Genomic DNA, 57671 nt, shown 5'->3' with positions numbered 1-57671 from the left:
TGTTGCAGAGTACAGCAACTCATCGCGCAAATCTTTTGCACGAGCTCCCCATAACCTGTCTAACGGCACGATTGAATTATGAAGTTCATTTATCGGCATATCGAAAAACGGAGTTGCTCCACCTGGCTTAAAATGGACACCTATCATCGTCGACTCATTTGCTGTATCAATAATAAAATGTTCAGAATGCGGGCCACATACAATAGCGCTGCTTAATATTATCCTCGTGTTTTGCCGATCGAATAATTGGACCGTGTCATTGTGAAGATCGATGATGAGTTCCGTGGAGCCATTTGGAAGCGCCAATTCCCTTTTGTGTGATGGGTTATAACCTTCAAGAAGCCAAAAATAATCAATGAATGATGATAAAGGTGCTTGAGGAATGTAAGTTTGTAATAACATATTTTTTCAGCACAGCAAAGAAAAAAAGCCGTAGACTCCTTTCTCTTCAAGCATAGAAGATTATTAACTAAGTCTTTCCATTAATAATAAAAGTTTTACAATAAGAAAAGCAACTGATGATTCCTTTCAGTCGCTTAAATTTGAAATTTAATGTTTTTCCATTACAGCAAAATAATTTTCTTCATTATCAGCAAAGTTAAACACTCTGCCAGAAGGCATATTTACGATTTCTCCAACTTTAATATTTTGATTTGATAAATGGCTATGTAATTCATCGAATTTATCTGTAAAGAACATTAAAGATGGAGTACCAAGATTTAATTCAGGCTGCATTTTAGCAACGAGTTCCTTATTATGCAAAATGATACTTGTTTCGGAAGTCTTTGTTGGGGCAATTTCTATCCATCTCATGCCTTGACCATTATTTTCATCGGAAATGATTGTAAACCCAACGATTTCTGTCCAAAAATTCACACATCCATCCTGATTATTTACATATAGCATCACTTGACCAAGTTTACTAATCATAGATTTTTTCCCTCCTTTTATAAATCAAGGTACCAAATCAGATATTCTTACAGGTTACTTGAAGCTTCCACTAACAATTTAGCTAACATGTCGTAATCCGGTGAATCACCTTCACGAATTTTAAGCCATTTTCGCTCAGGAGGGCCTTCAAATTTAACTCCTTCAGGTAATTTCAAACCGCCTGCGTCCATAATCATAAACGAAATCGTATCCTTTGCGGGTGACATAACAGCGGCATAATGCCCGTTCTTCAAAAAATGCGGTTTCTTTGTATTGAATTCGTTCTTCAGCGTCTAAAATGGACTCGTGAACCATCTGGCGTAATCGATTGCAAACCTCCACCTTCCAAGACGGCTCAAGATTTTCTATATATGAAATGACTTCTTGACTCATTGGAAATTGCACCTCCTTTATAAAACATAATGATAACTATTAAATAGAATCTTTGATTGCTCTTATTCTACTATGAAAAATCAAGATAGTTTTCTTATATATTGCTATTTTTTACTATCTTTTATATACTTCCGCATTCACACATTATAAGCAAAACTTTAAGGGGAAACACCTTCTGTAAAATAGGAATGAATACCCAAAATTCTGTGAGATAAGACCAAAAAATATCGCTCCCAGTCCAATTCCTAAAAATCAAATCTGTAAAGAAAGAAGCATTCCCCACACCTTTCTTATGTGCAGGAACAAGACGAAGCGTCGTTGCTTAGAGAGTCGGCTGTGCTTGCTCCAAGCCCAATCTCGTACAAAATTGCAGAAGCAATGACTCCTATCAACCCATTGGATGAGAAACTAAGGACGTTTCCCTCTCTGTGTAGTAATAGTCGCCTTCGAACACCCTGTCTTTGCCTCTAAGCTCTATGGACTCTTTGCTCCGCTTTATCTCTAATTTCCGCCCATCTCCGCATTCCAAGGCGACAATGTATAGATCAATTTGATAATGGATAGATGGAACTGAATAAAAGCTTTCTTCGTAGCCCTTCAGCCTCAGCGCATGATATTCCGCTTTTCTCCTATTCTCGCAAGGACCCTTGCCACTGCTTTGATGTATGTTGTTCACAGGGAGAAAATTTCACATCAAAACGATAGCTAACATGATCATCCCTTACCACAGCATTTTTTATATTTCAAACCACTGCCACAAGGACAAGGGTCGTTACGGCCAACTTTTTCAACTTTTACTGCGGGGTTCGTCTTTTTACTTCGCGGAAAGTTTTTCAGTAAATTTGGGTTTCGCCGTGATTTTGGTTGCTCAAAACAAGCCCACCAATGCAGTTCCTTGATCGTGTCATCAATGAATTGTAGATGTACATCCTGTTTGTTTCTTTTTAATACATCCTCTTGAGACATCTTCAAAGTCTCCTCAACATCTTGAAGACTTATGATATATTCAGCCACTTCTCCCTTTTCGTATAATTGTTTGATTTCACTATAAACTTCAAGAGGATATAAATCGTCACAACAACTAACAATATTTGCATTCACATGATAATTTAAATGTTGAAGCTTGCCGGTTAACAGTTCTTTAAAGTATGCAATGATTTCATCTCTTTGCAATTGATTGTTTAGTACAAGCGCGGCAAGACTTCTTAAAGCTGCGCCTCGTGCGTATTCATCGATTTCATCATTTTCGATTAAACCCTTCAACAAGTCGATGTTGCCATTGTAAGTTGAAGCCAAGATGCGATGTGCCGCTTCAGTTAACGTATCTGACAAAATATAATGAAGCGTTTCGCCTGGTAACCTCAAAATTTCTATAAACAATGGATAAAGTTGCTTAACCCTGAATTGAGCGAGCAAATATAAAGCATAAATATGATCAATTCGAGAACTACTGTTAACGAATTCTTCGGGATTTGCTTTAACCTCTTCGACAATCTCTAGAAGTAAAGGGATTGCTTCGTCTCTACCCTCAATAATTTGCTGAAGTTGTTTACGAGGAAATTTACCGTCGTTGTAGCGAATTGAACCTAGCAAATCTTCCATCTTATAGAATCTTCCTTTCTCTCCCTAGGGAACTACTTTAAAATCTAATATATAAAAATGGTGGTCAAAACCAAAGACTTTGTGTATTTTTTCCGTTTTCATTATTGCCATGCTTACGGCATCAACATAAAAAATTTCTGGTCAGGAAAATCTTTCAATAGTTGTTCTGCCAATGCTAATGTATCTTAATGATCTAGGATTATCTTTAAGTACCGTTCCTTTTAGAACTATTTATTATTTCAAGAAATCGTTTAGCATAAGAAAACCCTTCACGATATCGTAGCCAAGTATATGTCTCGGCAATTACAAAACTTGAAGAAATTCGTTGAACTGAAGGGTCAAGACTTTTCAAGAAGTTACTGGCACGTTCATGAAATTGGTCTTTTTCCTCTATTAATGCAATCTAAGCCCTAGTATCGATAAACACTTTATCACGTTTCATCGGTGTCCTCATTATTTTTCAAATAAATATCTTGGTCGTGAGATGTTGAACCATCGGTGATTCCATTTTTTACCACACCAATGAGTTCTAATATTGGATCGTCTAATTCCTTTTTGTTTTCCGTTAGATAACTATTTATGGCATCTCTAATAATTTGTGCTTCTGTCTTGCTTTGTCGAATTGATAATAATTTGATTTGTTCATTTTGTTTGAGCTCTAAATAGATTTGTTTTCTAACCTTTCTTTCGTCTTTCATTTTTCCACCACTTCATATACATTATTTAATAACAAAGTGATGTAAACAACTTTCTTGTCTATTTCGCTGATGATTTTTCCCGAATGGATTGTACGGTTTCAGCTACTGAAAGCTGCTCCGGATTTGTCAAAATTTCGATTACTGCCGGCTTGTTTGTTTCCAACGCTTCATTTAGCGCCTTTTCAAAGTCTTCGTTTGATTTCACTTTAAACCCCTTCGCACCTAGTGATTCACTTAACTTCGCAAAGTCAACATCATTTAACTCTGTTCCAATCACTCGTTCTGGATAGTGCATTTCTTGGTGCATTCGAATGGTTCCGTATGAACTGTTATTAAAAACAAGGGAAATGACCGGAATGTTGTACCGAACTGCTGTCTCTAATTCTTGGACAGTCATCATAAATCCGCCATCGCCTGAGAGGGAGACGACAGTCTTATCGGGGTTTGCTATTTTGGCACCAATTGCTGCAGGGAGCCCATACCCCATCGCTCCTGAAGTCGGGCCAATATACGTTTTTGGTTTTCGGAAGGAATAGAAGCGATGCAGCCATCCGGCGAAATTCCCTGCATCATTTGTTATGATAGCATCTACTGGGAGTCGTTCCTGCAAGGTTTGAATAATTCGCTGATTATCAACCCATTTTCCATTTTCATTTGCTTTTACCTTCAATGACTGTTCATATGCTATTCTTCTTTCTGCTGCCCATCCATTCCATCTCTTGTTTACTTGCATTTCCAATAAAACTTCCAACGCTTCTTTCGCGTCTGCCACAATTCCAATGTCTGGTGAGTACACTTTTCCTAGCGTTTCATAGGAAATATCAATGTGAACAAGTTTCGGATTGTGGTTAAAGATGCGATAGTCCTGAGTTGTTACTTCAGATAAACGCGTACCAATCGCAAGAATGAAATCCGCATGTTTCATCGTTTCCAAAATTGCCGGGAAGGTTCCTAAACCGGCATGCCCTGCATATAACTTGTTGTCATTTGGAAAAACATCATGGCGGCGAAAAGAAGCCATAACCGGGATTTGATACTTTTCAGCCAATTCAACAAGCAACTGTTCACCGTGGGATGCAATCACTCCTCCGCCAGCTAGAATAAGTGGCCGTTCTGCTTCACCTAGCAATTCAGCAACGTTTACTACTTCTTTCGCACTCGGTCTTGGAGCTGGAATTTGAATAGGAGGCCCAAAATTCATCGTTGCCTCTTCGACGAGAACGTCTTCTGGGAGCGATACGACAACAGGGCCAGGCCTTCCAGTTTGTGCAACTCTGAAGGCACGCTGAATGAATTCGGGAACCCGTTCAGCATCCTTAATTTCTACCGTCCATTTCGCGATATGTCCAAAAAACTGGTCCAAGTCTACCTCTTGAAACCCTTCACGCCCCCGAAACTTGCTATGCACCTGGCCTAGTAAAACGACCATTGGCGTAGAATCTTGAAATGCAGTATGGATGCCGATTGCTAAATTCGATCCACCGACACCTCTCGTTGCCATCGCAATTCCGGGCTTTCTTGTCGCCTTCCCGTACGCTTCCGCCATAAAAGCAGCTCCGCCTTCGTGGCGTGCTGAGATCATTTTAATTGTCTTTGCCTCATAGATGCTGTCCATTAATGGCAGATAGCTCTCGCCAGGAACACAAAACACGTGTGAAACATTTTCGCGTTTCATCACTTCCACAATCGCATCAGAAGCTTTCATTCTTTTTTTCATAAAGCACTCTCCTTTTAAAAAAATGGGGACTTGACCAGAGGCAAGGCCAAGTCCCTTTTCTAAAAATATATTTATACGGGATATACAGGATGCTTACGATCGGTAAAAATTTGATATTTCGACATGTATGCATCGAACCTTTTTACCAGTTCCTCACGCAAGTTGTTCGGTTCAACGATCCCATCTATGATCATGTCAGAAGCTAATTTATATATATCAATGTCTTGGCGGTATTCTTCTCGTTTTTCCTCGATAAATGCCTGTCTCTCATCCTCCGGTAATTCAGCAATTTTATTTGCGTAAACAGCATTTACAGCTGCTTCAGGACCCATCACTGCAATTTGTGCAGTTGGAAGAGCTAAACAGCAATCCGGTTCAAACGCAGGGCCCGCCATTGCATACAAACCTGCACCGTACGCTTTTCTTACGATTATTGAGATTTTCGGAACGGTGGCTTCAGACATAGCCGAAATCATTTTTGCGCCGTGGCGAATAATGCCGGCCCGTTCAACGGTTGTTCCAATCATGAAGCCAGGAACATCCGCTAAGAATAAAAGCGGGATGTGGAATGCATCGCAAAGAGTAATAAATTTAGCAGCTTTGTCAGCCGTATCGTGAAAAAGAACGCCGCCTTTCATTTTTGGCTGGTTTGCGATGATGCCAACGGGTTTTCCGTTTATTCTTGCAAGACCAGTAATAAGTTCAGGGGCGAACAATTTTTTTATTTCAAAAAAAGAATCTTCATCAATCACTCTTTCGATTAAGTCTTTCATATTAAAAGGGGCATTTTGATTTTTGGGGATAATCTCCTCAAGGGATTTTTCAAATGCTTTCGGTTCCAACGCTTCTTTTTCTGGTGGTTTTTCTTTATAGTTTGCAGGAAAATAAGCCAAGTATTGTCTTGCTTTTTCAATCGCTTCTTCTTCTGTTTTCGTAAGAAGGTCTCCGCACCCGGATACAGAACAATGCATTCTTGCTCCTCCCATTTCTTCAAGGGACACTTTCTCACCAATGACCATTTCGGCCATTCTTGGAGAACCAAGGTACATGGAGGCGTTGCCTTCCACCATAAAAACGACATCGCAAAATGCAGGTATATATGCCCCTCCAGCCGCCGAAGGTCCGAATAATAAGCAGATCTGTGGAACTTTTCCACTTAGTTTCACTTGATTATAAAAAATCCTTCCAGCCCCGCGGCGTCCCGGGAACATTTCAATTTGATCAGTGATCCTGGCACCTGCTGAATCAACGAGGTAAAGCATGGGAACCTGTAGCTTTTCCGCTGTTTCTTGAATTCGGATGATTTTCTCAACCGTTCTTGAACCCCATGAGCCAGCTTTAATTGTCGAATCATTGGCCATTACACAGACCGTTTGTCCATTTATTTTTCCAATTCCAGTAACGACACCATCTGCCGGTAACCCGCCAGCTTCACAATTAGCGAAAAATGCGTCCTCGATTTCGATACCCTTATCAAACAGTTTTTCCAACCGTTCACGAACAAACAACTTCCCTTGTTCTGAATTCTTCTTATGATATTTAGGCAAGCCGCCCTTGAGAATTTGTTCAACTCTTTCTTTATGGTTTGGCACTGATGCTTTCTCTTTTATCGACATACTACAATCCTCCTTGCTTATTGAAAATATTTTTTTCTAAAATCCGTTTCTTATGTGTAGCTAGCATCCGAGTTGCCTTGCAATCACGAGTCGTTGAATTTCAGATGTGCCCTCGCCAATTTCCATTAATTTAGCATCCCGCAAATAGCGCTCGACTTCATATTCTTTCATGTAACCGGAGCCTCCATGTATTTGTATCGCTTGATTACACGTTCTTGTCGCCATTTCAGAGGCGAATAGTTTCGCATAAGCGGCTTCTTTCGTAAATGGCTTTCCTTGGTCCTTCAACCATGCTGCTTTTAATACCATATTTCTAGCAAGCTCAATTTCCATTGCCATGTCAGCAAGTTTGAATTGAATCGCTTGAAATTTAGAAATGGTTTGGCCGAATTGTACTCTTTCTTTCGAAAAAGCTAAAGCTTTATCAAAGGCTGCCTGAGCAATCCCGATAGCAAGCGCTGCTATAGAAATTCGGCCACCATCAAGTGTATAAAGAAATTGACTGAATCCTTTGTTCGGATCACCTAATAAGTTCTCTTTTTGAACTTTTACGTTTTCTAACACTAATTCAGAAGTATTCGAACCTCGAACTCCCATTTTTTCATAGTTGCTGCGAATCGTAAAACCGGGTGTATCTGTCGGAACAATCAACGCGGAAATAATATTTTTTCCATCTTTATTTTTTCCGGTTACCGCGGTCACGATAACCTGTTTTGCATAACCTGCGTTTGTAATCCAACATTTTTCACCGTTGATAATGTAATGGTCACCCTCCAATACAGCATTCGTTCGTGTTCCACCGGCATCTGAGCCAGCGTTCGGTTCCGTTAGTCCGAAAGAACCGAGGGCTTTCCCTGATGCTAAAGGTGTCAAAAATTTCTCTTTTTGTTCTTCTGTTCCAAAGTAATAGATCGGACTTGCTCCTAATGAAACAGCTGCTGCATAGCTAAGGCCAGTACTTCCACACGCTCTCCCAACCTCTTCGACAGCTAACGCATACGAAATCGTATCCCCGCCAGAACCGCCATACTTTTCTGGAAACGGAATACCGAGCAAACCTAACTCGCCCATTTTTTCAAATGTTTCAATTGGAAATCTCGCTGTTTCATCAACTTCTATCGCTTTCGGAGCAATTTCCTTTTCAGCGAATGCACGTACCATTTCCTTCGTCATCTTCTGTTCCTTCGTTAATTCAAAATTCATCTTTTTACGCCTCCCAGTATTGAAAACGCTCTCTTTTTTACAACAAACCTAATCTGAGCGATCGCTCAGATTACCAATATGTTTTTAGTTTAGTCTATTTCAAAAATTTCGTCCATAGTAAATTGTTTAAAAATGATATTTTATTTGTTCATAAAACTCATCGTATTTTCTCGCTAGTTCAAAATCCAAGTCCGTTAATCCTCTGGCGTTCCAGGAAGATATTTTTACAGAGATTAGTTTGTAGTCAATCGAAATAAACGGATGGTGATTTGCTTCTTCTGATGCCTTAGCAACCTGGTTCACAAATTCAATTCCTTGAAGATAGTCTCTAAACCTATATTTTCTAATAATCCATTTCTCATCAGTTAGCTTCCAATTTTTATTTTCTTCCAGCTTTTTCTTAATTTCATCTTGTGTAAGCCTCTCTAATTTCAATTTATAGAGCCTCCTCTGTATGAAAGATAAAGTTTTTCTATATTTTGACGAAGCTGGAACTTCGCCTCCACTATTGACTTGCCTTTGATTGCCGCTACCTTTTCCAAGCTGTCAAATAAAAAGAGAGGGGTTGTACTTTTTCCTGAAAAAGGGCCGGAAAATGGCCATGGCCCATCTGTTTCAAGTAAAAGTTGACCCATCGGCGTAGATTGAACAAGCCGCTTATCCCTTTCGCGGTAACAAACTTCGGGTGTTACGGAGATAAAGTATCCTTCATGAATAATCTCTTTCAATACCTCGGCTTCCGCTTTTAGCCAATGAAAATGCGCTTTCGTCATTTTTTCTTCTTTAAGAACAGCTAAAGCGAGTGGTGCTTTATTATGTACAGCATGAACGGCAACCGGCAATTCTTGGGCTTTCGCTTCGCATGTTAAAATTGTAAAAAGTTCAATGTACGGCTCTAGAGGTGGATTCCCAAGTTGCTTAAGCGAATAATGAGGCAACCCGATCTCACCAACACCATTTATTCTATGCTTTTCCGTGCGAATTAATTGGATTAATTCATTTAATTCCTTGTCGGTCGGCAGACGCTGTTCTGGATGCCAGCCTAAACATGGATAAACGAAATCGGGAAAACGTTCCGCCAAAGAAAGTGTATGATAGCAAGAGTGAAGGTCGGTTGAAACCGCAACAACACCGTTAATACCGCCTTCCTTCCAGCGTTTGATTTGATCTGCGATTTGTTCAGTAGGGTATTGGTCTAGATGAATGTGGGCATCAATCACCATTCTATTCTCCTATCTTTACGTTGATACAAAACACCAAAAACATTAAGACCCTATCTATCTAGTTCCTGATCATCGCCGTAATTCCTTCCTGAATATGAAAAAGCTCGATACGCCATCCAACTCAATCGATAACAAAAATACCCTCAAGCGAGCGCGACTTGTACAATGGAATCTGCTCACTCAAAGATGGTCTGGCTCACTCCCTTTTGGAAAGGGGGTGATGCTTATGACAACATTCGAACCAATGATGATGCTCACATTTGGCATTTTAATTGTGGCAATGTTGTCTTAAGATAAAAAGAAATAGACCTTCCTTGAGCCTGAAAAATTTAGGGAAAGGCCTATTTCTTATTAAAGCAAATAATTGAAATTTTTTTAATTTTATTGAACGGCACTTTCATCCATGTAAAGAAACTCCCACATATGACCGTTAATATCATAGAAACTCCGTGAATACATCGGTCCTTGCTCGATCGTCTCATAGCTGGGCGTTCCACCCAAGGCTAGCGCTTTATTAACGATTTCATCCACTTGCTCTCTACTGTCAGATGATAGGGCTACGATGCCTTCTATACTTTTCGATGCATCGGAAAGTTCCTTATCCGTGAAATTTTTGAAAAACTCTTCAGTCAACAACATAACAAAGATATTCTCATTAACAACCATACATGCTGCATTCTCGTCACTAAATTGGGGATTAAATTCAAAACCTATTTCACCAAAAAAGCTCTTTGTTTTGTCCAAATCTTTAACCGGTAAATTCACGTAAATTTGTTTCGCTTGCAATCCCACTATGAAATTCCTCCCTCAATAAAGTTAAAATTTTCTTCATTGTAGCATGGAAAAAAGGAGAAAATTTCTTATCGATTGCTATTTTTTAACAACGCGATTAAAGAAACGATTCATCAACAATGGCAAAGAAACAAGGATTGGAGGGTCATCAAGTCGTGGCTTACGAAGTATAACATGCTGATGAGGAACCGTGGAATAAGGCTTAACGATGATTGGTTCCTTCAATTTGGCACGTAAAGTTGTGTACGGCAGAAGAAAATCTTTCGCCTTCATTTCCCAAGAGACTGATGTTGCCATCATATAATAGATGCCCGGTTTTACATCGGTAAAGCAAAAATCCCCCAATGAAGACAGCAACGTTCCGTATAAAGGGAGTCCTTCCGGAATCGGTTTCGGAAATAAGCCAATTAAAATAATCCCCTGAAAAGGAACTTCCGCACTGACAGTTCCTTTTACGATGAGATCTTGATTTGTTTTAAGTAAGGGTAAAGACCAATGGTTTATTGTTCGTAACTTATCGAAGTGTTCACCCGCCTCAAGCGCCGAGTTTCGAAATTTGGATGGCGTGACACCTATCCGTTTTGTAAATCGAGTAGTGAAAGTTCCTAAGCTTTGCTGACCGATTTCCATTCCAATATCGCGAACACTGAAGTTCGTATGCAACAATAAATCTTTCGCCTTCTCCAGCTTTAGTGACGAGACATAATAGAGCGGTGAGAGACCGATTTTTTCTTTAAAAATACGCGTGAAATGGTACGGGCTATAACCTGCGTAACTTGACAATCGTGAGAGAGGAAGCGGATCGTAAATATGTTCATGTATATATGTGATTACCTCATTAATGACTAAATCTGAATATCGGTCACCCACCATACCTCACCCTTCCTTGATCACGATAATTCATCTTCTCTAATTAAATGATTGTTACTATTTTAAAATATATAAGAAACTGTGAATATTTCACTTATTTCACAAAGACTGTTTTTCTAACATTTTCTCTAATTCAACTTTTCTCACTTTCCCTGTAGCTGTTAACGGCAATTCATCAATAATTTTTATAACAGGAACTTTATAGATCGCCATATTTTCTTTACACCATTGGTATATTTTTTCCTCATTGAGTTTATCCTGATAATCTGCATTTAACTTTACAAACGCAATTGGGATTTGTCCTTTTTCAGTGTCTTCCTGTCCAACTACTCCACATCCTTCACTACCAGGCATTTTTCCCATAATTGTTTCAATTTCGGATGGAAATACACTCATCCCATTGACCTTTAACATTTCTTTTCTGCGTCCCAAATAATGCAGAAACCCTTCTTCATCCAAGACACCGATATCTCCAGTGTGGAACCAACCGTTGCTAAAGGATTTTTTTGTCGCTTCAGGTTTATTCCAGTACCCTTTTAGCAAAGATGGTGTTTTAATAACAATTTCCCCTTCTTGTCCTAAGGGTAGCAGCTCACCCGATTCAAAATCGACAATTTTAATCTTCGTTCCAGGCATGGGCAATCCGCAAAAGACAGGTTGAGCTTTGAGGTCCATGTCATCAGTTTGTAAGCCCGTTGTAAATGTATCCATCGTGTGAGTTTCTGTCATACCGAAGGCAGATTCCTTCATTGTAACTCCGGTAAGTGTTTTCCATCGTTGACGGTACTCGATTGATAACTTCTTAACAAATGAACTGACAGAAGTCGCTTGAATCGAACTTAGATCATATTTTTCAAGTTCAGGATACTCCATTAATTCAATCATATTATCTAGAACTCCGCCGACGCCGCTTAATTTATAACGTTGAATGGCTTCTAGAACAGCTTTTACATCCCAGCGATAAAGCAATACTTGCGTGACGCCTTTAAAGACGGGACCAATAATGCTATTTTCACCCGCAATCCAAAAAATAGGTAAATAATTCAGCCCAACCTGATCTTCTGAGGACGTAGAACTAAAAGAAAAAGTAGCAATGCAGGCTGCGGTATATAACATATTTCGCTGGGTATGTTCACAGCCTTTAGGCATTCCCGTCGTGCCGCCTGTATAGTTAAGAGCGGCTAAATCATCCAGATTGACATTAACTCCCAGGCCAGAGGAGTAATCCGAATTTTCTATTATCGAAAGGAAAGATGTCGTATCTGGACAAGAGATCGGTTGGAGCGGCATTGAATGATGCAATGGTATTGTTGGTTTTTGCGGCAAAAATTCTTTCAGACTCGTCGTCACAACTTCTCTTAGACTCGTTTGAGCTTTTACTTTTTGTACCAGTGAATATAAATGATCTAGCGTTACTATAATTTCTGCGCCGGCATCATTTAATTCATAGAGTAGTTCTTGTTCTTTAAACATGGGATTGACTGGTACATGAACACAGCCTGCTTTCAGTATTCCATAGAAAGCAATGAGGAATTGTGGGCAGTTAGGTAGAAAAACCGCCACTCGATCTCCTTTTTTTACTCCTATAGAGAGAAGGTAAGAAGCGAAACGATTGCTCCAGTCATCCAATTGTTTAAATGTAACTTCTAAACCGTAATAAATAATGCATGCTTTGTCGGGTGTTAACTCTGCCCGCTTTCTGAGATAATCTGTAATGAGTATTTCACCAAATGGATAATGTGGTTCTTTTGGCAGTTCACTTGGCCAATTTTTATCCCATAATCTTTGTAAATTTTCAAGGTATTGTTGTTCATTCATCGGTTAAACGCTCTCCTTTTTAGTTATTTATATTATTAAAAGCCAGTAAGCCAATTTACAAGAAGTCTCTGGCTTTTTGAGCCTTTCTCTGAAAAAAGATACTCATAGATATTGCCATCCATGTCCCTTTTAATTGAATTGTGAAATCAGTTGTAATCGCTTTCCAAGATGGGCTCCAGTTACCATCCCCTAGTATTCCTGTCATAACCAGTACGGAGGAATCATGGATAGGCGATTGCATTGAACATCATAATTCTCTCATCCCATCGGGCATGAGAAGGTCGCCCTCAGGTCTTAGTTCAATTCTAAAATATTCCGAAAAGACAGTCTAGTACTATTATTCCTGAGTGATTCATAAAAAACGAGATGTCTCATTAAAAAATGTACACCCCGTTTTTTAGCCTATCGAATAATGCTTTTTCAGCAATTCTAGCAGGTCGATTATACTCGATACTTGATTCCATGTAGATAAGAAAAGGAGAGAAAGCAATACATCACCGATATGCGTGCTAATCAAATATTTATTTTAAATTTTTGGACAAAAGCTTTTTTAATTCTTCTTTTTTTACCTTCCCAGTAGTGGTTAACGGTAGTTCCTTTATGATTTCTATGATCGGCACCTTATAAATCGCCATTTGCTCTTGACACCAAGCTTGCAGGTCCTCTTCAGTGGGATTCTCAACGATTTTTACTCTTGTTGCTGCTGGAATGGGGGTCTCATTAGTGACGGATTTAGCGATGCAACAACCGAGTAAAGGAATTGTTTTTCGTTCACTAAATCCTGTTACAACAATTGCTACTTCGTTTGCATGGCGAAAAGACGAAAAATCGCCTGTCGTGAATACTTTTCTCACATTAGCTAGGGAATTTTTGAAAACAAAATTTCAAGAAAGCCAATCTTAGAAGTAGAAAGTGGGCTTACTGTATTACATCAAGGCTTACAAGGCTTAGTGAACTACATCGCCATTGAAATGGCGATCTGCGGATTCCCCCACTTAGACTTCTTCGAATTCTCTAAATCTTGAAGCGGTGGTCTTACGGAAGGTTGCCCCGGGATAAACGGGTTGTCATCCGCAATTACGATTATAATTTCCATCTTCAAAATCCCTCCCATTCTTCAGAGTTTTTTGGGGATTTATTTTTGAAGCTCTTGATTTCAAAGCTATGATATACTACTCTTTATACAATAGAAACGGCTCACTCTCTATGAAGAGAGTGGTGTTTATTAAACTTTTAACGGGAGGGATATAGAATATGGCTCTTGAAATGAGAGATAATTGCGAAAAGTGTGATACAACGCTTCACTTGGATTCAGAAGCTTACATATGTTCATACGAGTGTACATTTTGTCCTGATTGCACTTCTGCGATGAATAATCTTTGTCCAAATTGCGGCGGGGAATTAGTTAAACGACCAACTCGCACATAAAAGAATTTTTACGTTGATAGCGAAATACGGCTTCCTCTGCCGGAAGGTTCAGCTGGCTGAACGATGAGTTTTCTTGCAAGCCTTGCTTTTAATTCTGGAACATGGCTAATGACGCCAATCGAAAGGTTATCCATGTTTAATTTCTCGAGAGATGTAATAACCGTATCAAGTAATTCCTGATCAAGTGTTCCGAACCCTTCATCAAGGAAGAAGAATTCCAGTGGATATTTGCCTCTAAGCTGAATGTTTGCTGATAATGATAAGGCAAGGGCCAGCGATGTTAAAAAAGTTTCTCCACCTGATAATGTGGAAACAGGACGTTTCACTCCGCCGTTTGCATTGTCGCGTATAACAAAGCCGCCATCGGAATTCACTTCAATCGCATAGCGCTGGCGGGTGAGATTTCCAAGTCTGGCCGAAGCATCCCTTGTCACTTGCATAAGCTGCTCTTCAGCCATAAATTCAACGAACGCATTTCCGCGAAATACGGTTTCGAGCTTGCTTAATTGTTCAACCGTTTTTTGAGCTTTCTTTCTTATCGTTTCTAGTTCCATAAACCGTTTATGCCGTTGTTCTACATTTTTATAATGATATTCCGTCTGTGATTTCGTCTCCATTGCTTCATTATACAATTGTTTGCTTTGCTTTAAATCATCTTCACTCTTCTTCCACTCTTGTTCGGTTAGTTGATTGTCTTTTAATTGGTTGTTTAGCCGGGTTAGATCGTGTGTAACAGCATGAAATGCTTCGAAAAATGATTCAATTCTTGCTTCCCATTCTTCTTGCTGATTGCTGCCAACGAAAGCGGATTCCAATTCTTCTTTGCTCTCAAAAATAGAAGTTGTTACTTGTTCGTCCCAGCGTTTCTGAGTGGTTTCTTTATGTTTGGATATTTGCTTTAAACGTTCTTGCTTGACATTTTCTTTATTTTCCAACACCTGCTTTTGTTCGTTTTTAATTTTAAACCGTTCAGAGGCTGCTTTTTCAGCTTGTTTCAGCTCAATAAGCCGCTGTTCCGCTTTTGACAGCAGTTGGGATGCCGGTTGTCCGTTTGTAATATGAGCAATTTGGGCTTTTATTTGGTTTACATCTTTTTCCAAGTAGTGAACTTCCGATTCAACTCTTTCTTTCTTTAGTTTTAAATTGCCGAGCAATTCTTTAGTATGTTCAATCGTCTTTTGCCTTTTTTGAATGTAAGGGATGCTGGCTTGCAAACGGGACTTCAACTCTGTCGCTTTCTTATCTCTTTCATTGATGTTTTTTTGTTCTTGTTCAATTTCCGAGAGGTTTTTTTGCGGGTATTTTTCTTTCCACCTTTCTAGTGCGTATTCCTTTTTTGTCGTTATTTCTTTCATTTTTCTTACTAGTTCTTGATGAAATTCGTTACTTTGTTCCCATTCGGATTTTGATTTAAGAAGCTCTTGTTCGTATTGGTTGTTGTTTCTTACAAAATGTCTCAAACGATTCTCTTGTTCGATGATGTCTTGATTTAAATTGTTTATCTCAGAAATCAACTCAGCAAGGGAATACTCGGAAGATTGCTGCTTAAACTCAGAGAGCGAAGGTTGTTCATTCAGATGTTCGCTAAGTGTTTCAATCTGTTGCGTCGATTTCGTTCTTGCAAGATCAATTTCATAATGCTTCGTCTTTATTTCTTCAATGGCTGTTGTTATTTTTTCGATTTTCCCTTTAACAACTTCAGTATCACTCGATGAATGCGTTTCAAACGATTTTTTTTGATGATTAATTGAACCGCAAACAGGACAAGGATCGCCAACTTGAAGTGAAGCATGAAGTTCTCTCGCCAGCTCCTCTTTCCTCAGATCATCTAAATTTTGTTCAGCCTTTTCCTTTTCTTTCACCAATTTTTTTTCAAAGCTTTCACATGCCCTCTTACATTCAGACGCTTGGTTGTATAATGTTTCTATTGATTGAAACAATTCTAAGCCTTGTTTTTGATGTTGTTTTAACATGCCTGAGCTGCGTTGGTATGCTTTTTGTTTTGCTTCAAATTGTTTTTTGGAGGTTTTCAACTCTTCTCCAATTTCTTTTTCCTTTTCGTTCAAAACATCTATTGCCCTTTTGTCATATAGTGCATCTTGAATCGATTGCCTTTCATCGGATGTTACAGTGCAAGAGTCTAATTCTACTTCTAATGCTTCCTGCAAATCTATGGCTTTTTTTAATTCGCCAAGGGCGGAAGCCAATATTTTTTCTTCAGTTTTCAATTCTTCTTTTATGGATAATAGGGACTTTTTCAGCTTGTCCATTTCAGAAGACTTTTCTTTCCACTGTTTTTCAAGTTCGATGGCCGATTTGAATGTTTCCGTTTTTTGAATGAGCTTCGGCATCATTTCATCAAGATTCTGTTTGGTTATTTCATAGTCTTTTCTAGCCGTTTCAAATTCTTCCCTTGTATGTAAGAGCTCCTTCCTGATTTCATCCAAATCCTTTTCACAATCTGATACTGCCTTTTCAGCTTCATTCAAGTCCGTTAGATAAGGCTTTAATCGATCCGCCTCCTGGGCTTTATGGAGTTCGCTTTTTAATTTATCAATCTCTTGCTCTTCTTGCTCTAATGCTTTCTTTTTTTCTTCGGTTTGTTGTTTCTCAATTTGTAATTTCCAAATTTCGCTCTGTGCTTGATAGATCTTTTCAGCGTTCTCCATCTCCGTTTTTTTTACGGCAAAGTTTTGCGCTGCTTTATTCGCTTCTTCTTTTGCTCTTTTGACATCTTCCGCAGTCGCATCACCTAATTCAAGCTGTGAGGCGGTAATTTCATTAAGCTTTGATCTTTCTGATTCAAGCTTTGTTTTTAGGCGTTTATTCAGCCTCTCGCCGTAAATTTCCAAATGAAAGAGCCGTTCCAACATTTTCCGTCGATCTGCCCCTTTTAAAGAAAGGAATTCGGCAAATTTCCCTTGAGGCAAGACGACTGCCCTTGTGAAATCATCAATGGTTAAACCAAGCAATTGTTGGACATTAGCTGTTACTTCACGTTCTTTATCAGCAAGGACGATTTCCTCTTCGCCAATCTCCACAAAACGGCAAAGACTTGTTCTAACCGAGATATCTCCACTGCGCTTATATGTCCGTTCAATTCGATAGCGCCCGCCACTTTCAGATTTTCCAATTTCAAAAGTGAAGGAAACAGTAACTGTATTTTCCGCATGGTTCAAAATCCCCTGTGTATTGTTCGCTGCTCTTTCCACTTTTCCATAAAGAGCGAGTGTCATGGCGTCCAGTATCGAAGATTTCCCGCTTCCTGTCGATCCGAAAATCCCAAATACGCCAACTTCTCTTAACGTTTCAAAATTGATAACTTGTTTCTCTCTAAAACTATGTAATCCGGAGATTGTAAGTTCAATCGGACGCATATGTGTTCACCCTTTAAAATAAAAAAGATAGTACACCAATTATATCAATATTTCGCTTAATCACACCTGAAAATTCACCTTTCATTACTTCCTTTTCATTGATAAAAACGATTAATACAATGATTATGCATTAATCGTCGTCATCTGCAATAAGTTCAAAAAACAATTTTACTAATTCCTCTTCAGGTTTGGCGCCACCCGTTTGGCGTTCGTAAAATCTCGTAAAAAGCTCATCGATCGGCAAGGTGGAAAAATGGGGTTCATCCATTTCTTCACGGCTTGTGCGATAGATGGGGCGGATATGTACAATACCGTCATGGGCTTTTCGTATGCTTTGAATATCTTCCATTGCAATCATTCCGTCACTTGCAATTTCAACATTGACCCAGCAATTATGGTCACGCCTCTCATCCAGCCATTTGTAGATTTCCGGAATCGAAGAAGCCTTCCATTCAACGAGAGACTTTCCACTGTTTAAGAAAACTTCTTCAACTAACGCAGCTGCACCAGGTTTAACCTCAATGATGGTTACTGACTTTGCTTGTCCCGCTTCTGAAAAACTATAAGCAAGCGGGGAGCCTGCGTACCTTGCCGTTGTTTTCGCCGAGCGAATATATTGAGGGCGATGAAGATGCCCGAGTGCGACATATTGCGCGGTTTCCGGAAAGAAAGAAGGATGGATCGTATAGGCGCCGCCAACTTGAATCGGACGCTCTGAATCGCTTTCACGGCCGCCGGCAACAAATAAATGGCTCGTCAATATGTTCACGCTATCGTTCGAAAAACCAGAACAAAGCTTATTAAAAAGGTGTCCAACGCGCTCTTGGTATACCTGTTGAAGCACTTCTTCTGCCTGTGATTCTGTCAAAAGCTCTTTCAGTCTTGACTCAGAGGGGTACGGGAGCGCCGCCACCTTCAAGACTTCTCCCGTCTTTTCAACATAGGCCGTCACTGCTTGCATAATCGGCGTGCCGATAAGCGTGATTCCATGTTTGATTGCGATTGGTGTTGCAGCTGCAAGACGTTCAGGGTTGTCATGGTTTCCCGCTATAACGATGACTTTACGTTTTCCATAGTCTGCAAGCCTCGCAAGTGAATCGTAAAAAAGCTGTTCAGAGGCCGCAGGGGGATTGACTGTGTCATAAACATCCCCTGCAATTAGAATGACATCAATGTTTTCGCTTTGGGCGATTTCACACAATTCATCAATAAATTGTTCTTGCTCCGCATGGCGGCTTCTTCCTTCAAGCGTTTTTCCAAAATGCCAATCCGCAGTATGAAGAATCCTCATCATTTCACCAACTTAAATAAGAAATTAAAGCTGTAAAATATGGCTTCCATCAAAGAAATACAAATACTTCTCTTTGACAGGCTTTTTCCAAATCTCATGAATTGCTTTTTCATATAGGGAAAGCTGAACTTCATATCGTTTCTTCAAAATCGGTTCTGCTTCTTCCATCCCTTTTTGAAAGCGCCCAGTGATGGCATCCGTTTTGTAATCAAGTAAAATTAACCCATCTTTTTCCTCAATGACAAGGTCAATGACCCCCTGAATAATCACTCTCTCATCGCGATCATTGCTTCCGGCGGCTGGAAGAGAATAAGTAAAAGGCGTTTCTCTATACGTTTTGGAAGCCTCGGCAAGCTTGTCGAAAAGCGGCGTTTTCGCAAAATCTAAAATGAGCGATAGATCGATTGCTTTTGCTTGGTCTACCGTCAAAATTTCCTTATTCACTAATTTATCGAGTAATTCCCGAAGAACTGTTTCTGTGACCGTTTTTGCAAATGGCAAATGCTGCATAAGGGTATGCATCGCCGTTCCGCGTTCTGCAGCGGTAAGTTTATTTTTCTGTAAAAAACGCGGCCGTTCCTGAGCAGGATGGCTAAAGCTAGTGACATAAACCTGGTCGCTCTGTTCATCAAGCCATTCATTTTGGCGTTTTAGTTCGGTAACCGTCTGCTTTGATTTGATTTCTGTGAGTGGCTGATTTGGATAAGTCCAACTAAGGTGTCCGTACACTTCATTTCTATAATCGTTCTCAACAGAAACTGGTCGCCCATCTCTAAGGCGTTTGATCTTTTCGTCATCTTGAAGTTGTTCATTTTCATCGACGGTAATCAGCTGCATCGCTGGTACGATCGAAACGTTCCATTTCGATTCATCAAGATAGATATCATTTCCTTGAACTTCAGTGACCTCAAGATAGCTTCGCAATATTTCACTATGTTTATGCCGGATCAGTGCGGGACCTAGCCAATCAAGATAAGATTTGCTTTTTCGCCGCTCGTAATCCGCCAGCAGCCAGTTTTGGTTCCAGAGATGCTGCTGCCATTTTTGAATTTGCTTTTCAGCCTCTTTTACTGTTGCAATGAGAAAAAGTTTTTCCCTTGCCCTCGTCATTGCGACATACAGCACTCGCATTTCCTCTGCCAATAGTTCCTTGTGCATTTGCTCCTTTATCCCTAGTTGTAGCAATGTTGGATAAGAAATCCGATTGTCTGTATCGATAAATTTCGTTCCGAGGCCATAATTTTTGTGCAATAACACTTTAGCATTCAAATCTTGCATATTAAACTGCTTTGAAAGTCCAGCGATAAAAACGACCGGGAATTCGAGGCCTTTACTTTTATGAATCGTCATAAGCCTGACGACATCTTCCTGCTCGCCAAGCGCTCTTGCGGTTCCGAGATCCTTGCCTTTATCTTGCATTCGTTCGATGAAACGCAAAAAACGAAATAACCCGCGAAACGATGTTTTCTCATATTGCCTTGCACGGTCATAAAGTGCGCGTAAATTTGCTTGCCGCTGCATCCCCCCGGGAAGCCCGCCGACAAAATCATAATAATGGGTCTCGCGGTAAATTTGCCAGATTACATCTGACAATGCCCCTTGCCTGGCGACTGTGCGCCAATTGACAAGCTTGCCATAAAAGTCTCCAAGTTTTACGTGTAATTCGGTCGTATCATTTTGTTCAATGAGCGTTTTCATTGCATCAAAGAAACTTCCACTTCGATCGGCGATTCGAATGTTTGCAAGTTCTTCCTCCGTTAACCCAACAATTGGGGAACGAAGAACTGAAGCAAGCGGAATATCTTGATCGGGATTATCAATAATTTTAAGCAGTGACATCATAACCGCAATTTCTGTCGCTTCGAAATAGCCTGTCGACATTTCAACGTATGCTGGAATGCCGTGCCTTTTTAACTCTTCCATGACCGTTCCTGCTGCCGTGCTAGTCGATCGCATCAGGATGACGATATCCCGATACGTAATCGGCCGCATCCGTTTCAGTTTTTTATCATAAACGAGGGATTGTTTTTCCCCGTCTTTGCCGATTAATTGTTTAATTTTATTCGCGATTAAACTAGCTTCCAACTGTTCTCTTTCGGCTTCTTCTACATCTTCTATAGTCTCTTCCTCAGCATTTGCTCCGGAACGGTCAATGAGAAGCATTTCAATTTCTGTATTGTCTGTTTCGGGATAATCGAGGCCATCGATTAATTCCGCGTCCTTGCCGTACTCAAGTTCGCCAATTGATTCATTCATGATTTGCCTAAAAATAAAGTTCGTCCCATTTATCACTTCTGCCCGGCTTCGAAAATTTCTAGACAAGTCAATCCGCAGCCCGTTCTCATTCCCTTTTTTTGAAAATGACTTGTATTTTTCAAGAAAAAGGGAAGGTTCTGCAAGGCGAAAGCGGTAAATGCTTTGCTTGACATCGCCCACCATGAACAGGTTATTATCTTTTGAAACGAGCTGAATAATCGTTTCTTGAACAAGGTTTGTATCTTGGTACTCGTCGACAAGTACTTCGATAAATTGTTCCTTATAATCAAGCGCCGTTTCGGAAGGTATAAAGTTGCTTGGCGTTGATCCTTCTTCAAGCAAAACCTTTAGACAACAATGTTCCAAATCTGAAAAATCAAGAACGCCTTTTTCAAGCTTGGCTGCATAAAAGCGATCGCCAAATTCTTTCACTAATTGAACCAATGTTTTAATTAAAGGTGACATTTTCGTTTGATCTTCCAAATAGTCATGAGGCGCTCTTGAGAAAAATAGCTCGTGAACGGATTGGATTATGTCTTTTGCTGTATTGCGAAGGCTTTTTACTTCTTCTTTTAAATACTCGTTGACTTCATCTTTTTTACTAATGCGTTTCAATGAAGGAAATGACAATTCTTGAAACACTTCATAAAGCAAGTTCCAGCTTTTTCCGGCTTTCATTAAATTCGTAACCTGCGCCAAATCGCTTTGGATCGCTTCTCCGTAAGGGCGCGGGCCGCCTGAAACAGCAACAAGCTGTTCCGCCCGTTCCAACAACGTTTTCGCATCTTGAAGCTGATGATTGATTTCACCAAGTAAATCATTGACCCAAGGAATTTCATCGATCGTTTCCACGTCAGCTACTTCGTAAAGGCCCACAATCTCATCAAGCCAATGTTCAGGCCACGGATGGCTTCTCGAAAAGTCGTAAAGCCTTTCCACAAGCCGCTGAAGCCCAGCATCGCTTCGATCACTGGAATACGTGTCAACAAGCTGGAAGAATGGCTCGTTATCTTGTTTGCTGTAATTTTCTTCAAACAATTCTTCCATGATTTCTTCGCGCATAATCGCAGCTTCTGTTTCATCAAGAATGCGGAATTCAGGATCGAGCGCCAATTTATAGTAATATTTCCTCAGCACTTCAATGCAAAAAGAATGAAGGGTTGAGATGGATGCCCGGTTCAAAATTGAAAGCTGCCTCCGAAGGTGAAGATTTCCAGGCTGCAACGAAAGTGCGGCTTCCAGCGCCTCGCCAACCCGCTGGCGCATTTCAGCAGCCGCCGCATTTGTAAATGTGACAACGAGCAGCCGATCAACATCTATAGGGTCTTCAACATTCATTAGTTGATGAATAATTCTTTCAACAAGCACGGCTGTTTTACCGGAACCAGCAGCTGCTGCAACAAGAGTATTTTGGTTGCGTGTAGCAATGGCTGCCCATTGCTCGTCCGTCCAATGCGCATCTTTAGGTTTTTGCGGAAGGCTGGTCATTCGTTTGCATCCCTTTCTTCCATCATTTTCTGTAAAATGACATCGTCTTTTTCTGCTTTTATAATCCGGTAACTATTGTCCACGATCGATTGATCAAATTGGCAAAGAGGCCGATAATCACAAAAGTCACACGGCGTTTTATCCTTTAACCGGTACGGTGAAATATCAACAATCCCTTTTGTCAGTCTCGTTCCGATTGTTTTTGTCAAATCTCTCACATGAGAACGGATGAGATTAAATTGATTATGAGATACGGCTTTGGAATATTTCTTTAACGAACCGTCTTTTTTAAACGCGACGGGAATAATATCTGAGTCTTTTTCAAGAGCTTGTTCATCCATTAAAGAAATGGCTTCCATATCGTTTAACACTAAGCCTTTCATTTTAAATTTTTTGAACAGCTCATCCTCAACATCTGTCTGCAAGGAACCTCGTGGAAGATCAAGCATTGGATTATGAACATGGAAATATAATACACCTGCTGGGATGGCTTCTTTTCCAAGCCATTTTGGAGCATGGGCAATGACGACATCCAAGTATGTCAGCATTTGCATCGATATGCCGAAATACACTTCAGCCAAGCTTAAATCCCTTGTGCTTGATTTATAGTCAATTACCCTTAGAAGCATGCCCTGCTCGCCAATCGCGCGATCAACGCGGTCAATTCGGCCGACAACTTCAATTTTTACACCATTGTCAAGTTCATAGATGACAGGCGGAAGGGGTGCACCTTTTCCAAATGCTAATTCAAGCCCAATCGGGGAAAAACCGCTTCGCCGCGCTTGCTTTGCTAACACATTCGCAGCCCTGCCGACAACTTGTTTTAATTTTCTTGTTAAATAGTTGTGGCGATTGGAGCTTAATAGAATTTCACTCTGTAATGTCGGCGCAAGAAAATCAACAATGCGCGATGCGATTTCAAAGCATTGCCTCTCATTTAAGCTAGCCCATTCCATTTCGCGCTGCCTTAGCTCTTCGGCAATCAAATTAAGGGAATCATGGAAAAGCTGCCCAATGTCCGGTGCATCAAGCTTAAAGAGGGGCCTTTCCTTTAATCGCAGACCATATGATGCGAATTGTTGGAACGGACATGACTGAAAGGTTTCCATTCGCGACACGCTCACTTGGATCACATCTCCGTATAGCTCTGAGCTTGTCTCCTGTGAAAGCGGACCTGCTTCGTTTTTATAAAATAAGCTGCGAATCAGCAATTGCGTTTCTTTTGCATAGTCGTGTTCAACATACCAATTGTAAGCATGCCACCATAGTGGTGAAGTCGGATAGCCCCGCTGCCAATTTCTTAATTTACCAGATAAAAAAGACAACGTTTTCTGCGGGTTCGTAATAAAATGCAGTTCACCTTCATCGTTGCCTGGTTCAGCAAGCCATAGCTTCTCTTCCATCGTTGGAAACAGCTCTTTCAATCTGCCAATAATCGGAGACGGGAAAAGGGATCCACCTTCTTCATCTGCTAGAGGATACGTCACCCAAAGCTTGTCCTCAGCTGTCGACAATGCTAAATAAATATAAAACTGCTCATCCAGTAAACGCCTTGTGCTTCCAGGCGCCAATAAAATTCCTGCCTGTGCCAATGTTTCCCTTTCCTGCTCCGTTAACAATCCGTCTTCAACCGGTTTGGCTGGCAAAACCCCTTCATTCGCACCGATTAAAAAGACACATTTTACATCCGTATAGCGGGAGCGATCTAAACTTCCGATTAAAACTTGGTCAAGCGCCGGAGGAACGAGAGAAAACTTCATGCTTTCAAGGCCGGATTCAATGATTTTCGCGAACAAGTCAATATTCATGTCATCATTGCCGATAATTTCTACAAATTCATCCAAAAACGAAATCATTGCTTTCCATGCTTGATCGTGTTCACGTGCGGTAGTTAAATTACCTTCCGCTTCCGCCTTTTTCAGCCAAAAGTTTATTTTTTCCGGGGCTTCAAGGCGAATTAAAAATTCGTAAAGCGCTTCAGCCGTGTCTCTGCCGGTTTTTGCTTTTCTCAAATCCTCCTCTAACCGATTAAGCGGATCAGAAATGTAATGGCGAAGTTCAAGCAACCGTTCAATTTTTTCTTTATCCTTTTCATTTTCTTTTTCCAGCAGAACATGCCATAGTTTTTCATTTTTCCAGCGGTTTCCTTGCAAACCGAGTTTCAATGATAAGTTTTCGAGTTTATCAAACTCATTTCTCACATGTTCAAGCTGGTCATACTCATGTAAAGGAGTAAAAAAATCAGTTTTCGCCGCGCGAAAAATCGCTTCGTATCGCCAATTTCCAGTCAAAATGTCAAATACTGAACGAATAAATTCGATAAGCGGATGATTAAGCATTGGGCGTTTTTCATCAAGAAAATAAGGAAGATGATAGTCGGCAAAAATGGTCTTAATTAAATCTTCATAGCTTGATAAATTACGGGCCATGATGCTTATATCCCGGTACCTATAATTGTTGTCCCTCACGAGTGAGAGAATTTCCCTTGCGATGGCTTCCACTTCTGCTCTGCGGTTTACCGCAGCCGCCAAGCTTAACCCATCGTTTTCCTCAGTCGTTTTAGCAGGGCGTCTGTCATATTCCTTTTCTAAGAAAGCAAGTGAAGAAGCGTGAAATCGGTAAGGCTTCTGTAATATGATAGGCTGCTCAATGTCTGCACCCGATTCGCTGGAAATTTGTCTTAACGTATGATAGTTTCTAATATTTTCGTGAAAAAGATTGAGCTCATCCGGAGCGTCTTCATAACGTCCATCCATTGTGAATGTGAAAGATATTCTTTGAACGTGCTTTATAAGCGCCTCTAAAACAACATATTCATTCGGAGTAAAGCTATGGAAGCCATCAACCCAAATTTCCGCATTTCTTATATAAGATGAGTAAGGAATCTTCTCAGCAAGCAATGATAAGTTGTCTTCCGCGTCAATGTACTTGCCCTTCAATTCTTTCTCAAATTGATGATAGATGACTTCAAGGTCATGAAGTTTATCATAAAATGATTTATTTTTACCTGCCTCTTCAATGAAAAAACTTCCAGGCTCAATGCAATAACGTTTAAATTCAATGAGCATCTCAGCTGTCTTGTCAATAAAACCTGCTTTATCAGCAGCATTTCGAAAAACATGAAGCCGTGGGCGGTTTTTTTCAATGATTTTCCGAAGCATCATATTTATTCCGACTGATGTTAAGTGGGTGCGAGCGAGCCCGCCTGTTTCTTGCAGGACCTTCCATGCAAGCCTTGAAAAGCTAAACACTTGCGCGCGAATCATGCCAGAAAGCCCGGCGGATGTCGCAAGCGCCCGTTCCGATTGGAATGTCATTTGATCAGGCACTACATAGATAAGTGGTGTTCCTTGCGGCTCTTCCTCTAATTTATTTCGGATTTCTTGCAAGCATTGATGTGTTTTTCCGTAACCGGATCTTCCGATGATAAAGCGTACAGACATGTATAACCCTCGCCTTTTATTTCAATTTTTCTAATATGCGAAACCAGGTTTCTCTTTTTCGATAGGCTGCTTGCGCTTCTTCGACTGTCGTTTCTTTAAAATGAATGATTGTACCTGGAACTGCTTGTGCTAATAGCGGCAAATCAACTGAAATAACGGTCGCTAAAATGGGGTAGCCGCCTGTTGTTTGCCGATCGGCCATTAAAATGATTGGCTTTCCTGATTCAGGCACTTGAATGCTTCCGAATGAAACAGCTTCAGACAATATGCCGGGTTCCTTCGCATGAGGTACTTCCATGCCTTCAAGCCGATAACCCATCCGATCTGAATGCGGCGAAACGATAAATTCATTTTTTAAAAACGTTGAAATTGTATCATTCGAAAAACAGTCAAGATGTGGGCCAAGAAGGACCCTAAGCTGTACCTTGTCTCTATAATGAAGAAGATCATTTGGCCGGATTCTTTGTCTGTTTTTAAAACTGGATTGTAAAGCCACACGATAGATGGCATCACCTTTTTTTAATGGACGGCCAAATTTTGATTTTGTATCGGTCGACTGGCTTCCAAGCATACAGGGAATTTCAAATTCTCCCGCTACGCTAATATAACTTCTTGCACCGGACACATTTTTTCCGAATGACAGAATGTCTCCTCGCTTTACTGGGAAGCTTGTCCATAGCGGCGCCTTTAATCCATTAATCTTGGGGGATAGGTTGGCGCCGCAAATCGAAATGACAGCATCGTTTTCAACTTGAAGCTCGGGGCCTGATATCGTCACTTCTAAAACAGCGGCATTCCTCCGATTGCCGACAAGAATATTCGCCGCTTTGTGGGCAAACGAATCCATGGCCCCCGACACAGGGATGCCAAGCGCTTGATAGCTTTTTCTTCCCTCATCTTGGAACGTTGTAAACAAACCGGGCTTTATTACAGAAAAAATCGGTATACCCATTTATTTAGCCTCAATTTTCTTAATAAAAATTTGTTCTTTTTCCAAGCGCTGAATTAATGTTTTTGCAAATGGTATGGCGTGTTCTCCGTCTCCATGGATACAAACAGTATCTGCCTTCAAAGGAATTTCATCGCCATTTACAGTTCTTACTTTTCCGTGCTTAACAATGTGAAGAATTTGATCCGCCGCTTCATTTGTACGATGAATGAGTGCATTCGGTTCAGACCTCGGCGTGAGTGTCCCATCAGATTGATACGTCCGGTCAGCAAATACTTCGTGGGCCACTTTAAGGCCGGTTTCTTCGCCGGCGGAACAAAGCTCACTCCCAGACAAGCCGTAAAGCGTTAATTTATCATCAACGGCTTTCACCGCTTTTGCTACCGTAAACGCGACATCACGATTTTTTGCCGCGAGATTATATAATGCACCGTGCGGCTTCACATGGTTTAACTTTACCCCTTGGACTTCTGCCATTGTTTTTAATGCGCCTAATTGATAGATCATCAGATTATAGATTTCATCAAGTGAGAGAGACATGTCTCTGCGGCCAAATCCGTTTATATCTTGATAGCCCGGATGAGCGCCAATAGAAACATTATTTTCCTCTGCAAGTTTAACAGTTTTGGCCATAATATTATGATCGCCAGCATGATAACCGCAAGCAACATTCACTGATGTAACGAGTTTAAATAACTCCTTATCATTGCCAAGGGAATACCTTCCGAAGCTTTCTCCAGCATCACAATTTAAGTCAATACTTTCCATGCTAACCTCCCACATATTCAGTTGTTTTTATACGATATGCTGCGTTTTCTACCTTTTCGATGATCACATGAAATTCATCTGCTTCAATCGGCTCAAAGCGGATGTAATTTCCCGCTTCAAATAAAATCGACGGCTCTCTTTCAGGCTCAAATAATTTAACAGGCGTTCTGCCGATTATTCGCCAACCGCCGGGAGAGTCGAGTGGATAAATGCCCGTCTGCTCCCCTGCAATGCCTACTGAGCCAGCAGGCACTTTCAATCTTGGCGTGTCAAGCCTTGGCGTCGCGATTCTCTTCTCAAGTCCGCCTAAATACGGAAATCCAGGTAAAAATCCTAACATATAAATGTAATAGTTTTTGCCTGAATGAATTGCGATGACTTCTTCAGGAGAGATGCCGTTACATTTTGCAACAACATGAAGATCAACGCCGTACGGTTCACCGTAACACGTTGGAATATGGTAGATAACCGCTTTTTTCTCAGGCGCTATCTTTACTTTATCATGAATCTCTTCGATTATGTGAAACATTTGTTTGTATGTGTAACGCGACGGATCATAGAAAAGAGAGAGGGTCGTATAACCCGGAACGATGTCGGTAATTCCTTCGCAATCTTTTTTTTCTAATAGCGACTTATACGCAATGATTTTCTGGTTCGTTTTAACCGATACTTCATCTCCGAAGTGAATCCGTATTCCACAATCCCCTATCGGTGTGATCGTAGGTCCCATAATATCCCTCCTTCGTTCTTTAACGAAAAACAGTGAAATAATGGAAGTTTCCTTTTATATTAAGTCTTAATGAAAAACTGATTAAATTCATCTTTTTCGGACTAAAAATGGTATTATTAGTGTAGTACTAATCGCAAAAGGGGACATACTCAGCATGGATCAATTCAATAAACCTACTTTCTCGGTCGAAAACCTGCTAGCCGAACGTATCCTCGAACATTCATCTGATTTAATTTCGTTGCATCAACTGGATGGAACATTTGTTTATGCTTCTTCTGCCTCACTTCAACTTCTTAAATATGAGCCGGAGGAGCTCATTGGAAGAACGCTGTTCGAATTGCTTCACCCTTTTGATAGAGAATACATCGGCACACAAGGCGTGTTAAAGGAATTTCATAAAAATGTCGCATGCAGGATTCGAAGAAGAGAAGGAGACTATATATGGCTTGAAACAACAATCCAGCCGATAAATCAAACGGCCGAAAACGAGGAAGAGCTCATATTATGCATTTCCCGTGACATAACGACCCGGAAACTTGCCGAACAGGAATTAAAAGAAAACATCGAGAAATACCAACAGCTTGTTGAACATTCCCATGATACGATTGGAATTATTACGAAAGAAGAAGGCGCCTTTACATTTATTAATGAAACGGGAAAAAAATTGTTCGGAGCCACAAGCACCTATGAAATCATTGGGAAAACAATCTATGACTTTATCATTCCAAAAGACCATTCCAAAATTAGAGAACGTATCGAATCGCCGCACAACCATACGAACCTTATTCGATCGATGGAAACAACCATCATTCGCAATGATCAAGAAAAAAAATATATCAACATGAAGCTGATTCCCACTGTCTATAAAGGCAGAAAGACGATGCAAGTAATTATTCACGACATCACCGAGCAAAAACTGACGGAGGAAAAACTTCAGCAGACAGAAAAGCTTTCTGTTGTCGGCCATCTGGCTGCTGGGATTGCCCATGAAATCCGAAACCCGCTTACAGCGATTAAAGGCTTTACCCAACTCATTGGTGAAGAAAACAACAACCAATACGTTGACGTCATGTTATCTGAACTTAATCGGATCGAAAAGATTGTAAGTGACTTATTGATTTTGGCCAAACCTGAAATTAAACATTTCGAACGCAGCAATCTTAACAAATTAATCGATGACATCGTATCACTTTTAAACACACAAGCCATTATGAAAAACATCGAGATTGCCACGATATTCAGTGAAGAAAACATGACAGTTGACTGTGAACCAGATAAATTGAAGCAGGTGCTTATTAATATTATAAAGAACGCAATCGAAGCGTCATTTAAAGACGGAAAAATTTTAATTGAAACGAAATGGATAAACGGAAACAAGGTTTTAATAAAGATCACCGATAATGGCATTGGCATTCCAAACGATCGTTTGCCAAAACTTGGAGAGCCCTTTTACAGTACAAAAGAAAAGGGCACAGGACTCGGATTAATGATTTGTAAACGAATTGTGAAAAACCATAACGGCACAATAAAAATTACGAGTAAAGTAAATAAAGGGACTGTTGTAAAAATCATTTTGCCAAAAAGTCAACATTCAAATTGAACACATATGTTTTCTTTGCGGTTTTCGCCTCCACCTCCCAGTGCAGCGCACGTTCAATCAGGCAAGGTCGAGAAGCCCTACCTGATTTCCCGATGTTGTGACTTATAAAATCAAATTGCCTCTATTGCTATTTGGTTTCCAAAAATATTTGCTTTACTTTTGGAACGACGGCTTTGCTGCCGCCACGGTCTTCAACATTTTCAATTTGCATGGCAACGAGGAGTGTTGGATTTTCGTTGTCGTACGCTACAAACAAACCATTCTCCTGGCCTTTTTCATCACGGCTCTTTTTAAGTTCTGCCGTCCCAGTTTTCCCTGCCATTTGTTTCCCTTTGATTTTAACACCTTTGCCTGTTCCATCGGGATGCTCGACGACTTCGATTAGCGATTGATTAATAATTGAAGCTGTTTCGTCCTTAATCGCGTTTGCCTTCCACACGTGCTCATTCGAATCTGGGCCATTTTTTAACAGCGTTGGTTTTAATAGATTGCCTTCATTTATAAATGGTGTAAAAGAAATAGCCGTGTGGAGAATGCTCATTTCCACTTTCCCTTGTCCATAACCTGAATCAGCAAGCTGAATCTGGCTGTCAAATGAATTTTCCACCAGTTGCGATGTTTCGATTGGGTATTCAATTGGAAGTTTTTCGCCAATCCCAAAGTCTTTTGAACGTTCTAGAAATTTTTGTCCACCGATTTTTAATGCTGCCTGAGCAAAATAAATATTATCTGAATAAATAAATGCATTCTTTAGGTCAATTGGTTTTCCCGGATCGCTGACACGGGTAATATAATAATCTCCCCACGAATTGTCTGCTTGCCACTTTAGCCCATTCACATTTACTGCCGTTTCTTCAGATATGGCAGACGTCTCTAAAGCAATCGCACCAGTAATCGGCTTAAATACAGAGCCAGGAGGATATGTACTTGCGAAACGATTCAACAACGGTTTTTTCGGATCCTCATTTAGCGCTTTCCATTCTTCGCTTGTCATCCCAAGAACAAATTGATTCGGATCATATGATGGGCTGCTCGCAAGTACAAGAACTTCGCCAGTCATCGGGTTAATCGCTGCAGATGTACCTGCTTCGCCTTCGAGCTGCTTGAAGACTTGTTTTTGAATATTGATATCGATTGTTAAAGCAATGGTTTCTCCATCGATCGCGTTTTTATTGGCAATTTCATCTTTTTCTGTGCCATCTTTATCGACGATATAAATGCGCCCTCCGTTTTGCCCCCGGAGCTTATCTTCAAAAACTTGCTCCAATCCGCTTTTTCCTATTAAGTCTCCTGTTTGATAGCCTTTTGATTTTCGTTCATCAAGCTCTTCTTTATTAATTTCTTGTACATAGCCGGTCAAATGGGCGGCAATTTGTTTAAAAGGATAAACGCGGGCGCTCACTTCTTGGTACGTTACGCCTTTTATCTCCATTAATTGATTTAATCTTTTATCATCTTTCGCGATTTTCGTAATCGGTACGAACGTATCTGGCTTTACCCACGTGGCGTTCAGTTTCTTTTCTATATCTTCCACAGTGGAGCCAATCAAATCAGCTAATTGTTCATAGGATGTTTTAGCATCCTCCGGCAAACGCTCGGGGACAATTCCGATATTCAATACTTTTCCATTTACCGCCAGACCCTTTCCGCTTCGATCAACAATTTCTCCCCTTTCAGCCCGGTGTGTTTCAATGCGGACCTTATCTCCTTCTTCCATCGAAGGAAAGATAAGTGAAGGATCCCAATGGACGGCCCATTTATTTCCATCCTCAGTCTTTTCTTTCACGAGGGACAGGTTTTCGGTAAAGTTTACTTCGTCGGCAATGGTTTGCATATGTAATGAAAATTCCACCTCTGTGCCGCCCTCTTTGTTTTCTTTCACCCCATCTTCAGGAAACTTCGCTTCCAGTTTAAGCTTGTCAGCCTGTATTCCTTCATAAATTGTCTCGTAACGCTCAACAAACTCGTCTTTCGTTATATTTTTTTTACTATCTGCAGAAAGTTGATCATACATTTTATCAAATTGTTGTTTCTCCCAGCTGTTTAAAAATTGAGTTGTTCTCTCTTCTGGCGTTTCTTCCTTATTGCACCCAATAAGAGAGAATATAAGTATAAAAAATAAAAATAGTGGTACTTTTATCTTCATTTGTTTTCCCCCGTAAATTTTACTTTTCCTCATAAGTGTATCAAAAAACGCACGTTGCTTTCAAAATAAACTCATTCGTTCATAGTTGTAGCAAGATCTCGGCCTTATGAATAGGCTATTACCGTATGTAGTTCATTAAAGGAGGTACCCCGTTTGTTTACTCAGAGAAAGATCTATCGGCCATATATAAGCCCTTTCGACCCTTGCCGTCCCATAAAAGTGAAAACATATCAGACACCGCCTCAGCTTTATGTTGGTTTTCAGCCGCCTGGGCTTCCCCAGTTTAGCCCAAAAGAAGCTTTGTTTCACGGAACATTGTGGCCATTGCTTTTTAGCCCGTACGGAGAGCCTCACAATAAAATGCCGTGTGGAGAACCCCAAATAAGTTAATAGGGAGGAAAAATAACCGATGTCCAAAAAACTTCCGCCTGAATTTTACGCGTGTATGGAAGAATTGCAGGCAGTTGATTTCGTTCTTGTCGAATTGACACATTATTTGGATACGCATCCACATGACCAAGAAGCGATTCAGCAATTCAATGAGTACGCGAAAGAACGCAAACGATTAAAAAAGATCGTTGAGTCAATGTATGGCCCCTTACAGCAATTTGGAAACAGCTATTCAGGGTATCCATGGGGCTGGTCAGAAGGCCCATGGCCGTGGCAAATTTAAGGAAAACATTAAAGAATTTATTTTAGCAAAATGAACGACGAAAAAATTAGGTAGGGGCTTGACCCTACCCCACTGATTGAAAGTATTTCACCTGCATTTCGCCTAAAGGTGCGGAAGCGAACTATTTATTCATTGTGGAGGTATGATTTTTAATGTGGATATACGAAAAAAAATTACAATATCCGGTAAAGGTAAGCCAATGCAATCCAATGCTTGCCAAGTTTCTAATTGAACAGTACGGTGGTGCTGATGGAGAACTTGCCGCTGCCCTTCGCTATTTAAACCAGCGCTACACGCTTCCTGATAAAGTTATTGGGCTTTTGACAGATATTGGTACAGAGGAATTTGCCCACCTTGAGATGATTGCCACAATGGTTTATAAATTAACGAAAGATGCAACACCCGAACAATTGAAAGAAGCAGGTCTTGGTGACCATTTCGCCGACCATGGCAAAGACCTATTCTACCATAACGCTGCTGGAGTACCGTGGACAGCGGCATATATTCAAGCAAAAGGTGACCCAATCACAGATTTATATGAAGATATTGCCGCAGAAGAAAAAGCCCGTGCAACCTACCAATGGCTTATTGACATGTCAGATGATCCGGATCTTAATGACGGTTTAGCTTTTCTGCGTGAGCGCGAAATCGTCCATTCCCAACGTTTTCGCGAAGCTGTTGAAATTTTAAAAGAAGAACAAGGAAAAAAGAAATTCTTTTAATGTCTAACGAATTCGCTGACATTTTTTCCAAAGAACAATTTGACAATTAGCCACAGTATGATAAACTGATAGAAAATTAAATCATTTGTTTCCGCTAGGGGTGCCTTTTTAAAAGGCTGAGATTAAAGTGGACTTTAAGACCCTTAGAACCTGAACTGGTTAAAACCAGCGGAGGAAAGTGGACGTTCGATTTGTACTGTTTGCCAATAAGTGCGTGTTCAAAAAGGAGGACAACGAGAGGCAAGAAGGTCGAGGAAGCGTAGCTCTGAGCACCGCAGCGTATGTTTGTAGGATACGTGAGGAGCGGAAGAGCAAGCTGACGAAGAGATTCGCAGCCTATCGTTCCCGGACTTTTTGAACAACCTTTAACGGTACAAGAATGGTGTGATCAGTCATCTATTCCTCCTTTTCAGGTGAAACAAAAAAGGAGGATTTTTATATGCGTTTTACAGAGGAACTGCGACAAGCGACAAAGGATAGTTGGGAGCAAAGTTTGAATCACCCGTTCGTCTTAGGGATTGTGAACGGTGACTTGCCGTTGGAAACGTTTAAATATTATATTCTCCAAGACATTTACTACTTGAAGCATTTTGGAAAGGTCCATGCCATGGCTGCCGCACAAGCAGATGACTTCCAAGTTTCCGCCATGCTGGCTGAAAAAGCGAAGCTTACCGCCCAAGCGGAACTAACCGTCCATCAGGAACATGCGAATCTGTTAAACATTACTGACGAAGAGATGAAGAATTTTAAACCCGCCCCTACCGCTTATGCTTACACATCACATCTGTACCGTGCGGCTCTCTCCGGCAGTTTGGCACAAACGGTCGCTGCGATGCTTCCATGCTATTGGTTATATGCTGATATTGGCAAAAAGAACATGAACGCGAAACCGAACGAACAAATTTACCAAAATTGGCTCCATACTTATGCAAGCGACTGGTTCCAAACATCGACCGAAGAGCAAATCGATCTGATGGACCAACTTGCACAGGATGCAAGCGGAAAAGAAAAGGAAAAGATCAAAGAACAGTTTGTCATCGCCAAAGAATATGAACTTGCATTTTGGGAAATGGCTTACACGAAAGAAACTTGGCTATCAAAAAAACAAAGCAAGCAATCCACTCTAAAATAACAAAATCATAACCCCTTTATGCGTCGATTGCATAAAGGGGTTACTTCGTTAATTGGCTTTGATCGATCTAACCGTCCTTTAGTTTGCCGCTATTCTATTTCTTTTTTGTTCTTCTGAATTGTTTTCTGTTTCAACTTCATTTCCAAATACTTTCCGCCCAGCCATAAAATAAATGTAAGAGCAGAAACAAGGATAAGCTGAACGGGATCTTTAAGCAAATCAAAAAAATCGTGGCCAATAAAAGAAACGATAAAGATCATCACCATTTTCCCTAAAAAAGCTGCAAGCATAAAACTGATCGCATTCATTTGGGAAAGCCCCACAACAACAGTAACTAACGATGAGGGGGTAAAAGGAAAACAAAAAATCAAAAACACGACACCAAAGCCTCTTCGCTCAAACCAATGCATTGTTTGCTGGACTTTTTTCAATTTCGAAATGAATCGAAGAATTCGATGCCTCGCAAACCTTCGAATAACAAAAAAAACGAGAACAGTTCCAATGCTTGTACCTACCCAAGAATAAAGAAAACCAAGCCAAAGGCCGTAAACGAAAGCATTGCCTGCAACAAAAATAAATAACGGCAAAAATGGCATGAAAGCTTCCAAAAAAGGCAGAAAAATACCTGGAAGCGGCCCTAGCGCTCGATATTGTTCAAGAAATTCTTTAATATTTTCTTCTGTCAATGCATGTCTCAAAAACTCAAGGTCCATACTTGCTTCACCTTTATATCGTTTGGCATTATTCACAAAATCATTTTAAATAACTGATTATCGCTTCTGTCACTTCTTTTGTTGATGCACTTCCACTAAGATCGGGTGTTTTTATTCCGTTTGCAATGGTTTGTTCAATTGCTGACATGATGTTGTCCGCAGCATTTTTTTCACCTAAATGATCGAGCATCATTTTTCCTGTCCAAATTTGGCCGATTGGATTGGCAATCCCTTTTCCTGCGATATCCGGGGCTGAACCGTGCACTGGTTCAAACATTGACGGATATTCGCCATCTAAATGAATGTTTGCCGCCGGTGCGATGCCTATGCTCCCCATAATCGCAGCACCAATGTCTGATAAAATATCACCAAATAAGTTGCTGGCAACAACAACATCAAACATTTCTGGTTTTGTAATGAAATAGGCCGAAAGGGCGTCAATATGAAATGAATCTGTTTTTATATTGTATTTCTCCGACACACTTTTAAAAATTTCATCCCAAAAAGGCATGCTGTAAACGATGCCGTTTGACTTTGTTGCACTTGTGACATAGTTTTTCCGCTTTTCTGCTAATTGAAAAGCATAATGCATTGCTCTTTCAGATGCTTTACGCGAAAAAACATTGTTCTGTATTGCTATCTCATCTTCCCCTTGATAAATACGCCCTCCTACTTCACTATATTCGCCTTCGCTATTTTCACGAACAATAACAAGATCGAAGCCTTTCGGATTTTTAAGCGGTGATTCCAATCCTTTTAAATATTTAGCAGGCCGGACGTTTAATTGTTGTTTAAACTGGCGGCGAATTTTCAAAAGCAATCCCCATAGCGATACATGGTCAGGAACACGTGCAGGATCGCCAACTGCTCCTAGAAAGATGGCATCAAATTTTTTCAATTGTTCCAACCCATCATCCGGCATCATTTTGCCATGTTCCATATAGTAATCACAGCTCCAAGGAAAAGTCGTACATTCGAGCTGAAACGTGCCATTTAATTCAGCTGCTTGTTTTAAAACTTCTAACGCCTTCGGTACAACCTCATTTCCAATTCCGTCTCCGGGTATAACTGCAATCTTATATGTATTCATTTCTCTTCCCCCTATTGAATGGATTCCTCATACTATTGTAACATGTTCACCTTGAAATGCCTTTAAAATTCGATTACGTTAAAGGTAAGGAATTGATGAAGAAAGGAACATACTTATGCTAAAGACACTATTAAAAATCGGAGGGGGACTGCTTCTATTCCTTCTCCTGTTCGGATGCACAAAGGATCCTGCTAAAAGCATTGAAGGTACTGAAAAAATTGCTGATATCCCTTTTGAAAGGGTGCAGCTTGAAGATACCCCTAAAGACGTGCAGGAAACGATAAATTACAAAAATCGCGAAAAAGCAACGTACGTATTACCGAGTGATAATGATTATTATATCGTCGTCTCAAGAGGCGAACAGCCAACCGGCGGCTATGATGTCGAGATTACGAGTGTGGAAGATTGGGGCGACTCTGTGCACGTTTTTTACAAATTTAAAGACCCGGCTGATGATGAACTCGTCACACAAGCCATTACTTTCCCGTTGGATATTGTTAAAATAGAACGAACCGATAAAACAGTTCTTTTTAAACTTATCGAACATGAAAATAAACGGAATAAAGGAATCGATATTAATTTATAAATGAAGTACGATAATAAGGTAGAAATAAAAATCAATAGAGGTTTTTAAAAGGAGTTGCTTGTCTGTTGGGAAAAGTTATCGTAAATGATCAGATGATGGAACGGAGCCAGCACCGTATTGATATGGAAGATCGCGGCTATCAATTTGGAGATGGAGTCTACGAAGTCATCCGAGTTTATAATGGTGATTTGTTTGGAGTGGAAGAACATATTGATCGATTTTTTGAAAGTGCCGGAAAAATTAAATTAAAAATCCTCTTTACGAAAGAATCCCTTAAGGAAAATCTTAATGCATTGATTAAGGAAAATGAATTGCAGCTGGGGATTGTCTATATGCAGCTTACGAGGGGTGTTTCACCAAGGGCCCATGTGTTTCCCGATGAACATACAACACCTGTATTGACGGCATACACAAAAGAAATGCCGATACCCAAATTACAAATGGCAAATGGAGTTAGTGCAATTGTTACACCTGATATCCGCTGGCTCCGCTGTGATATAAAAAGCTTAAACTTGTTGCCAAACATTCTCGCTAAAGAGGAAGCAAAAGAGCAAGGTTGTTATGAGGCCATTTTTCATCGCGACGGAATCGTAACGGAAGGTGCTTCGTCAAATATTTTTATTGTTGCCAAGGGCAACATGATTACTCACCCTGAATCCCATTTTATTTTGAATGGTATTACAAGGCAAATGATTTTTAAATTATGTAAAGAAAACAAATTATCATTAGTCGAAAAACCATTTAATGTTGATGATTTGATGAATGCTGATGAGGTATTCTTGTCAAGCACAGTATCTGAAGTAATGCCAATTGTAAAAATTGATAACAAAACTATTGGAAATGGACAGCCAGGACCTCACACAAAGCAACTGCAGGCGTTATTTCAAAAATACATTCAAAAGCAAGCTAGGATCACATACTAACTTAAAAAAATTTAAGAGCCCCCTTTAAGCGATTGGAACTTAAAGGGGGTAATTTTTTTCTAGTAATCTATTAAAGCAATTCAAGCATTAGCGCCATGCCTTGGCCGCCGCCAACACATAGTGTAGAAATGCCGTATTTTGCATTTCTGCGTTTCATTTCATAAAGCAATGTTGTCGTGATTCTTGCGCCTGTTCCACCAAGCGGGTGGCCGAGTGCAATGGCTCCGCCATTTACGTTCACTTTTTCCGGGTCAAGGTTAAGCTCACGAATGCAAGCGACTGATTGGGCAGCAAATGCTTCATTTAATTCAAATAAATCGATTTCATCCAAGCTTTTGCCTGTTTTTTCAAGCAGCTTTTTCACCGCTGGTACAGGTCCGATTCCCATGACTTCTGGAGATACTCCAGCAGCTGTCCAGTCTACAATTTTAGCAAGCGGTTTTAAACCAAGCTCTTCAGCTTTTGCTTTTGTCATAATGACCATTGCAGTTGCACCGTCATTTCTTCCGCAAGCGTTTCCTGCTGTTACTGTTCCGCCCTCTTTAAATGCTGGTTTAAGCTTAGAGAGAATTTCAACCGTTGTTCCAGGACGAGGGAATTCGTCTGTATCAAATACAATTGTATTTTTTCTTTGTTTTACTTCAATCGGTACAATTTCATCTTTAAATTTGCCTTCTTCAATGGCTTGTGCAGCACGTCTTTGGCTTTCAGCAGCAAAAGCATCTTGGTCTTCTCTTGAAATGTTGTAGCGTTCTGCAACATTTTCAGCTGTCATCCCCATGCCAAGATTGTGGCCGAATATTTCAGTTGGCTGTTGGCCATTTTCTTTGTTTGAGTCCACGAGCTTAGGGTTATCCCCACCGAAACGGCTTCCGCGCAAGTACAATGGAGCGAGGCTCATGTTCTCAGTCCCGCCAGCTACAACAACCTCTGCTTGTCCAAATGCGATTTGTTGAACGGCAGAGCCAATTGCCTGCATGCCTGAAGCACAAAGGCGGTTGATTGTAAATGCAGGTGAAGTTTCAGGAATACCAGCTCTTAAAGCGGCAACACGGGCAACATTTGATTCATCTGTTTGCTGCCTTACTTCACCGAGAATCACTTCATCAACCTGTTTAGGTTTTATGCCTGCGCGATTAATCGCTTCTTTAATGACATGTGCCGCAAGATGGCCGGAAGTCACGTCTTTTAATGTGCCACCATATCGGCCGATTGGTGTACGAACAGCGCTTACAATTACATATTCTTGTTGTTGACTCATTTTAAAATCCCCCTTATACAATATAGGTATTTGAATCCTTTATAAAATTATTGCTTGAAAATAAAGTGAGCGAGAAAAGGGGACAAAGCATAAAAACTGTCCCGTTTTTGAATCCCGCACACAATCAGTCATCATTTATATTCTTTGCGTAATTGGCCTGCAATGATGTTCTTTTGAATTTCTGAAGTCCCTTCATAGATGCGGGTAATACGGGCATCTCTGTAGTAGCGTTCAATTGGGAAGTCAGAGATATAGCCAATTCCTCCGTGAACTTGAACCGCTTTATCTGCGACACGGTTGTACACTTCAGAACCGTAAAGTTTCAACATCGCCGCTTCTTTAATTACTTTCATTCCTTGGTCAACCATCCATGCTACTCTATAAGTGAATGAACGCAATGCTTCAGTTTCCATCGCCATTTCAGCGACCATATGGGCAACTGCTTGATGTTCAATAATTGGAACGCCAAATTGAATGCGTTCTTCTACGTGGTGCATGGACATGTCAAGCAATTTTTGGCAAGAGCCTAGGTTTCTGGCAGCTAGGCCAGCGCGGCCGTTCGCAAGGATTTTTAGCGCGTTAACATAACCCATTCCGACTTCGCCAAGGACATTTTCCTCAGGAACTTCAAGATCTTCGAAGACTAGCTCTGCAGAATGAGAGCCTTTGAGACCCATTTTCTTTTCAATTCCACCGAGATTGAAGCCTGGGAAATCTTTTTCAACGATGAATGATGTGATTCCTTTTGCGCCTTTGGACGGATCGGTTACAGCCATAACGGTAAATACGTCTGCTTCAACCGCATTGGTAATATAATGCTTCGTACCGTTGATAATATATTTATCGCCTTTTTTCACGGCTGTTGTTTTCAAGTTGGTCGCATTTGAACCCGCTTGCGGCTCAGTTAATGCGAATGCGCCGATTTTCTCTCCGCTTGCCATTGCAGGCAAATATTTTTTCTTTTGTTCTTCGTTGCCCATTTCAACGATGCCAACAGAACCAATACCGGTGTGGGCGCCAATCAGCGTCGTAAAGCCATTATGTGTTTGGCCAATTTCTTCGTAAAGCGCACATTTTCCAACCATGCCGATGCCAAGGCCGCCGTATTCTTCAGGAATACTAAGTCCAAACAGCCCCATCTCTTTCGACATTTCGACAATTTTCTCCGGAATCTTATCTGTCTCTTCAATTTCCATTGCAACAGGTTCTACTTCATTTTGAACAAAGTCGCGAACATTATTTTTTAGAAATAAAATATCATCGCTTAATTTAAAGTCCATTATCATCCACTCCTATCCATATCTATCTTATCATATTTCTTTATTTTTTAGCAGAATAATCATAAAAACCTTTTCCGCTTTTTCGTCCAAGCCTGCCTGCTTTTACATATTTCACCAATAACGGGCAAGGCCTGAATTTCTCTCCTAATGTTTGGTGAAGATACTCCATGTTTCGGAGCCTTGTATCAAGTCCAACGAGGTCGGCAAGCTCTAGCGGTCCCATTGGATGGTTTAGGCCAAGTTTCATCGCTTTGTCTATATCTTCTACACTGCCTACGCCTTCCATCACCATATTCATCGCTTCATTTCCGATCAGGCAGTTCATTCTGCTTGTCGCAAAACCTGGGAATTCGTTGATTTGGACGCATTCTTTCCCGATAAGTTCGCCAAACTGCAACGCTTTCTGCATCGTTTCGTCGGAGGTTTCCAAACCGCGAATAATTTCGATCAGTTTCATCTTTGGCACTGGGTTGAAAAAGTGCAATGCCACACATTGTCCAGGGCGATTCGTTGCCGCCGCAATCTCTGTCGGGCTCATCGTTGATGTGTTTGTCGCTAAAATTGTATGCGACGGAGTAATGTCATCCAGTTTCTTAAATAGTTCAATTTTGAGATCCATCAATTCAAGTACAGCTTCTATTACGATATCCGCATCTTTAGCAGCTTCTTCGAGATTTGTAGTGTAATGAATTTTTTCGAGATTTTTTGCCGCTTCTTCTTCTGTAATTTTTTGTTTTTCGATACTGATCTCAAATTGTTTTTTTATGTAATCTTTGCTAAGTTCGAGCATCTCTTCATTAATGTCTTGAAGGGTTACTTCAATCCCTTTGACTCCAATGGCAAAGGCAATGCCCCTCCCCATCGTTCCTGCGCCGACAACCGCTGCTTTCTTAAACATCATTTAACCACCTCTTTATTATCGTTCAATAGTTTCTTTATTTTCCTTTGAAGTTCGGTTTTCTTTTTTCAAGAAATGCAGTCGTTCCTTCATTTTTATCTTCAGATGTATAGAGGATGGCCTGAGAAAGTCTTTCAATCATCAATCCTGTTTTCATTTCTGTTTCAGTTCCGTAGTTAACTGCCAATTTTGCAAGCATCACTGCTAGAGGGCCTTTGCTTATTATTTTCTCAGCCAATTCTTCTGTTTTGACAACAAGATCCTCTGGTGAAGCAATTTCACTTACAAGCCCGATTGCCTTCGCTTCTTCTGCATCAATCATTTTACCTGTTAAAATCATCTCTAGTGCTTTGCCTTTTCCGACAAGCCTTGCTAAGCGCTGAGTTCCTCCGGCGCCTGGAATAATCGAAAGGTTTAATTCCGGCAGGCCAAGCTTGGCGTTTGTCGACGCAACGCGAATATCACAGGACATCGCAAGTTCGCAGCCTCCACCTAGTGCATACCCGTTAATCATAGCGATTGTCGGCTTTCTGCAGGCTTCGATGATATCGTAAATTTCTTGCATTGTGCCTCTTTGAAAAGCATCGAGCATCGTTCGTTTCGTAAGTTGCGAAATGTCGGCTCCTGCTGCGAATGATTTTTCACCAGCCCCTGTAAAAATAATGCATTGTACTGCTTCATCATTTTCAAGCTCGTACAATGATTCAACCATCTCATCAACAGTCTCTTTATTAAGAGCGTTGCGAACCTCTGGACGATTAATCGTGATGTAAGCTAATCCAGAGTCTTTTTTGTCAATGATAAGATTTTGGTAACCCATTGAAACTTTCCTCCTTTTCAGTATGTTAATTGCTTTTTTAATCGTTGGCGTAAAAACTGGGTCAGGCATCCTATATTAGAATAACAGAAAAAACTTTTTTAGAAAAAAGAAATTTTATTCTGATAGTAAATTTCACTAAATTATATGGAAAACAGTTAAGATTGTTAAGTAAAGGATGAGAAAACATAAGGAAATGAGACAGTAAAAAATATTCCAGTTAAATGAAAGTTCAAAAACGCGCTGCTTCATTAAATTCCCCAGCATGTGACTGACCGCTGTCATCGGAGAGACTGTTGTCGCAAGACCCCAAGCGCCTAGCAGCAGTACAGCATAATACAATTTCGACATTCCAAGCAATGCAGGATCTATACTTGTAATATATAGAGAAATGAGCATAATTGGATGAAACCCTATAATACTAAAGGCAATAACCGTTACAGCAATAAAAAATGAAATCCCGATTGTAAAATCTTTAAAAACGGTTAAAAGAACTTTTGCCAGCCAAGTCCCAAAATTTGTTTGGCTGACGGCGCCGCTGAAAAAACCGGTAGCAAGAAAAAGAACGGTTTCTTTTTTAAATAGCGGTACGGTTGTTGTGACGTAATGCTTGCTTTCAGCAAGCAACAAAAGAATTTGTCCTTTGATGGCCAACCATATAGGCGGCAATAAAAAAGCAAGGATAATCACAGCTGTAGGCATGGTTAAAGGTGTCAGCCAATCAATTAAAAAAACAAGCCCAATCATTCCCGCCAGCAATAAGAAAAGTTCAATAATTTTCTTCCAATTTACAACAATTGCGCCGTCTTCTTCCACTGTTGCTGCATGTTCTTGGACGGCACCTGTTACGGCAGCTTCCCTTTTCATAACAATCATATCAGTTAAAATACTGACAGCAAAACTGATAAGAACACAGCCCAATAAATAAGGAAGGGCTGCAGCCCATTCAATATGCAGTTGGCCAATGACTAGCGCCATTGCGGCAAAAAACGGCGACCACGTAATCGTGCTTGCATACCCACGAAGCAATGTAGTTGATAGGAGGCGGGGTGAGTTTAAAACTGGATTTTTTGAAGTTAGATAATAAAAAATCGAGACAGCACCCATATTCAATACGACAGACATTGCATGTGTAAAAAGTTGTGTTGACGCTAGAAATAAAGAAGGGCTATGCAAGTATTTCATATACAGCCCCTTTAAAGCGAGTAAATACTCTTCCGATTTCACTGTTAGTCCAAGGAGCGGCACAGAAACAAATAATGAAATAAGTGTATGATTCAAGGATGCGCTGCCCATCCATACGTCTATGCTGCTTCCTTTCATAATAAAAATGACCGAACCGATCGCGAGCATCCCTATTGACATATATTTAATCAGCCCATCGATAATCGGCAGAAAGAAGAGCATAACAAACATTAAATAAGCCCCTGTAATATATTGCATTTGGGGTAAGTGGATAAATTGCCCAAGCAAATATATAAAAGTAATTCCAAGAACAAGCCCGCTTTGGATCATCAATAATTTCTCGTTTTTCTTCATCTTTCTATGTGCTCTATCCACTGCTTTTCCTATCCCTTCAAAAGAAATCCTGATTTAACTATCGATATAAAGAAGATTGCTGTAGATTGCCTGGATGGCAGGTGTTTCCACTCCGAGCTGCCTGCCTTTCTTAACGAAATAGCCTGACAATGATTCAATTTCCATTTTTTTGCCGTTCAATCGATCTTGCAGCATGGATGGTTTATGCCCTCTTGCCAATTCAGCATTTTTAAAGGTGATGGTAAACATCTTTTCTTTTAAAGGAATACCGTTTTTATTCGCGATGAGAAGGACCTCCCGGCAAATATTCTCCGCGGTTTCTCTAAGCTCTTTATTATCCAATATTTCACCTACGGTTGCTGTTGAGAGAGCTGCCAGAGGATTAAATGTTGCGTTCCATAAAAGTTTTTTCCATTTCGCCTCCATAATTGAATCTCTCGTAAGTGTTTCAATATTCGCTTCATTAAACAGTTCTGCAACATTGTCACGAAATGAAACAAGCGATTCATGCAAAGCGCCAATGACAAGTTTTGTCACTCCATCCACGTGAATCACACCAGGTTCCTGGATATGTGATGAAATATACGCGGCCGCTGACAAGATGCGTTCTTGTCCAAAAATATCTGAAAGCACCTCTTCATTGTCCACACCGTTTTGGAGTGTAAGAATGACGGCATGATCATTACCCAATTCCGAAATTCTCTCAGCAGTTTCTTTCGTATCTGTTGATTTCACGCAAAACAAAATTAATTCAGCATCAAGAAACGCAGTTAAATCATCTGTAAAGTCACCGTCCACAGTCATTGGCTCTCCATTTTCAATGACTTTTAACCCCGACTTTTTCATCGCTTCTAAATGTTTTCCCCTTGCAAGAAATGTAACATCATGGCCTGCCTTTTTTAAAAATGCTCCAAGATATCCTCCGACAGCTCCTGCTCCTGCTACTGCAATTTTCAAGCTCGTTCTCCTCCTATTTTGTTTTTAAATTAAGATTATACTTCTTCTTCAATTTTTTCTAGAGCTATTAAAAAATTTAAAACCCTGCTGTAAAAGCCAGGGCAAAATAAATTAATGATAAAAATGAAGATCTGAAAGGGGCCAATATTTAATGTTTACTTCACCAACAATGTTATCATAAGGAATCACGCCAATGATGCGGCTGTCCGCACTGTCTTGGCGGTTGTCTCCAAGTACAAAAACCGTATTTTCCGGTACTGTTTTTTGTCCAATGATTTCTTCCGTTGTAAAGTTATATGTAAATAAACCGTCGAAAGATTGTTTCAACTCGTCTAAATACGGCTCATCATATTGTTCACCATTTATGTATAATATGTCGTTCTTATACTCAATTTGATCACCTGGCAATCCAATTACTCTCTTAATATAATCAACGTTTTCGTTTGCATGAAAGACAACGATGTCAAAACGCTCAGGTTTGAATATTTTGTATCCAATTTTATTTACAATCAAACGATCACCATTATGCATCGTGGGCAACATCGAATCGCCTTCGACGATATAATTCGTAAATAAAAAGGCACGGATAATAAAAGCAATGATAATTGCAACTACAATTGTTTTTACCCAACTGAATAACTCTTTATTTTTAGACAAACGGCTCCCTCACTAACATTAGACGCAACGAACAATAAGTGAAAGGCTCGGATCTTTCACCTATCGTTTGCTAATTTATTAAATTTTTGTAGAAGATGGTAACGTTATTGTAACATTCTTTCGTCTCTTTTTTAATTCCGTAAAACTGTTTTTTCTTTATTTGTAAAGTAGTTGAAGATTCCGCGTCTTCAATTTATAGAAAAAATTATACACATGCTTTTTTCAATGTCAAATGAGGACTCCTCAACCTGCAGTATAGATGGGATAAAAGAATTCAAGTTATTTTCATTTCCTTCCTTTTCTTTATGCCATAAAACAGGTAAAGTAAAGGTAGGATTCTGGAAAGGAGTAATGATATGAGAAAATTTTTTGTATTTATTTTATTATTAACAGCTTCCTTCATGATTTCTGCATGTGGTTCGGATAGTGAAAAAAATGGACATGCTAACGAAGAAGCGATACCTGATACGGATAAGGAAAATACAAATGATAAAAGCGAAAAGGAAACGGATAAAGCAATCATCCGCGATCTTGGTATTTATGTCGGTCAAATTGATCCCCATTCCGTTGAAATTGAAACGAATGAAGGGCCAAAAGCGTTCCAGTTAAACGAGGAATCATCTTCTCTTATTGAAGATCTTGAACCAAATGACGAGGTGAAATTTCATTACTATGTCAATGCTGATAATCAAAACATTCTCGAGACAATTGAAAAAATGAATTCAGCGAACAATGAGAAAGAACAGAAAAAAATAGAAGAAACCGGAATATACAACGGCCAGCAAGATCCGCACACGATTGAAATTGAAACAAAAGAAGGGCCGCAGGCATTCCAATTAAGCGATCAGGCAAGAACAGAAGTTGAGCAATTAAAAGAAGGAAAGGAAGTTACTTTTATCTATTATAAAGAAGGGCCACAGCTAATCATTGAGACAATTAAACAGACAGAATAACAAAAAAAGACTTGGGGGGAGATGTACAAGGTAAATTTCCTTGCCAAGTCTTTTTATTACACTCCCCATACATCATCCGCATTATCTTTATTATCTTTTTTTAACAATCGCTACTGTGCATCTTGACACACAAATCAGTTTATCTTCCTCATCCGTAATGCGAATATCCCATACCATCGTTGTACGCCCTTTATGTAAAGGAGCTGCTGTTGCTGTTACAATGCCATCTCGTTTTCCTTTTACATGATTCGCGTTAATTTCAAGTCCGACAGCATAATGGGTTTCTCCGTTAATATTTAACGCCGTACCAACGCTTGCCGCCGTTTCCGCAAGGGCAACAGAAGCACCACCGTGCAGAAGGCCATACGGCTGCCATGTTTTTGGCCCGACAGGCATTTTGCAAACAACGCGATCAGGTGTTAATTCTTCATAAGTTATCCCTAATGTCTCTACTAATGTTTCTTTATTACCGAGTACTCCCGGGTATTTCGTATTTTCCATTGTTTCACTCTCCCTTACTAAATCAAATCGAAAAACCGCCAAGTTTTGTATCTAAATACTCTAAAATGCCTTCCTTTCCACCTTCTCGGCCTAGCCCGCTCTCTTTCATTCCGCCAAACGGAGCAGCGGCAGCGGTTGGATTAATATCGTTGATGCCTACTATGCCAAATTTAAGTTTTTCAAACATCCGAAAGGCAGTTTTCATATCGTTCGTATAAACATAGGATGCAAGCCCGTAGTTTGTGTCGTTTGCCATTTTTATTACTTCTTCTTCTGTTTCAAAAGAAATGATTGGAGCGACCGGCCCAAACGTTTCTTCGCGATAAATTAACATATCCGTCGTCACATTTGAAAGTACCGTCGGTGCATAGAAGTAACCGTTTTTTAGATGATCATCTTCATATCGGGCACCGCCTGCTGCGACAAAAGCGCCTTTTTCACGTGCATCTTTTACTTGGTTGTCCACTTTGTTCAATGCAGCTTCGTCGACTAGGGGGCCAATTGTACTTCCCTCTTCAAGCCCATTTCCCGCTTTCATTTTGTTCACACGCTCGACAAGCGTTTCTGTGAATTTCTCGATAATATTCTTATGTACGAATATACGATTTGGGCTAATGCATGCTTGGCCAGTGTTCAAAAATTTAACGAGGGACGCGCCCTTTGCAGCATGGACAGGATCTGCATCAGGAAATACGATGAACGGTGCGTGTCCTCCGAGCTCCATTGACACTCGCTTGACTTGGCGTCCAGCCTTTTCTGCAATCATTTTTCCAATTTCCGTCGAACCTGTAAATGTAATTTTCTTAACTGTTTCATTCGTTACCAATTCATCACCAACTTCAGCCGGATCACTTGTCGGTACTAAGTTAACGACACCGCTGGGGATTTTCGCTTCTTCAAAAATTTTGAACGTTTCAATGGCGCAAATTGGCGTCTGTTCTGCCGGTTTTAAAACAATTGTACAACCGGCCGCAAGGGCAGGCGCAATTTTACGTGTCAGCATGGAAATTGGATAATTCCACGGTGTGATTGCTCCAACAACCCCAACTGGCTGCCTCAAGACGAAAAAGCGCTGATCGCCTCTTGGGGCAGGCAAAATTTCACCATAAACACGCTTGGCTTCCTCTGCATACCAAATCAAAAAGTCGGCAGCGTATTGCACTTCGTTTCGCGCTGCTTTAAGCGGCTTCCCTTGTTCTTTCGTCATCGTTTGCGCCAGGTGTTCTTTCTTTTCCATCATTAATTCATAGGCTCGGTATAAATATTTTGAACGTTCAAATGCTGTAAGCGAAGACCACGATTCAAAGGCAGTTTCCGCTGCTTTGATTGCGTTTCTCGCATCCTCTCTCGTGCCGTCAGCAACTTCTCCCAACAATTCACCAGTCGCCGGATTTGTAACGTTAAACGTACCTTTGCTGGAATTTTGCCATTCTCCGTTGATAAAAAGCATGTTACTACCTCCGATTTAAATTGATAGGGAAGGAAGGAGTAAAAAACCCCTTCCCAAGTATTGCCTATTATTAGATTCCTTTAACTTATCTACAATGTCAAGCGATAGATTTATGATCTTGGTCTTTTCCCTTTTTCTTTGTCCAATCATATTCAAGCAAAAGCCAAAGAACTAAACCAACCCCTAATCCCCAAGTCGCCCCTTTCGCGACTAGGACTGCACCGATGATTACGGCGATTCCTTTTTCGAGTGTCGATGTATCTTTCAAAAGCTCCATCGCCAAATAACCGCATAAGTAGCCCTGAATTAACATCGTCAATGTCATTCCGACTGCAACTCCCGGTTGGAATAGCGTCACAACAGGTCCAAGCAGTAAAGCAAAACTCATCCCCCAGAAAATTCCGGTTGCTCCTCCCCAGTAGCTGTCTACGACTTTACGAGGGTTGTTCATATACCTTGTCGTAACGAGCGCTTGTCCCGCAGTCCATTGGGGACCAGACAACCCTAAAAACGGCATAAATATCGCTTGGAAAAAGTTACGAATGGAGACAATGATGCTATTTCTGGCTGGGCTGAAAACAATTTTTTCATCTTTCCTGACTTCATCCGCCCGTTTTAATAACGAGCTGACGACAAGAATGTCTCCAAAGGCAATAATATATGCTGCGATTGCCAACGGAAGCGCTTGAAGGAAGTAGCTTGCCGGGGGTAACCCTATTCCAAAAATACTGTAATTTGAGAGAATTTCCCCTATTGGAATGGGAACAATATTCCATTCTATTTTTGGTGCGGAAACTTCACCAATTAAAATCCCAAAAAGATAGGCGAACGCAAACGGTATTGCAATCCCGTATTGTGCAACAAACCGAAAGAATGAGTAACGTTCACGCAGCGGAGCTGCTGACTTGGAAAACATCATAAAGAACCCGAGAGCCGCACCAACTAAAATGGTGATTGGCATGCTCCATACACGGCCTTCGTCCTTAAATTCACCAAAAACTGCAGCAAAACCAGCTCCGAATAATATACCCGCCTTCAAAGATAACGGCACTTTTTTTACAAGATAATCCGCCCCTCTAAATAATCCCATTAATAAAAAGATCAGGGCTACCATGGCTTGCAAAGCTATTAAAGCATGAATTCGAGCTTCGCCTTCAGGAAAACCAGATAAAAATCCGACATAAAGAGGGATACCTGCTGTAATCCATCCAACAACTGACGGATCACCGAAATGGGTATGCAGCAAATACAAAAAGTTATTAATGATAACAAAAGCGATTGCGATTTCAAACGGAATGCCAAGGACATCCAGCATAATTGCCGTAATACTCATCGGCACAACACATAGAATGGCCCCTTGAATCCAGTCTGGAAACTCAAACTTGTAATGCACAAAAGGCAGTCTTACTTTTAATGGGCCTAGGGTGGACGGTTGTTCTTCGCCATCCGGACGGCGTTTATAAATTGCCATTGTTTTACCTCCTTTATATTGTAAATATTGTAAAAATTTAGACGTTTAATTTGCCAGACTCTATTCTCCTAATCAATCATTTTGTAATGAAGATCGAGAGAATAGCGTCTTGTTCCATTTTTTATTCCTCTAAAACTTTTCTAAACTGAAGAATGTGATTCACAAATTCTTCAGGCTTTTCAAGGGCAATATAATGGCCGGCACCCTCAATCTTAGCAACTTGAACGTGTGGATTGAGCGCTTTTAATTCCTCCTCTGTATTAGGGGGGATTAACCGATCTTCATCCCCGATGACAGCCAAAATCGGTTTTTGAAGTTGTTTGAGCGTTTCTTTGCCAATTTTATAGTTATCACAAGCCTGAAAGTCTTTCATTGCTACATCGGTCGGCGAGTTGTCCAACTCTTGTTCTTCCTCTTCTAACAAATCTTGGCTGGCACCTTTCGCATAAGAAGCACGGAAGAGAAAATCAGGGAATGTCCCTTCCCTAAGTGTCGCAATGATGTTTGGATGGACCGGTAATTTGTACGAGCTTGCTGCAAGTACAATTCCTTTGACTTTATCGCTTCGTGCGCCAAGCTCGAGTGCAACTAATCCACCCATGGAGTGGCCGACAACAATGCAATCTTCTGTCAAAGATGCAGACAATACATTTGCGTAATCTTCAATCGTTTCACATTGCTCCGCTTTGTTTTCGCCGTGGCTTGGCAAATCCAAACAAATGTTTTCATTCTCTCCCAACACGGGAATTATTGATCGCCATTTATTCTTTGTGCCGCCTGCCCCATGAATGAAAACAAATTTTAACGCATTGTTTTTACCCATTCGTTTTGTCCCTCCAGCTAACTAATTATTTTTCCCAATTCTCTTCGATGAATGTGTCTCTTCCCGATCTCTTCCGGTAATTTTGGTAGTCTTCCGGTTTCTTTTTATAATAGTCTTGGTGATAATCTTCTGCTTCATAAAAAGGCATTGCAGGCAAGATTTTCGTAACGATCGGTTTGCTGAACCGCCCGCTCTCTTCGAGCGCTTTTTTTGATGCTTCTGCTTCTTGCTTTTGTTTCTCGTTATGATAAAAAATCGCTGTTTGATAGGAAGAACTTTGATTAATGAACTGCCCGTTCGGATCGGTCGGATCGATTTGAGGCCAATATATTTCCAATAGCTTGCTGTAAGGGAAAACATCTGGATCAAATGTAATTTGAACGGCTTCAACATGTCCCGTTGTACCTGAGCACACTTCCTCATACGTTGGATTTTCTTTATGTCCTCCGGTATAGCCTGACACTACTTTTTCAATACCCGGCAATTCATCAAACGGTTTCACCATACACCAGAAACAACCGCCTGCAAATGTAGCCTGTTCGTACTTTTTACTCATTTGATGTGTCCCCCTTTTCCGAATTATTGGTTGGTCAAGCTATTTAAGTAATGTTTTCGCAATAATCATTCGTTGAATTTGATTTGTACCTTCATAAATCTGCGTAATTTTTGCATCCCGCATCATTCGTTCCACTTGATATTCCTGCACGTAACCATACCCGCCAAGCAGTTGAACGGCATCAGTCGTCACTTTCATCGCTACATCTGAAGCAAACATTTTCGCCATTGATGAAGCCTGCGTAAGTTCAGGGTTTTTCCCTGTTGAAGATAGCTCATTCACTTTTGCAGCAGCCCGATAAACAAGGCCCCTTGCCGCTTCAATTTGTGTCGCCATGTCTGCAAGCATAAATTGAAGCCCTTGGAAGGAAGCAATTTTTTTGCCGAATTGTTCTCTTTCCTGTAAATACTCTCTGGCGATATCGAAAGCGCCTTGGGCAATACCCAATGCTTGCGCCGCCACAGTCGGCCGTGACTTATCGAATGTTTTCATTGCAATGATCCAGCCTTCTCCTTCTTCTCCGATGCGATTTTCTTCGGGTACGCGGCAATTTTCAATATAGAGCTGTGCTGTAGGGGAGCCTTTAATGCCCATCTTCTTCTCTAATTTGCCGACTTCAAATCCTGGTGTATCTTTATCAACGACGAAGGCGGTAATTCCTTTGTCTGTTTTCGCAAAAACGGTATAGTAATCAGCGGCTCCACCGTTGCTAATGAACATTTTCTGGCCGTTTAAAATATAATCTGAACCATCTTTCTCTGCCCTCGTTGATAAGCTTTGCACATCAGATCCCGCTCCTGGTTCGGTTAACGCATAAGCAATGACCTTCTTCCCTGTCGCTACATCTGGAAGAATGCGCTGCTTCAGCTCTTCATCCGCGCCGATCATGATCGGAAGCGACCCCAGCTCCTGCACGACAATGACTTGAGATGATGAAGCGCACACTCTTGCAATCTCTTCGACGATCGTGCAAAAGCTAAGCAAGTCAAGCCCCGCTCCGCCGTATTCTTCAGGCATATTCGCCCCGATAAATCCGTATTCTGATAATAAGTTCAACACCTCGCGGGGATATTCGCCTCTTTCATCAATCTCAATCGCCATCGGCTTAATTTTATCTTGAGCCAACTTATGGATGGTCTCTTTAATTTCAGCATGCTCTTTTGACAGTTCAAATAAGCTCATTTGTTACAACCTCCCAGCATTCCACTATTTCAAAAAAAATTATACCTAACGAAGTTGTTCAAAATGTCCGGAGGTTCACAGGATGTGAGTCAGTTCGGCGTTATCACAGGACGTGATGCTTTTAGTCGAACTTCCTTAATAGGCTAAGAATCTCTTCGTCAGCTTGCTCTTCCGCTACTCACGTATCCTACAAACATACGCTCCGTTCCTTGGAAAAGAAAAACACTTTTCCTGCGTGCGATGCGGATGCTTACGTAGCGACCAGCTTTGTGCTCAGAACTGCGCTTCCTCGATTTTCTTGCCTCTCGTTGTCCTCCTTTTTGAACACGCACTTAACTTGTAGCTTGAAACTTTTTTTCCAGAATAAACTTTTGAATTTTTCCGCTTGCAGTTTTTGGAAGACGATCAATAAAATGGTATTCACGCGGACGTTTATATTTCGCAAGCTTTTCATTTTCGATTAAAAATTTGTCAAGCTCATCGGGCGTAACATTTTCTCCTTCTTTCAAAACGATAAACGCGACAACGATTTCGCCCCACTTTGGATCAGGCTTTCCGACAACGGCTGCTTCATCTACACTAGGATGTTCAATTAAGTTGTCTTCCACTTCACGGGGATAAATGTTTTCTGCACCGGAATTAATCATAAAGTCCATCCGATCCCGGACCCAAATGTATCCGTCGGAATCAACATGCCCCAAGTCGCCCGTATGATACCAGCCATAGGCGAGCGCCTTCTGAGTCGCTTCCTCTCGCTTGTAGTATTCCTTCATCATACAAGGGCCACGGACGATAATTTCTCCAACTTCACCGATTTCACATTCATTATCTGGGTTTGTCGGACTGCCATCTTCGTTAAGACGCGCGATTTTTACTTCATGGGTTAAAATTGCTTTTCCTGCGGAACCTGCTTTCGCCAACTGTTCATCTGAAAATAAGACAGTGAGGACAGGCCCCATTTCTGTTGTGCCTAACATTTGGACTAATTCAGCCGATGTGCGGGACAAGAAACGTTTAATTAAAACCGGTGCCATTGACGCTCCCCCGTAGCCGAGCAAACGGAGGCTTGATAAATCGTAGTTGTCAAATTCCTTATGATTTAAAAGCATATTGACCATTGTTGGCGCGGCAAAGAGATGCGTAACTTTTTCTTCTTGAATCGTTTGAAGCACCTTTTCCGTATCAAAATCATGCAGGAGAATATTCGTTGCACCAACCTGCACACGGGGCAAAAACGATGTGTGCAATTCCGCAGTATGGTTCAAAGGCGCCGCAGATAAACCAATATCGTTTTTTGTAAGCCCCATGCATTGCATCATTAAAAAGCCGTGATGAACCATGTCACGATGCTTGTGCAATACACCTTTTGGTTTGCCTGTTGTCCCGCTTGTGTACATCATAATATACAGATCGTTTTCATTCACTTCAATATTCGGTTTTTCAACAGGCTCGGAATTCAACAATTCTTCAAAATCTTCGGCAAACTCAGGGACGTTTTTATCAACGTACACATAATGTTGGACTTTCACTCCCAAGTTTACCGTTTTTTTAACCGTTTCTAAAACAGCCTCTTCAAAAACGAGCAGCTTAGACTCCGCGTCGTTAAGAATAAATTGCAATTCGCTTGCAGTTAGTCGATAATTTATCGGATTGAAGATGGCCCCAATTTTTGCTGCCGCAAACTGTGTCAGCGCAAATTCGCTTGTGTTGTAAAGAAAAACAGATACGACGTCCCCTTTCTTGATTCCTAGTTTCATAAAAGCATGGGCAAGTTGATTTGCTTTTTCGTTAAATTGTTTAAATGTCCATACGTGATTTTTCTCACGATAAATAAGTCCTGCTTTATTTGGATAATTTGTTGCAGACCATTCAAGCAATTGGCCAACTGTTGTCAAGGCAATCACCCTCTCTTTGTGTTTTTAGCTTTGTTAAACAATATTGGTGTATACTTGCGGGTTCGATTTACCTTCCGAGAAGCGGGTTTTCCTTACGGTAAAAAGGTTCTCTCCAGGTAAAATCGCCCCCGCTCGTTCCCGTTTTTTAATAGGATAACAAAGCTTTTTTTAAGAAGGGGTATGAGAAGATCTCTGTGCCCTAATCATCCCCTATTTCACTCGGTTGAACATTAATATTCATAAAAGCCTTTTCCAGTTTTTCTTCCTAAATGTCCTGCACGAACAAGTTTTCTTAATAATGGAGCCGCTCTGTACTTCGAATCTTGCGTTTCTTCATATAGGGAATCTTGGACAAATAATAGCGTATCAAGTCCAATTAAATCAGCTAATGCAAGAGGCCCAATTGGGTGGTTAGCGCCTAGTTTCATCCCTTTATCAATATCTTCTGCGCTGGCAATGCCTTCTTGAAGAACAAAGATCGCTTCATTGATCATTGGAACAAGAATGCGATTGACTGCGAACAATGGCGATTCTTTTACATCAACAGATTCTTTGCCAAGTGATTCTACGAGTTTGCTTGCTCTTTGATACGTTTCTTCTGATGTATCATATCCGCGAATGAGTTCAACTAGCTTCATGACAGGTACTGGATTGAAGAAGTGGAAGCCCATTGTTCTTTCAGGATTTTTGATCACACTCGCCATTTCTGTAATGCTTAAGCCGGAAGTGTTGCTTACGACGAGGGCATCTTCACTTACAATGTCACTCAGCTTTTTAAAGATTTCTTTTTTCAATTCAAGATTTTCGCTGACCGCTTCAATGACACATTCTGCATCAGCAAGCTGATTCCAGTCCGTTGTTGTCGTGAGCTTGCTTTCAAAATCTTTCTTTTGTTCTTCAGTTAATCTGCCTTTTTCAATGGAACGGTTCCAGTTTTTTTGCAGTTGGCCTAGGCCGCGTTCAAAAAAACGTTCTTCTTGCTCAACAGCCACAACGTTGTATCCAGCCTCTAAACAGACTTGGGCAATGCCTGAGCCCATTGTTCCAAATCCAATCACACCAATTTTGTTCATCTTAAAAATCCTCCTCTTTTTACTGTTAAGCTACATTATTTACGTGAGAAATTCGGTTGCCTTTTCTCAAAAAATGCAGCGACGCCTTCATTTTTATCTTCTGTATCGCAGAGTTCACCGAAAGCGACTGCTTCAATATGTAATCCTTCTTCTAATGTGGTGTTAAGCCCCTCATCAATTGCTTTTTTCGCTTTTCGAACACCGAGCGGTGCGCGTTTTGCAATGGTTTCAGCAAGCTCCTTGGCTTTCTCCATCGGAGAATCTTCCGTCACTTCTTCCAAAATTCCGGCTTGCTTCGCCTCTTCAGCTGATAAAGGATCGCCTGAAAAAATGAGTTGTTTTGCCTTTCCAGGTCCAATTAATCGAGGCAACCGCTGGGTTCCGCCATACCCTGGCAAGATGCCAAGATTCACTTCAGGAAAACCGACTTTAGAGCGTTTAGAAGCAATTCGAATATCGCATGCTAAAGCCAACTCAAGCCCTCCACCTAATGCAAATCCATCAATTGCAGCAATGACCGGCTGTTCAAGGGCGGCAATTTTATCGAAAATTCGCTGTCCCTTTTTAACGAGCTCAATGCCAGTCTCTTTTTTCAGTTCAGGAAAATCTTTAATATCGGCCCCAGCGACAAATGCTTTTCCACCCGCACCTGTTACGATGACAACATCAACGTCTTTTGGCATATTCGTTACAATTTGATCCAGTTCATCCAGCACCTGTTGTTCCAACGCATTAACTGGCGGCGAATCAATTGTAACGATGCCCAGTTTGCCTTCTTGAGTAAAAGTAACTTTTTCCAATGTTCATCCTCCTCGTTATCTACTAAATGTATTACAAGAAAAGTATACCACTTTTTTAAAACCGAGTTTTCCTATATGTATTACTGGTAGTGTACAACATAATTTGCTTTTTGGGAATAACTTTTTTAAACTTTTTTTAAAAGTTTGCTATAATTGGTAAAAACGTTGGTTGGTGATGCTGTGGAAATTTACGCCTTAATCGGACCGAGCGGAACTGGGAAAAGCACAAGCTCTCTTTTTTTTGCCCATGAAAAGAAAATCCCGGCGATTATAGACGATGGCTTGCTTATTTATAAAGGAAAAAGAGTAGCCGGCACGTCGGCAAAATTTGAAAAAAACTACATTACGGCAGTGAAACGCGCGACATTTCATTTAAAAGAGCATCGACAAGACGTTCAACAGGCGATTCGAAACTACAAAATAAAGAAACTATTAATTATTGGCACTTCAAAAAGAATGGTGGATAAAATTGCTGCTGCTCTTGAACTCGGCAAAATTTCGCATTACGTTGATGTGACTGAGATCCGTTCATCAAGCGAAATAAAAATGGCGCTTTACGTCAGGCAAACTGAGGGAAAGCATGTCATCCCTATTCCATATATTCAAGTGGAACAAAGTTTCTTTAAAAAACTAATCTCGAAAGGAAAACAGCTTTTCACAAAGAAAAGCGAATATGTCGGGGAAACCACCATTGTCCATCCCGATTTTATGAGGGGCACGATCCACATTTCTGATAAGATCTTCAATTTAATTGTTGAAAAAGAAGTTGAAAAAATGACGGATTTCAAAGAATGCAAGCATGTTTCCATTCAAATGTTTGGATTGCCAACGATCCAAGTCCATGTCCATCTCAATTATCCGATGCAGCGGCCGCTTCTAGAAATCGGCAGGGAGCTCCAACAAAATATCATTAACGCCTTCCATGATTATTTGGAGCTGGAAGTTGATAAAATCCAAATCAATGTTGAAAAATAAAAAAGACTAGCTGCGGCACTCATTCCACAATCATGCCGCCCGACCGGATAAACAAGTCATTCCTGCACTCTTCTTTTAAACCTGGGCGGCCTTTTCTCAACAAATGAAGCGACGCCTTCCGGAAAATCGTATGGATCAACAAATGGCAGATCCTCTTTCCAAAGCTCTTCGGTGCTGTTTACACAATTTGATACAGATTGCTTTATCGCTTTTAAAGAAGCAGGCGATTGGGCAGCGACTAATTTCGCAAGTTTGATGGCATATCGGTCGAGCTTTTCGTTTTCTACTAGATAATTAATCATGCCAAGTTGATAGCTTTCATCGGCATTTAATATTCTGCCTGTATAAACGAGCTCTTTCGTTCTGCTGGGCCCAATCAGATTCACAAGCCTTTGGGCAAATTTAT

51 protein-coding genes, 1 pseudogene and 1 riboswitch (2 of these 53 cut by a window edge) are annotated in these 57671 nt (G+C 40.6%); of the genes and pseudogenes, 11 read left to right on the top strand and 41 right to left on the bottom strand.

Annotation, left to right across the window (positions count from 1 at the left end; translation table 11 throughout):
• From DCC39_RS04230 to DCC39_RS04170, 13 genes and pseudogenes are all read right to left on the bottom strand, one after another.
• Positions 1–402: the 5' portion of a helix-turn-helix domain-containing protein gene (locus DCC39_RS04230; protein ID WP_116553638.1), read on the bottom strand. 411 nt of this gene lie to the left of the window's left edge; 402 of the gene's 813 nt are visible here — the first part of the coding sequence; the start codon lies at positions 400–402; its stop codon lies beyond the left edge, outside the window.
• Between the two features lie 147 nt (positions 403–549).
• Positions 550–930 (bottom strand): VOC family protein, encoded by a 381-nt coding sequence (locus DCC39_RS04225; protein WP_116553637.1) that lies wholly within the window; start codon positions 928–930, stop codon positions 550–552.
• Positions 931–977: 47 nt separating this feature from the next.
• A pseudogene (locus tag DCC39_RS04220) lies at positions 978–1323 on the bottom strand (DUF1801 domain-containing protein).
• A 714-nt stretch (positions 1324–2037) separates the two neighbouring features.
• Positions 2038–2925, bottom strand: coding sequence for a DUF1186 domain-containing protein (locus tag DCC39_RS19355; protein WP_165820772.1), 888 nt, complete (start codon positions 2923–2925; stop codon positions 2038–2040).
• A 431-nt stretch (positions 2926–3356) separates the two neighbouring features.
• A complete protein-coding gene (locus DCC39_RS04210) occupies positions 3357–3623 on the bottom strand; it encodes a hypothetical protein (RefSeq protein ID WP_116553636.1) in 267 nt (88 codons plus the stop codon).
• A 58-nt stretch (positions 3624–3681) separates the two neighbouring features.
• Positions 3682–5340 (bottom strand): thiamine pyrophosphate-binding protein, encoded by a 1659-nt coding sequence (locus DCC39_RS04205; protein ID WP_116553635.1) that lies wholly within the window; start codon positions 5338–5340, stop codon positions 3682–3684.
• Between the two features lie 71 nt (positions 5341–5411).
• Positions 5412–6956, bottom strand: a complete 1545-nt coding sequence (locus DCC39_RS04200; RefSeq protein ID WP_116553634.1) for an acyl-CoA carboxylase subunit beta — start codon at positions 6954–6956, stop codon at positions 5412–5414.
• Between the two features lie 60 nt (positions 6957–7016).
• Positions 7017–8159, bottom strand: a complete 1143-nt coding sequence (locus DCC39_RS04195; protein ID WP_116553633.1) for an acyl-CoA dehydrogenase family protein — start codon at positions 8157–8159, stop codon at positions 7017–7019.
• Positions 8160–8285: 126 nt separating this feature from the next.
• Positions 8286–8594: a 4a-hydroxytetrahydrobiopterin dehydratase gene (locus DCC39_RS04190; protein WP_116553632.1), complete on the bottom strand. Its 309-nt coding sequence runs from the start codon at positions 8592–8594 to the stop codon at positions 8286–8288.
• Positions 8591–9382, bottom strand: coding sequence for a TatD family hydrolase (locus tag DCC39_RS04185; protein ID WP_240613528.1), 792 nt, complete (start codon positions 9380–9382; stop codon positions 8591–8593). Before DCC39_RS04185 ends, DCC39_RS04190 begins: the two co-directional genes overlap by 4 nt.
• Before the next feature lie 381 nt (positions 9383–9763).
• Positions 9764–10174, bottom strand: coding sequence for a VOC family protein (locus DCC39_RS04180; protein ID WP_116553631.1), 411 nt, complete (start codon positions 10172–10174; stop codon positions 9764–9766).
• 78 nt (positions 10175–10252) lie between these two features.
• A complete protein-coding gene (locus DCC39_RS04175; RefSeq protein WP_205948465.1) occupies positions 10253–11047 on the bottom strand; it encodes a helix-turn-helix transcriptional regulator in 795 nt (264 codons plus the stop codon).
• Between the two features lie 96 nt (positions 11048–11143).
• Complete coding sequence (locus DCC39_RS04170) at positions 11144–12862, bottom strand: AMP-binding protein (RefSeq protein WP_116553630.1); 1719 nt, start codon at positions 12860–12862, stop codon at positions 11144–11146.
• 708 nt (positions 12863–13570) lie between these two features.
• On the opposite strand from DCC39_RS04170, the gene DCC39_RS19755 reads away from it, so the two are divergent.
• Positions 13571–13765: a type 2 periplasmic-binding domain-containing protein gene (locus DCC39_RS19755; RefSeq protein ID WP_407071833.1), complete on the top strand. Its 195-nt coding sequence runs from the start codon at positions 13571–13573 to the stop codon at positions 13763–13765.
• Between the two features lie 52 nt (positions 13766–13817).
• Here the strand turns inward: DCC39_RS19755 and DCC39_RS19045 are convergent, their stop codons facing one another.
• On the bottom strand, positions 13818–13958 hold the full coding sequence (locus tag DCC39_RS19045; protein WP_165820771.1) for a hypothetical protein: 141 nt from the start codon (positions 13956–13958) through the stop codon (positions 13818–13820).
• A gap of 158 nt (positions 13959–14116) precedes the next feature.
• Between DCC39_RS19045 and DCC39_RS04160 the strand changes: the two genes are divergently transcribed.
• Positions 14117–14290, top strand: a complete 174-nt coding sequence (locus tag DCC39_RS04160) for a DUF1272 domain-containing protein (RefSeq protein WP_116553628.1) — start codon at positions 14117–14119, stop codon at positions 14288–14290.
• An 8-nt stretch (positions 14291–14298) separates the two neighbouring features.
• On the opposite strand, the gene DCC39_RS04155 is transcribed toward DCC39_RS04160, so the two are convergent.
• The 7 genes from DCC39_RS04155 to pxpB all read right to left on the bottom strand — a co-directional run bounded on the left by DCC39_RS04155 (position 14299) and on the right by pxpB (position 28592).
• Entirely contained in the window at positions 14299–17667 is a 3369-nt protein-coding gene (locus tag DCC39_RS04155; RefSeq protein ID WP_116553627.1) for an SbcC/MukB-like Walker B domain-containing protein, read from the bottom strand.
• Positions 17668–17797: 130 nt separating this feature from the next.
• Positions 17798–18958, bottom strand: coding sequence for an exonuclease SbcCD subunit D (locus DCC39_RS04150; RefSeq protein ID WP_116553626.1), 1161 nt, complete (start codon positions 18956–18958; stop codon positions 17798–17800).
• Between the two features lie 24 nt (positions 18959–18982).
• Positions 18983–22702 carry a helicase-exonuclease AddAB subunit AddA gene (gene addA / locus DCC39_RS04145; protein WP_116553625.1) on the bottom strand — a complete coding sequence of 1240 codons (3720 nt, stop codon included), beginning with the start codon at positions 22700–22702 and terminating at the stop codon, positions 18983–18985.
• Entirely contained in the window at positions 22699–26145 is a 3447-nt protein-coding gene (addB, locus tag DCC39_RS04140; protein ID WP_116553624.1) for a helicase-exonuclease AddAB subunit AddB, read from the bottom strand. Before addB ends, addA begins: the two co-directional genes overlap by 4 nt.
• A gap of 16 nt (positions 26146–26161) precedes the next feature.
• Complete coding sequence (locus DCC39_RS04135; RefSeq protein WP_116553623.1) at positions 26162–27097, bottom strand: 5-oxoprolinase subunit C family protein; 936 nt, start codon at positions 27095–27097, stop codon at positions 26162–26164.
• The gene (locus DCC39_RS04130; RefSeq protein WP_116553622.1) at positions 27098–27862 is read right to left on the bottom strand and encodes a LamB/YcsF family protein; all 765 of its coding nucleotides are present in this window, start codon (positions 27860–27862) and stop codon (positions 27098–27100) included.
• A 1-nt stretch (position 27863) separates the two neighbouring features.
• Positions 27864–28592, bottom strand: a complete 729-nt coding sequence (pxpB, locus tag DCC39_RS04125) for a 5-oxoprolinase subunit PxpB (RefSeq protein ID WP_116553621.1) — start codon at positions 28590–28592, stop codon at positions 27864–27866.
• Positions 28593–28746: 154 nt separating this feature from the next.
• Between pxpB and DCC39_RS04120 the strand changes: the two genes are divergently transcribed.
• The gene (locus DCC39_RS04120; protein WP_116553620.1) at positions 28747–30192 is read left to right on the top strand and encodes a PAS domain-containing sensor histidine kinase; all 1446 of its coding nucleotides are present in this window, start codon (positions 28747–28749) and stop codon (positions 30190–30192) included.
• A gap of 127 nt (positions 30193–30319) precedes the next feature.
• On the opposite strand, the gene DCC39_RS04115 is transcribed toward DCC39_RS04120, so the two are convergent.
• Positions 30320–32338, bottom strand: a complete 2019-nt coding sequence (locus DCC39_RS04115) for a penicillin-binding transpeptidase domain-containing protein (RefSeq protein WP_165820770.1) — start codon at positions 32336–32338, stop codon at positions 30320–30322.
• Positions 32339–32491: 153 nt separating this feature from the next.
• Here DCC39_RS04115 and DCC39_RS04110 point away from each other — a divergent pair, with 153 nt between their 5' ends.
• The 4 genes from DCC39_RS04110 to tenA all read left to right on the top strand — a co-directional run bounded on the left by DCC39_RS04110 (position 32492) and on the right by tenA (position 34865).
• On the top strand, positions 32492–32728 hold the full coding sequence (locus DCC39_RS04110; protein ID WP_116553618.1) for a spore coat associated protein CotJA: 237 nt from the start codon (positions 32492–32494) through the stop codon (positions 32726–32728).
• Positions 32729–32747: 19 nt separating this feature from the next.
• Positions 32748–33011: a spore coat protein CotJB gene (locus DCC39_RS04105; protein WP_116553617.1), complete on the top strand. Its 264-nt coding sequence runs from the start codon at positions 32748–32750 to the stop codon at positions 33009–33011.
• Between the two features lie 152 nt (positions 33012–33163).
• Positions 33164–33733, top strand: coding sequence for a manganese catalase family protein (locus DCC39_RS04100; protein ID WP_116553616.1), 570 nt, complete (start codon positions 33164–33166; stop codon positions 33731–33733).
• 86 nt (positions 33734–33819) lie between these two features.
• A riboswitch (TPP riboswitch) is annotated at positions 33820–33927 on the top strand.
• Positions 33928–34172: 245 nt separating this feature from the next.
• Positions 34173–34865: a thiaminase II gene (tenA, locus tag DCC39_RS04095; protein ID WP_116553615.1), complete on the top strand. Its 693-nt coding sequence runs from the start codon at positions 34173–34175 to the stop codon at positions 34863–34865.
• 89 nt (positions 34866–34954) lie between these two features.
• On the opposite strand, the gene DCC39_RS04090 is transcribed toward tenA, so the two are convergent.
• Together DCC39_RS04090 and DCC39_RS04085 are read right to left on the bottom strand one after the other, a co-directional pair.
• Positions 34955–35578: a TVP38/TMEM64 family protein gene (locus DCC39_RS04090; protein WP_116553614.1), complete on the bottom strand. Its 624-nt coding sequence runs from the start codon at positions 35576–35578 to the stop codon at positions 34955–34957.
• A gap of 40 nt (positions 35579–35618) precedes the next feature.
• Positions 35619–36668 carry a tartrate dehydrogenase gene (locus DCC39_RS04085; RefSeq protein WP_116553613.1) on the bottom strand — a complete coding sequence of 350 codons (1050 nt, stop codon included), beginning with the start codon at positions 36666–36668 and terminating at the stop codon, positions 35619–35621.
• A gap of 115 nt (positions 36669–36783) precedes the next feature.
• Between DCC39_RS04085 and DCC39_RS04080 the strand changes: the two genes are divergently transcribed.
• Both DCC39_RS04080 and dat read left to right on the top strand, forming a co-directional pair.
• Positions 36784–37254, top strand: coding sequence for a protease complex subunit PrcB family protein (locus DCC39_RS04080; protein WP_116553612.1), 471 nt, complete (start codon positions 36784–36786; stop codon positions 37252–37254).
• Between the two features lie 65 nt (positions 37255–37319).
• Entirely contained in the window at positions 37320–38177 is an 858-nt protein-coding gene (gene dat / locus DCC39_RS04075) for a D-amino-acid transaminase (RefSeq protein ID WP_116553611.1), read from the top strand.
• Between the two features lie 70 nt (positions 38178–38247).
• Here the strand turns inward: dat and DCC39_RS04070 are convergent, their stop codons facing one another.
• The 7 genes from DCC39_RS04070 to lepB all read right to left on the bottom strand — a co-directional run bounded on the left by DCC39_RS04070 (position 38248) and on the right by lepB (position 45586).
• Positions 38248–39438 (bottom strand): thiolase family protein, encoded by a 1191-nt coding sequence (locus tag DCC39_RS04070; RefSeq protein ID WP_116553610.1) that lies wholly within the window; start codon positions 39436–39438, stop codon positions 38248–38250.
• A gap of 131 nt (positions 39439–39569) precedes the next feature.
• Positions 39570–40718, bottom strand: a complete 1149-nt coding sequence (locus tag DCC39_RS04065; RefSeq protein ID WP_116553609.1) for an acyl-CoA dehydrogenase family protein — start codon at positions 40716–40718, stop codon at positions 39570–39572.
• A gap of 40 nt (positions 40719–40758) precedes the next feature.
• Positions 40759–41619, bottom strand: coding sequence for a 3-hydroxyacyl-CoA dehydrogenase family protein (locus tag DCC39_RS04060; protein WP_407071832.1), 861 nt, complete (start codon positions 41617–41619; stop codon positions 40759–40761).
• A 34-nt stretch (positions 41620–41653) separates the two neighbouring features.
• A complete protein-coding gene (locus DCC39_RS04055; RefSeq protein ID WP_116553607.1) occupies positions 41654–42436 on the bottom strand; it encodes an enoyl-CoA hydratase/isomerase family protein in 783 nt (260 codons plus the stop codon).
• A gap of 135 nt (positions 42437–42571) precedes the next feature.
• Entirely contained in the window at positions 42572–43993 is a 1422-nt protein-coding gene (locus DCC39_RS04050; RefSeq protein ID WP_133243467.1) for a hypothetical protein, read from the bottom strand.
• 33 nt (positions 43994–44026) lie between these two features.
• Entirely contained in the window at positions 44027–44929 is a 903-nt protein-coding gene (locus tag DCC39_RS04045; protein WP_116553605.1) for a ketopantoate reductase family protein, read from the bottom strand.
• Between the two features lie 111 nt (positions 44930–45040).
• Entirely contained in the window at positions 45041–45586 is a 546-nt protein-coding gene (gene lepB / locus DCC39_RS04040) for a signal peptidase I (protein ID WP_116553604.1), read from the bottom strand.
• Positions 45587–45942: 356 nt separating this feature from the next.
• Here lepB and DCC39_RS04035 point away from each other — a divergent pair, with 356 nt between their 5' ends.
• On the top strand, positions 45943–46539 hold the full coding sequence (locus DCC39_RS04035) for a hypothetical protein (protein WP_116553603.1): 597 nt from the start codon (positions 45943–45945) through the stop codon (positions 46537–46539).
• Between the two features lie 90 nt (positions 46540–46629).
• Here the strand turns inward: DCC39_RS04035 and DCC39_RS04030 are convergent, their stop codons facing one another.
• From DCC39_RS04030 to DCC39_RS03990, 9 genes are all read right to left on the bottom strand, one after another.
• The gene (locus DCC39_RS04030) at positions 46630–47040 is read right to left on the bottom strand and encodes a hotdog fold thioesterase (RefSeq protein ID WP_116553602.1); all 411 of its coding nucleotides are present in this window, start codon (positions 47038–47040) and stop codon (positions 46630–46632) included.
• Positions 47041–47062: 22 nt separating this feature from the next.
• Entirely contained in the window at positions 47063–48490 is a 1428-nt protein-coding gene (locus DCC39_RS04025) for an NAD-dependent succinate-semialdehyde dehydrogenase (RefSeq protein WP_116553601.1), read from the bottom strand.
• Positions 48491–48587: 97 nt separating this feature from the next.
• Positions 48588–49961 (bottom strand): hypothetical protein, encoded by a 1374-nt coding sequence (locus DCC39_RS04020; protein WP_116553600.1) that lies wholly within the window; start codon positions 49959–49961, stop codon positions 48588–48590.
• Positions 49962–50082: 121 nt separating this feature from the next.
• Entirely contained in the window at positions 50083–50784 is a 702-nt protein-coding gene (locus DCC39_RS04015; protein ID WP_116553599.1) for an alpha/beta fold hydrolase, read from the bottom strand.
• 25 nt (positions 50785–50809) lie between these two features.
• Positions 50810–51340 carry a peptide-methionine (S)-S-oxide reductase MsrA gene (gene msrA / locus DCC39_RS04010; protein WP_116553598.1) on the bottom strand — a complete coding sequence of 177 codons (531 nt, stop codon included), beginning with the start codon at positions 51338–51340 and terminating at the stop codon, positions 50810–50812.
• Between the two features lie 39 nt (positions 51341–51379).
• Positions 51380–52522: an acyl-CoA dehydrogenase family protein gene (locus DCC39_RS04005; RefSeq protein ID WP_116553597.1), complete on the bottom strand. Its 1143-nt coding sequence runs from the start codon at positions 52520–52522 to the stop codon at positions 51380–51382.
• 332 nt (positions 52523–52854) lie between these two features.
• Positions 52855–54417, bottom strand: a complete 1563-nt coding sequence (locus DCC39_RS04000) for a long-chain-fatty-acid--CoA ligase (RefSeq protein WP_116553596.1) — start codon at positions 54415–54417, stop codon at positions 52855–52857.
• Between the two features lie 230 nt (positions 54418–54647).
• Positions 54648–55490, bottom strand: a complete 843-nt coding sequence (locus DCC39_RS03995) for a 3-hydroxybutyryl-CoA dehydrogenase (protein ID WP_116553595.1) — start codon at positions 55488–55490, stop codon at positions 54648–54650.
• Positions 55491–55525: 35 nt separating this feature from the next.
• The gene (locus tag DCC39_RS03990; protein ID WP_276309881.1) at positions 55526–56290 is read right to left on the bottom strand and encodes an enoyl-CoA hydratase/isomerase family protein; all 765 of its coding nucleotides are present in this window, start codon (positions 56288–56290) and stop codon (positions 55526–55528) included.
• Between the two features lie 153 nt (positions 56291–56443).
• On the opposite strand from DCC39_RS03990, the gene DCC39_RS03985 reads away from it, so the two are divergent.
• On the top strand, positions 56444–57265 hold the full coding sequence (locus tag DCC39_RS03985; protein ID WP_240613526.1) for an ATP-binding protein: 822 nt from the start codon (positions 56444–56446) through the stop codon (positions 57263–57265).
• A gap of 56 nt (positions 57266–57321) precedes the next feature.
• Here DCC39_RS03985 and DCC39_RS03980 read toward each other — a convergent pair whose 3' ends face one another.
• Positions 57322–57671, bottom strand: partial view of an enoyl-CoA hydratase/isomerase family protein gene (locus tag DCC39_RS03980; protein ID WP_116553594.1) — the final stretch only. Its footprint extends 451 nt past the window's final position; only the last 350 of its 801 coding nucleotides appear in the window; its start codon lies off the right edge, out of view; the stop codon is at positions 57322–57324.

Origin of the sequence: Pueribacillus theae (assembly GCF_003097615.1) — a bacterium.
GTDB lineage: Bacteria > Bacillota > Bacilli > Bacillales > UBA6769 > Pueribacillus > Pueribacillus theae.
Note: the sequence above shows the minus strand (reverse complement) of the source record. Positions and strands in the feature narration are given on the sequence as shown.

Coding starts and splice junctions, on each gene's coding strand:
- DCC39_RS04020 (WP_116553600.1), bottom strand. CDS start 49,961: ATGGCAATTTATAAACGCCGTCCGGATGGCGAAGAACAACCGTCCACC.
- DCC39_RS04185 (WP_240613528.1), bottom strand. CDS start 9,382: ATGGTGATTGATGCCCACATTCATCTAGACCAATACCCTACTGAACAA.
- DCC39_RS04175 (WP_205948465.1), bottom strand. CDS start 11,047: ATGGTGGGTGACCGATATTCAGATTTAGTCATTAATGAGGTAATCACA.
- DCC39_RS04150 (WP_116553626.1), bottom strand. CDS start 18,958: ATGAGGATTCTTCATACTGCGGATTGGCATTTTGGAAAAACGCTTGAA.
- msrA (WP_116553598.1), bottom strand. CDS start 51,340: ATGAGTAAAAAGTACGAACAGGCTACATTTGCAGGCGGTTGTTTCTGG.
- DCC39_RS04090 (WP_116553614.1), bottom strand. CDS start 35,578: ATGGACCTTGAGTTTTTGAGACATGCATTGACAGAAGAAAATATTAAA.
- DCC39_RS04135 (WP_116553623.1), bottom strand. CDS start 27,097: ATGGGTATACCGATTTTTTCTGTAATAAAGCCCGGTTTGTTTACAACG.
- DCC39_RS04060 (WP_407071832.1), bottom strand. CDS start 41,619: ATGATGTTTAAGAAAGCAGCGGTTGTCGGCGCAGGAACGATGGGGAGG.
- DCC39_RS04100 (WP_116553616.1), top strand. CDS start 33,164: ATGTGGATATACGAAAAAAAATTACAATATCCGGTAAAGGTAAGCCAA.
- DCC39_RS04160 (WP_116553628.1), top strand. CDS start 14,117: ATGGCTCTTGAAATGAGAGATAATTGCGAAAAGTGTGATACAACGCTT.
- DCC39_RS03995 (WP_116553595.1), bottom strand. CDS start 55,490: ATGAACAAAATTGGTGTGATTGGATTTGGAACAATGGGCTCAGGCATT.
- DCC39_RS04080 (WP_116553612.1), top strand. CDS start 36,784: ATGCTAAAGACACTATTAAAAATCGGAGGGGGACTGCTTCTATTCCTT.
- DCC39_RS19355 (WP_165820772.1), bottom strand. CDS start 2,925: ATGGAAGATTTGCTAGGTTCAATTCGCTACAACGACGGTAAATTTCCT.
- DCC39_RS04070 (WP_116553610.1), bottom strand. CDS start 39,438: ATGAGTCAACAACAAGAATATGTAATTGTAAGCGCTGTTCGTACACCA.
- DCC39_RS19045 (WP_165820771.1), bottom strand. CDS start 13,958: ATGGAAATTATAATCGTAATTGCGGATGACAACCCGTTTATCCCGGGG.
- DCC39_RS04025 (WP_116553601.1), bottom strand. CDS start 48,490: ATGCTTTTTATCAACGGAGAATGGCAAAATTCCAGCAAAGGTACGTTT.
- DCC39_RS04105 (WP_116553617.1), top strand. CDS start 32,748: ATGTCCAAAAAACTTCCGCCTGAATTTTACGCGTGTATGGAAGAATTG.
- DCC39_RS04225 (WP_116553637.1), bottom strand. CDS start 930: ATGATTAGTAAACTTGGTCAAGTGATGCTATATGTAAATAATCAGGAT.
- DCC39_RS04085 (WP_116553613.1), bottom strand. CDS start 36,668: ATGAATACATATAAGATTGCAGTTATACCCGGAGACGGAATTGGAAAT.
- addB (WP_116553624.1), bottom strand. CDS start 26,145: ATGTCTGTACGCTTTATCATCGGAAGATCCGGTTACGGAAAAACACAT.
- tenA (WP_116553615.1), top strand. CDS start 34,173: ATGCGTTTTACAGAGGAACTGCGACAAGCGACAAAGGATAGTTGGGAG.
- DCC39_RS04210 (WP_116553636.1), bottom strand. CDS start 3,623: ATGAAAGACGAAAGAAAGGTTAGAAAACAAATCTATTTAGAGCTCAAA.
- DCC39_RS04035 (WP_116553603.1), top strand. CDS start 45,943: ATGAGAAAATTTTTTGTATTTATTTTATTATTAACAGCTTCCTTCATG.
- DCC39_RS19755 (WP_407071833.1), top strand. CDS start 13,571: ATGGGGGTCTCATTAGTGACGGATTTAGCGATGCAACAACCGAGTAAA.
- DCC39_RS04120 (WP_116553620.1), top strand. CDS start 28,747: ATGGATCAATTCAATAAACCTACTTTCTCGGTCGAAAACCTGCTAGCC.
- DCC39_RS04015 (WP_116553599.1), bottom strand. CDS start 50,784: ATGGGTAAAAACAATGCGTTAAAATTTGTTTTCATTCATGGGGCAGGC.
- DCC39_RS04065 (WP_116553609.1), bottom strand. CDS start 40,718: ATGGACTTTAAATTAAGCGATGATATTTTATTTCTAAAAAATAATGTT.
- DCC39_RS04030 (WP_116553602.1), bottom strand. CDS start 47,040: ATGGAAAATACGAAATACCCGGGAGTACTCGGTAATAAAGAAACATTA.
- DCC39_RS04130 (WP_116553622.1), bottom strand. CDS start 27,862: ATGGAAAGTATTGACTTAAATTGTGATGCTGGAGAAAGCTTCGGAAGG.
- DCC39_RS04205 (WP_116553635.1), bottom strand. CDS start 5,340: ATGAAAAAAAGAATGAAAGCTTCTGATGCGATTGTGGAAGTGATGAAA.
- DCC39_RS04195 (WP_116553633.1), bottom strand. CDS start 8,159: ATGAATTTTGAATTAACGAAGGAACAGAAGATGACGAAGGAAATGGTA.
- DCC39_RS04200 (WP_116553634.1), bottom strand. CDS start 6,956: ATGTCGATAAAAGAGAAAGCATCAGTGCCAAACCATAAAGAAAGAGTT.
- DCC39_RS04055 (WP_116553607.1), bottom strand. CDS start 42,436: ATGGGTTACCAAAATCTTATCATTGACAAAAAAGACTCTGGATTAGCT.
- DCC39_RS04005 (WP_116553597.1), bottom strand. CDS start 52,522: ATGAGCTTATTTGAACTGTCAAAAGAGCATGCTGAAATTAAAGAGACC.
- DCC39_RS04115 (WP_165820770.1), bottom strand. CDS start 32,338: ATGAAGATAAAAGTACCACTATTTTTATTTTTTATACTTATATTCTCT.
- addA (WP_116553625.1), bottom strand. CDS start 22,702: ATGACCAGCCTTCCGCAAAAACCTAAAGATGCGCATTGGACGGACGAG.
- DCC39_RS04170 (WP_116553630.1), bottom strand. CDS start 12,862: ATGAATGAACAACAATACCTTGAAAATTTACAAAGATTATGGGATAAA.
- DCC39_RS04155 (WP_116553627.1), bottom strand. CDS start 17,667: ATGCGTCCGATTGAACTTACAATCTCCGGATTACATAGTTTTAGAGAG.
- pxpB (WP_116553621.1), bottom strand. CDS start 28,592: ATGGGACCTACGATCACACCGATAGGGGATTGTGGAATACGGATTCAC.